Annotated in this window: 42 protein-coding genes; 27 read left to right on the top strand and 15 right to left on the bottom strand. The window is 46.4% G+C overall.

Annotation, left to right across the window (positions count from 1 at the left end):
• Window positions 1-669 precede the first annotated feature (669 nt).
• Complete coding sequence (locus NE536_RS18515; RefSeq protein WP_261273606.1) at window positions 670-1131, top strand: macro domain-containing protein; 462 nt, start codon at window positions 670-672, stop codon at window positions 1129-1131.
• Between the two features lie 16 nt (window positions 1132-1147).
• Here NE536_RS18515 and NE536_RS18510 read toward each other — a convergent pair.
• The 6 genes from NE536_RS18510 to NE536_RS22935 form a co-directional block, all read right to left on the bottom strand.
• Window positions 1148-2376 (bottom strand): IS3-like element ISShes2 family transposase gene (locus NE536_RS18510; RefSeq protein ID WP_261273605.1). Its coding sequence is split into 2 segments (ribosomal slippage): window positions 1148-2025 and window positions 2025-2376, totalling 1230 coding nucleotides; the frame shifts between segments, so codons are not numbered across the junction.
• Between the two features lie 91 nt (window positions 2377-2467).
• Window positions 2468-2923: a protein-export chaperone SecB gene (locus tag NE536_RS18505; protein WP_261273604.1), complete on the bottom strand. Its 456-nt coding sequence runs from the start codon at window positions 2921-2923 to the stop codon at window positions 2468-2470.
• Between the two features lie 3 nt (window positions 2924-2926).
• Window positions 2927-3238 (bottom strand): hypothetical protein, encoded by a 312-nt coding sequence (locus NE536_RS18500; protein WP_261273603.1) that lies wholly within the window; start codon window positions 3236-3238, stop codon window positions 2927-2929.
• Between the two features lie 53 nt (window positions 3239-3291).
• Window positions 3292-3855, bottom strand: a complete 564-nt coding sequence (locus NE536_RS18495) for a hypothetical protein (protein ID WP_261273602.1) — start codon at window positions 3853-3855, stop codon at window positions 3292-3294.
• Window positions 3856-4557: 702 nt separating this feature from the next.
• Window positions 4558-5661, bottom strand: a complete 1104-nt coding sequence (locus NE536_RS18490; RefSeq protein ID WP_261273601.1) for a phosphoribosylaminoimidazolesuccinocarboxamide synthase — start codon at window positions 5659-5661, stop codon at window positions 4558-4560.
• A complete protein-coding gene (locus NE536_RS22935) occupies window positions 5648-6076 on the bottom strand; it encodes a hypothetical protein (RefSeq protein ID WP_342455091.1) in 429 nt (142 codons plus the stop codon). Before NE536_RS22935 ends, NE536_RS18490 begins: the two co-directional genes overlap by 14 nt.
• Window positions 6077-6154: 78 nt before the next feature.
• On the opposite strand from NE536_RS22935, the gene NE536_RS18480 reads away from it, so the two are divergent.
• From NE536_RS18480 to nrfD, 5 genes are all read left to right on the top strand, one after another.
• Complete coding sequence (locus tag NE536_RS18480) at window positions 6155-6637, top strand: SRPBCC family protein (protein WP_261273599.1); 483 nt, start codon at window positions 6155-6157, stop codon at window positions 6635-6637.
• Window positions 6638-6741: 104 nt separating this feature from the next.
• Window positions 6742-7404, top strand: coding sequence for a pentapeptide repeat-containing protein (locus NE536_RS18475; RefSeq protein ID WP_261273598.1), 663 nt, complete (start codon window positions 6742-6744; stop codon window positions 7402-7404).
• A 421-nt stretch (window positions 7405-7825) separates the two neighbouring features.
• Complete coding sequence (gene phsA, locus NE536_RS18470) at window positions 7826-10108, top strand: thiosulfate reductase PhsA (protein ID WP_261273597.1); 2283 nt, start codon at window positions 7826-7828, stop codon at window positions 10106-10108.
• A 12-nt stretch (window positions 10109-10120) separates the two neighbouring features.
• Window positions 10121-10687, top strand: coding sequence for a 4Fe-4S dicluster domain-containing protein (locus tag NE536_RS18465; protein WP_131524360.1), 567 nt, complete (start codon window positions 10121-10123; stop codon window positions 10685-10687).
• A 2-nt stretch (window positions 10688-10689) separates the two neighbouring features.
• Complete coding sequence (nrfD, locus tag NE536_RS18460) at window positions 10690-11637, top strand: NrfD/PsrC family molybdoenzyme membrane anchor subunit (protein ID WP_105251317.1); 948 nt, start codon at window positions 10690-10692, stop codon at window positions 11635-11637.
• 104 nt (window positions 11638-11741) lie between these two features.
• Here nrfD and NE536_RS18455 read toward each other — a convergent pair whose 3' ends face one another.
• Together NE536_RS18455 and metJ are read right to left on the bottom strand one after the other, a co-directional pair.
• Window positions 11742-12485: a sulfite exporter TauE/SafE family protein gene (locus tag NE536_RS18455; protein ID WP_259483764.1), complete on the bottom strand. Its 744-nt coding sequence runs from the start codon at window positions 12483-12485 to the stop codon at window positions 11742-11744.
• A gap of 81 nt (window positions 12486-12566) precedes the next feature.
• On the bottom strand, window positions 12567-12881 hold the full coding sequence (gene metJ / locus NE536_RS18450; RefSeq protein WP_006083215.1) for a met regulon transcriptional regulator MetJ: 315 nt from the start codon (window positions 12879-12881) through the stop codon (window positions 12567-12569).
• Between the two features lie 212 nt (window positions 12882-13093).
• Between metJ and metB the strand changes: the two genes are divergently transcribed.
• From metB to metF, 3 genes are all read left to right on the top strand, one after another.
• On the top strand, window positions 13094-14257 hold the full coding sequence (gene metB / locus NE536_RS18445) for a cystathionine gamma-synthase (RefSeq protein ID WP_261273596.1): 1164 nt from the start codon (window positions 13094-13096) through the stop codon (window positions 14255-14257).
• 11 nt (window positions 14258-14268) lie between these two features.
• Window positions 14269-16662, top strand: coding sequence for a bifunctional aspartate kinase/homoserine dehydrogenase II (locus NE536_RS18440; protein ID WP_261273595.1), 2394 nt, complete (start codon window positions 14269-14271; stop codon window positions 16660-16662).
• Window positions 16663-16879: 217 nt separating this feature from the next.
• Window positions 16880-17767, top strand: a complete 888-nt coding sequence (gene metF / locus NE536_RS18435) for a methylenetetrahydrofolate reductase (protein ID WP_261273594.1) — start codon at window positions 16880-16882, stop codon at window positions 17765-17767.
• A gap of 61 nt (window positions 17768-17828) precedes the next feature.
• Here metF and NE536_RS18430 read toward each other — a convergent pair whose 3' ends face one another.
• Window positions 17829-19730: a methyl-accepting chemotaxis protein gene (locus NE536_RS18430; RefSeq protein ID WP_261273607.1), complete on the bottom strand. Its 1902-nt coding sequence runs from the start codon at window positions 19728-19730 to the stop codon at window positions 17829-17831.
• A 223-nt stretch (window positions 19731-19953) separates the two neighbouring features.
• Here NE536_RS18430 and slyA point away from each other — a divergent pair, with 223 nt between their 5' ends.
• The 7 genes from slyA to NE536_RS18395 all read left to right on the top strand — a co-directional run bounded on the left by slyA (window position 19954) and on the right by NE536_RS18395 (window position 27117).
• Complete coding sequence (gene slyA, locus NE536_RS18425; RefSeq protein ID WP_006083211.1) at window positions 19954-20427, top strand: transcriptional regulator SlyA; 474 nt, start codon at window positions 19954-19956, stop codon at window positions 20425-20427.
• A gap of 8 nt (window positions 20428-20435) precedes the next feature.
• On the top strand, window positions 20436-21494 hold the full coding sequence (locus NE536_RS18420; RefSeq protein ID WP_006086999.1) for an HlyD family secretion protein: 1059 nt from the start codon (window positions 20436-20438) through the stop codon (window positions 21492-21494).
• Window positions 21495-21658: 164 nt separating this feature from the next.
• Entirely contained in the window at window positions 21659-22687 is a 1029-nt protein-coding gene (locus NE536_RS18415; protein WP_261273593.1) for a DUF2955 domain-containing protein, read from the top strand.
• 208 nt (window positions 22688-22895) lie between these two features.
• Complete coding sequence (locus tag NE536_RS18410) at window positions 22896-23516, top strand: c-type cytochrome (protein ID WP_261273592.1); 621 nt, start codon at window positions 22896-22898, stop codon at window positions 23514-23516.
• 10 nt (window positions 23517-23526) lie between these two features.
• Window positions 23527-24594, top strand: a complete 1068-nt coding sequence (locus NE536_RS18405) for a c-type cytochrome (RefSeq protein WP_261273591.1) — start codon at window positions 23527-23529, stop codon at window positions 24592-24594.
• A gap of 554 nt (window positions 24595-25148) precedes the next feature.
• Window positions 25149-26099, top strand: a complete 951-nt coding sequence (locus tag NE536_RS18400) for a hypothetical protein (protein WP_261273590.1) — start codon at window positions 25149-25151, stop codon at window positions 26097-26099.
• Between the two features lie 688 nt (window positions 26100-26787).
• Window positions 26788-27117 (top strand): cysteine-rich CWC family protein, encoded by a 330-nt coding sequence (locus NE536_RS18395; protein WP_261273589.1) that lies wholly within the window; start codon window positions 26788-26790, stop codon window positions 27115-27117.
• A 17-nt stretch (window positions 27118-27134) separates the two neighbouring features.
• On the opposite strand, the gene NE536_RS18390 is transcribed toward NE536_RS18395, so the two are convergent.
• Window positions 27135-28247 (bottom strand): energy transducer TonB, encoded by a 1113-nt coding sequence (locus tag NE536_RS18390; RefSeq protein WP_261273588.1) that lies wholly within the window; start codon window positions 28245-28247, stop codon window positions 27135-27137.
• A 239-nt stretch (window positions 28248-28486) separates the two neighbouring features.
• Window positions 28487-29290: a hydratase gene (locus NE536_RS18385; RefSeq protein WP_261273587.1), complete on the bottom strand. Its 804-nt coding sequence runs from the start codon at window positions 29288-29290 to the stop codon at window positions 28487-28489.
• 316 nt (window positions 29291-29606) lie between these two features.
• Here NE536_RS18385 and NE536_RS18380 point away from each other — a divergent pair, with 316 nt between their 5' ends.
• Together NE536_RS18380 and NE536_RS18375 are read left to right on the top strand one after the other, a co-directional pair.
• Window positions 29607-30581 carry a DMT family transporter gene (locus NE536_RS18380; RefSeq protein WP_261273586.1) on the top strand — a complete coding sequence of 325 codons (975 nt, stop codon included), beginning with the start codon at window positions 29607-29609 and terminating at the stop codon, window positions 30579-30581.
• A gap of 31 nt (window positions 30582-30612) precedes the next feature.
• On the top strand, window positions 30613-31227 hold the full coding sequence (locus NE536_RS18375; protein WP_261273585.1) for an HAD family hydrolase: 615 nt from the start codon (window positions 30613-30615) through the stop codon (window positions 31225-31227).
• Here the strand turns inward: NE536_RS18375 and NE536_RS18370 are convergent.
• Entirely contained in the window at window positions 31224-31595 is a 372-nt protein-coding gene (locus NE536_RS18370) for a DUF6677 family protein (protein ID WP_261273584.1), read from the bottom strand. The genes NE536_RS18375 and NE536_RS18370 overlap by 4 nt on opposite strands.
• A 216-nt stretch (window positions 31596-31811) precedes the next feature.
• Here NE536_RS18370 and NE536_RS18365 point away from each other — a divergent pair, with 216 nt between their 5' ends.
• Complete coding sequence (locus NE536_RS18365; protein ID WP_106649350.1) at window positions 31812-32336, top strand: type II secretion system protein; 525 nt, start codon at window positions 31812-31814, stop codon at window positions 32334-32336.
• A 145-nt stretch (window positions 32337-32481) separates the two neighbouring features.
• Here the strand turns inward: NE536_RS18365 and NE536_RS18360 are convergent, their stop codons facing one another.
• From NE536_RS18360 to uvrA, 3 genes are all read right to left on the bottom strand, one after another.
• The gene (locus NE536_RS18360; protein ID WP_261273583.1) at window positions 32482-34395 is read right to left on the bottom strand and encodes a DEAD/DEAH box helicase; all 1914 of its coding nucleotides are present in this window, start codon (window positions 34393-34395) and stop codon (window positions 32482-32484) included.
• A gap of 195 nt (window positions 34396-34590) precedes the next feature.
• Entirely contained in the window at window positions 34591-35787 is a 1197-nt protein-coding gene (locus NE536_RS18355; protein WP_261273582.1) for a M28 family peptidase, read from the bottom strand.
• A 432-nt stretch (window positions 35788-36219) separates the two neighbouring features.
• On the bottom strand, window positions 36220-39102 hold the full coding sequence (gene uvrA, locus NE536_RS18350; RefSeq protein ID WP_012586712.1) for an excinuclease ABC subunit UvrA: 2883 nt from the start codon (window positions 39100-39102) through the stop codon (window positions 36220-36222).
• A 415-nt stretch (window positions 39103-39517) separates the two neighbouring features.
• Here uvrA and NE536_RS18345 point away from each other — a divergent pair, with 415 nt between their 5' ends.
• From NE536_RS18345 to NE536_RS18310, 8 genes are all read left to right on the top strand, one after another.
• Window positions 39518-40885, top strand: a complete 1368-nt coding sequence (locus NE536_RS18345) for an MFS transporter (RefSeq protein WP_006083193.1) — start codon at window positions 39518-39520, stop codon at window positions 40883-40885.
• Between the two features lie 109 nt (window positions 40886-40994).
• On the top strand, window positions 40995-41699 hold the full coding sequence (gene ssb / locus NE536_RS18340) for a single-stranded DNA-binding protein (RefSeq protein ID WP_006083192.1): 705 nt from the start codon (window positions 40995-40997) through the stop codon (window positions 41697-41699).
• Window positions 41700-41875: 176 nt separating this feature from the next.
• Window positions 41876-43198, top strand: a complete 1323-nt coding sequence (locus NE536_RS18335) for a site-specific integrase (RefSeq protein WP_261273581.1) — start codon at window positions 41876-41878, stop codon at window positions 43196-43198.
• Window positions 43182-44735, top strand: coding sequence for a site-specific integrase (locus NE536_RS18330; RefSeq protein ID WP_261273580.1), 1554 nt, complete (start codon window positions 43182-43184; stop codon window positions 44733-44735). Before NE536_RS18335 ends, NE536_RS18330 begins: the two co-directional genes overlap by 17 nt.
• Complete coding sequence (locus NE536_RS18325; RefSeq protein WP_261273579.1) at window positions 44728-46809, top strand: hypothetical protein; 2082 nt, start codon at window positions 44728-44730, stop codon at window positions 46807-46809. The genes NE536_RS18330 and NE536_RS18325 overlap by 8 nt, the downstream gene beginning before the upstream one ends.
• The gene (locus NE536_RS18320) at window positions 46809-47336 is read left to right on the top strand and encodes a hypothetical protein (protein WP_006083188.1); all 528 of its coding nucleotides are present in this window, start codon (window positions 46809-46811) and stop codon (window positions 47334-47336) included. Before NE536_RS18325 ends, NE536_RS18320 begins: the two co-directional genes overlap by 1 nt.
• A gap of 79 nt (window positions 47337-47415) precedes the next feature.
• The gene (locus NE536_RS18315) at window positions 47416-47853 is read left to right on the top strand and encodes a VPA1267 family protein (RefSeq protein WP_006083187.1); all 438 of its coding nucleotides are present in this window, start codon (window positions 47416-47418) and stop codon (window positions 47851-47853) included.
• On the top strand, window positions 47850-49520 hold a 1671-nt coding region (locus tag NE536_RS18310; RefSeq protein WP_261273578.1), incomplete at its 3' end, for an AAA family ATPase. The genes NE536_RS18315 and NE536_RS18310, both read left to right, overlap by 4 nt.

The raw sequence follows: 49520 nt of genomic DNA, 5'->3' as shown, positions 1-49520 counted from the left end.
TTGATTTGATGATGAGACAGTCAGACTGATCTACTGAAAACCTTAGTCGGGCATAGGCTCATAATGAAGCCGCAAGGATGATAAGGACAGTAGAAGCAGATATCCATCAGGGCCAGAGGAATCCCTCAATAACAGGCCGGATATATGGGTGCAATGAACTCTTCTCAAAATCGCTATCGAATGTCTTGCAAACCGGATGGGTCCATATATGTCCATTTAGTATCCTTTGGAAATCCCCCGGCGTCCCTAGCGAAGTTACATGCATTGATTAGTGGCTTCGTGCTTATTCGAAAATCGCTAACGCTTCCGATGGGGCGTCCCTTCCCCCCGAAAGCTACGCAGACGTCCTGTCTGCGTCACGCGATTTTCTTCAACGCCCTTCAGCAACTTCGCAGGGGAAGGTGAACTCCTGATGCTGACGTGTTCGCTGTCAATCCCAAAAGAGTTATGCATGTCCCATCTTTTTTCAACGCTCTTCAGCAACTTCGCAGGGGAAGATGAACTTCTGTTGCTTAGGTGTTGGCTGTTATCCCATGAGAGTTATGCATGTCCGATCTTTTTGTTAATCCCAAAAGATTTCTGCCTGTCTCATCTTTCGCCCTTGAAGCCAAACCCTGTGTACATTATGTTGTTTTACGATGGGTGGTCTGATTTATTATGGAGGTTAGCTTGAAGAAGGTTCATGGTAATATTTTTGAGCTTGTTGAAAACAATAAAGCAGATGTACTTGTGCATGGTTGTAACTGCTTGTGTAACATGGGGGCTGGTATAGCTCTAATGATTAAGAGCAAGTACCCTGAAGCATATAACGTTGATTTACAAACAGAGAGAGGAGCCTCGACTAAACTAGGAACTTATACAAAGGTAATCATTAATCGACGTGGCAAATCGTTTGCCATCGTAAATGCTTACACGCAATATGACTGGAAAGGGAATGGTGTATTAGCTGACTACGATGCAATAAGGCAAGTTTTTCGGGCTATAAAAAAAGAATTTTCTGGACTTAGGATTGTTTACCCTCTAATTGGAGCTGGCTTAGCCAAAGGGAACTGGCAAATAATCGAATCAATAATCGATGAAGAGCTAAAAGGTGAGATGCACTATTGTGTAAAACTTATTGTCTCGTCCTAAGATAGGTTGACAGTTTTTAGGCCAGCTCCAGTAGCTGGCCTTTTCTATTGTGCACCTGATTAGGGGTTGCCATATTCAAACTCAGATGCGGTCTCATATCGTTGTATATTGCTATCGATTCTCTAACAAGTATCTTCAGCTCCGCAAATGTCCTACATCGGTGCAGTAAAAACTCCTGCTTCAGTATGCCATTCACTCTTTCTGCTAATGCATTTTGGTAGCAATCATAACCATCCGTCATTGACGGCTGGATTTGGCTCGCCTGAAGCGCATTCTGATAAACTGCTGAGCAGTATTGTAAGCCTCTGTCTGAGTGATGCACTGCGTTGCCGATATAGCGTTTATCTTTTATGGCCATTTTTAACGCTTTCACCACACTCTCGGCTTTCATGTCTTTACTCACGTGATGACCGACTATCTTACGAGAACTGGCATCGGTGACCAGTGACAGGTAGTGCACTCCTTGGTCTGACTCAAGATAGGTGATATCGCTGACCAGTACATGCCCTGCATCATGTAGCCCTTCCTCTTTCAGCAAATTAGGATGCTTCTTCATCCAGTGTTTGCTGAACGTGGTTTTTGTGTAGCTTTTCTTCGGTTTAACCAGTAAACCTTCACTTCTCAAATAGGTAAAGAACCCATCTCGCCCGAGTTTAATATCGTGCTCAACCAGCTTGGATTTTATCAACGTGTAGAGCTTACGGGCCCCTAACCTTGGCATATATTTACGCCAGTACTGGACCCAGTCTTTGATGACCGATAGCTCAGCTCTACGACTTTCCATTCGAGCAACTGCCTGATAAATACCTTGCCTCGACATACCCGCAGCACGACATGCGGCTGCGAGGTTTATTTCTCCGTTGCCTTTTGCTTGCCAGACGTACCGGATAAGTACTTTTTTCTGAGGCCAGCTCCATATTCATTGTCCATGATATCAACCATGCCATTGAGGATTTTGTTACGCAGTTTCTCTTCTGCTAACTCACGTTCAAGGCGCTTGATCGTTTCGGCAGGGGTTTCTTTTGACTTAGGCATAAAGGGATGCTGAAAAGATTTCGACCAATCGAGTCTACCATGTTTTCTAAGCCAAACGAGTACAGTTGAACGGCCTTGAATACCAAAATGGGCTTGGGCTTGTTTGTACGTCATTTCGCCTTTTTCAACACGCTCTACAACGCCTAATTTAAAGGCTAAGGTGTAATCTCGTTGTGTGCGCTTACGGCTTGAGTTAATTGATGTTGTCATAAAGAAGTCCTCTTTATGTCAACGTATTTCAGGACGGGACATATTTCATAAAAAAAGCCAGTCTAGGACTGGCTTTTTTATTTCTATAAACTTACTTTTTCAATTTGAATGCAGGCACTTCAAATAAAGGTAACACTGTACTGTCAAAACCTGCTCTAGTGGTAAGTGAGTACACTTGTTCTCGAAGATATGGATACATAATCAACGGAGCATTTTTACTAGCAAAAGCTTCAATATGCTCCATCGGAAACTTCTCTTCATCAACTTCAAAAACACCTAGGAGCTCTACTCGCAAATCGAACTCAGTAGTAGGTTCTTCTTCTCTATCTTCTCGGCCAACAACAGCTGCAACTTTAACGATAAAGGATTTTGCCTCTTCGTTGTACTTAGAATGAGTATGATAAAAACCAAACTCACTACTTTCAACATCACAATCCGAATCTTGAGCAGACGTGCAACCAAGGTTAGCTGAGATAAATAACTCTAGTACTTTTACGTCTCTTAATTGAATCGGGTGATATTTGTATGTTGCTTTTTCTTCTGACATATATTAGGCCGCTAACATGAAGTTGTAACATTCATCGTTTGCTGCTTCTGACATGAGGTTTGCAACACTACGATCCGCATCTAAATTCTTTACAATATTAATAAAATCAAACTTGCGTAAAGCTGCCATACCTGAACTTACTAACTTATAGTTTATTGATTCTGCATATGCGTTAAACATTGCCTCGTACGGGTCGAACGTTACTATGCTATGGATAGGACCGTAAGCATGACCCAATAGTGACGCTTTAAGCTCTTCAACTGACATTCTTTCGATGTCGTTGAGTAGTTCCTCTAATATTTTATAATCATTCATTGCACTTTCCCTTTACTAATTGAAGGGTAATATCTCAGCTTTTTTTACTGATATTAATGTATTTTCTTAACATCAGTAATTTTGATGATGTTTTCATTTCGCACAAGGATACAGTGTGGTTGCGAAGCAATATCCTTGTGAAAAGTGCTCTTAAACTTGTTCGGAGCATGAACTCTTACTAGCACTGCATCAAAAGAGTTCTTTGCTTTCTCTTCCCAATCGTTGAAGAATTTATCATGAATACCAGATAACAGTATTTTTTCCTCTTCATGGGGAAGCTTAGCCTCTCCTAACTTATCCATTATAGCCTTAGCATAGACCATGAAGTGTTGACGTTTTGCTTCAAAATCGAAAACATCATCTTCTTTTGTATCCAAATCAGCTAAAACTACTGCACACTTTTTGTCTTTATGCTTGCTGTAAGAGCCTTTATTCGACTCAAAGTTATACCAAGCTATTGCCAACTGCTCTGCTTCTTGAAGCAGCTCCGCAAACTGATACAACCAAAAATAGATACCTGAACCTCTTAAGCCCGGTCCTTTTTTGAACCCTGTAGCAAGTATAGAATCTGCTGCTGAGCACGTTGTACCATGCGTTCCTTTGTAGTAACTATTCACGCTTATCTCTTGGTATAATTTTCTAAACTGGAAGAACGCCCTAAGGTATTGGCTTAGACAACTCACTTAGCGGCCTACTTCGACAGAAGCGATTAAAGAACACTGTAGAAATTTTAAGCCGCATTTATACACTTTTAATGTATCAGAGTAAAACTAAAAATTGTCATTTTTGTTTCCAATACGTAGCCCTTTGAATTTCTGCAAAATTTCGAGTTTTAATATGGCATTAAATTCATACTAATACCATCAATTCCTATCAATATACGTCTATATGCTCACATTAATTTGCATTTATCTGTGCAAAAAATAGCTTTTATATTGATTGTCAGTACCCGAGTCAGTCGGCAAATTAACGAGCCACCCATTGTTAAATTTGCAAAGTGTATGCTTGTAAAAAGGCATACAGATTACTAGATGGGTTGGCGGGATTAAGCATTGGCATGTAAGTGACCGTCCGTGACATGGTCGCTCATTCACATCCATGTGATCGTGACATTCGTAAATCCTTTTACATCAGATGCCGTCGTCGAGCCCTCATGGATGCTGCTTTTTTAAGATATAGGCGGTGTGTCACTGGAATGACAGTGCTTAATTATCGGCGTTGTATTGGTTAAGTTTGTGAATGACTTAAACAAAAAGGCGCTTGAGCGCCTTTTAAACTTATAGAGTGAAGTGATAACACTCCATCAATCAAAAATCTGATTACACAATCAGATCATACTCATCTTTGAGGATCTTAATAATATCTGCCTTAGGATTTGCTGGCAGCGGGATTGCCGCGCCAGTCACCTTCTCGGCAACGCCGGTGTAAGTGCGTGACACTTGCATCATGGCCTCAAGTGGGAGGTCATTGTCGCGGGCGAGGGCTTCACGCTCTGGCATTCTGTCTTTGTTGAGCAGCACATCAGGATCGGGGAAATGATTCAGCAAGAACTGGCGGAAACCTTCTTTAGAGTTTTCCAAAATCTTGCCATCGCGGTAGGCGCCGCCGTCCCATATACGTGATGAATCTGGGGTGCCGACTTCATCCATGTAAATCAGTTTTGAATTGCCGTCTTTGTCGGTGACATAGCCGAACTCAAACTTAGTGTCGACAAACACTTGGTCAATGTCGGCCAGTGCTTTTGAAATCACTTTAAAGCCATCTTTTAACAGCTTCTCGTACAGGTCGATATCTTCTAACTTTTCAAAGCCAAAGGCTTGGTAGTTGGCTTGGATATCGCTGCGGCTGATGTTCACGTCATCTTGGGCTGGCACGCCTGGAATGCCGGTTAAAATACCCTTAGTCGATGGGGTGATTAACAGCTCAGGGAGCTTTTGATCTTTCTCTAAGCCTTCTGGCAGTGTGATGCCACAGAATACTCGCTCGCCTTTTGAGTAAGCGCGCCACATTGAGCCTGTGATGTACTGGCGACAAATAGCTTCGACTTTAATAGGGCGAGCTTTTTGGACTATCCATACGAATGGGTGCGGGATATCCAAAATATGGCTGTCGGCTAGGCCGTTTTCGGCGAACAGTTTAAACCAATGGTTAGATATCGCGTTTAATGCCGCGCCTTTACCGGGAATGCCTTTGAGGCCGCCTTCACCGTGGAAGATACAGTCGAAGGCCGAGATACGGTCGCTGATCACCATGATGGCGAGCGGGGTATCTTCAGGGACGTTATAACCTTTAGTGGTAATTAAACGGCGACTGTCGGCGTCGGTTAGCCAGTAAACGCTGCGAACCTTGCCGCTGTGGACTGGGCTGTCGGTGCGGATAGGCAAATCGTTATTGATGGCAAGTACGGAATCAGCAAGACTCATGACGAGTATTCCTTAGGATAGAGAGTGTAGGGATAAGGTTTTTATAAGTGTCGGTTTGCAGAAGGACTATGGCGTTAGCAACAGCCAGATTTATTGCAACCGCTTTATTATTCGCGCGTGGCTTAAGGCGTAAAGCGTTCAGCCAGTTTGCGGGATTTGATGTTAAATCTTGAACAGCAAAAGTGGTATTTTCGGGCGGTGTTTGAATTGTGTCAGCAGGAGATAATGCAAGGGATGGAACAAACGCAGGGCAAGGTTGGCACCACAGTGAAAGTGGTCTGTTAAAGCGGGCTGGGCCCGTGCCATTTTGCTCGAAAATGCTAACCATTAATCCGAGAGAACCTTGTGCTAGACTGCCGCGAAAAAGTGGCGACATTTTACCTTTATTGACGAAATTTGCCACGGCTATTTGCATTGTTCTTTGCTGATGTGCGAGCTTATGACGTAGCTGCAGCCGACAAGACCATCAAGCCAAATATCCAATGGAGGGAATATGAGCACAAGTCAGCATGTACATAATGATAATCAACGAGAGCTAGTATTAGAGCGGATTATCGACGCGCCGCCGGAAAAACTGTTCCGCGCGTGGACCGAGCCTGAGCTTCTCAAAATTTGGTTTACGCCAAGACCGTGGACTGTGGCTAGCGCGACCTTAGATGTGCGTGCCGGTGGTTCAAATGTGATTGTGATGCGCAGCCCTGAGGGGCAGGATTTCCCGAATCGCGGCGTGTATCTTGAGGTGGTTGAGAATGAGCGCATCGTATTTACCGATGCCTTTACTGAAGCTTGGGTGCCGTCCGATAAAGCTTTTATGACGGCAACCATCACCTTTGAACCTGTGGATGGCAAGACCAAGTACACTGCGCGGGTGCAGCATTGGAATAGCGAAGATAGGCAGAATCATGAGGATATGGGATTTCATCAGGGTTGGTCTAAGGCGACCGATCAGCTTGAGGAACTCGTCGCGAGCATTTAGCCGGTGAGTCTCAAGCCTCGTATCAGAGAGTAAACAATAAGCAGTATCTAGCCCAATTGCCCTGCATATTTTATTGCTGGGGATTGGGCAGGATTAGAGGTGTTATGTCGTCACAGAAAGAAGTGCCAGTGCTTAAACAATCAGTGCTTGCGCCATCGCAACTCGCGCAAAGCGCGGTTTTGCAGGGCAATAGTTTTTTATCAAAACAGTTTAATGGTTTGTCGGAATTAGCCCAAGAGCTACAGGGCATCGAGTTCGAGGATTGCTGCTTTCAAGACTGTCATTTTAGCGAGAGCGTTTTTCGTAAATGTAAGTTTATCGATTGTCGCTTTGTACGCTGCAACTTGAGCTTAGTGAAAGTGCCCCAGTGCCAGTTCAGCGGGGTCGAGTTTGAAGAGTGTAAGTTAGTCGGTATCGATTGGACCCGCGCCGCATGGTCGCGTTTATCCTTTGCCGCGCCCTTTTCCTTTAAGCAATGCATTCTAAATGACTGCTCATTTTTAGGCTTGTCCCTCGATGAAATCATCATCGAAGAGTGTAAGGCCCACGATGTGGATTTTCGCGAGGGCAGCTTTAATCAAGCTAATTTCACCTACACGGATTTTAGCCATAGTCTGTTTGGTCGTAGTCAGCTATTGGAGGCGGATTTTAGCGAGGCCTCAAATTACGATATCGACATTTTTAACAATAAAATCAAAGGGGCTAAGTTTAGCCGCGATGAAGCGATTCGCCTGCTCAACTGCCTCGATATAGAGCTAATGGATTAATGCGATTGTAATCAGTTTGCGCCCGCTAGCACGATGCTCTTATCCTGCTAGGGTTATCGCAATTGACTGAAATGTCAGTTTTCTTCTAAGCCGCCAGTGTCCAAACTGGCGGCTTTTTTCTGTCCGTATTTTAAGACCTATTGATCTTATTCACGTATTTCAGCGTCAGTCTTAGGTTTTAGTTGCGATAGATCACACCGAGCTTCCCCATGTGGTTTACCACAATATCCGCCTACCTCTTTCGGGATAACAATCTTCGTGGATGAGCAGTGTATTCAGCGGATGCTGGTATTTTGAAGATATGGCGGCGCTGTTTTTACGCTTTTATAACTAAAAAAGTAATCAAATCAGTGAGCAAACCTCTGCTCGATGGCGCCAAAAATGGCGGCTGACGGGTGGGATGAGCGTGATGGAGGTAACCATGATTGAGCTTAATAGGCGAACCTTTTTAAAGGGAGCGGGAGCGAGCAGCGCCACGTGTGCGTTGGCCAGTCTGCTGCCGGGCAGCTTAGCGGCATTAGAGAATAAGCAGCTAAAGGGCATGGGCAAAGACATTGCCAGTATTTGCGAAATGTGTTCAACCCGTTGCCCGATTTCTGCGCGGGTGATTGAGGGCAAAAACGTCTTCATTAGTGGCAACAAGGCCGCTAAATCCTTTGGCGGTAAAGTGTGTGCCCGTGGCGGCGCAGGCCATAGTTTATTGTACGATCCACAGCGTATCGTTAAACCGTTAAAGCGGGTCGGCGAACGTGGCGAAGGCAAATGGGCCGAGATCAGTTGGGATGAGGCTTATCAACTCATCGCCGAAAACCTAAATAAAATCAAAAAAGAACATGGCCCAGAAGCCGTGGCATTCTCGTCAAAATCGGGCTCACAAGAAAAGCATTTGTTTCATCTCGCGACCGCCTTTGGCAGTCCCAATACCTTTACCCACGCTTCAACATGTCCCGGCGGTTATGAAATTGCCGCTAAGGCTATTTTTGGCACTAAGGTCAAACGAGATTTAAGTAACTCTAAATACATCATTAACTTCGGCCATAACCTGTACGAAGGCATCAATATGTCCGAAACCCGCGGCATGATGGCGGCGCAAATGGACAAAGGTGCCAAGCTGGTGGTGTTCGAGCCAAGATTCTCCGTTGTGGCCGATAAAGCTGATGAATGGTATGCCATTCGCCCCGGTACCGATGTGGCCGTCGCCTTGGCGTTATGCCATGTATTGATTGAAGATAATCTTTACGACAAGGCATTTGTCGCGCGCTATGTGGAAGGCTTCGAAGCCTTTGCCGCCGAAGTGAAAGCTTATACCCCTGAATGGGCTGAAACCATCTCCGATGTGCCTGCCAAAGACATTCGTCGCATCGCCCACGAATATGCGGCAAAAGCGCCCCATGCCGTGGTCGATTTTGGTCACAGAGCCACCTTTACCACCGAAGAGTTTGAGATGCGCCGCGCCCTGTACGCCGCCAACGTCTTGATTGGTAATATTGAGCGCAAGGGCGGGATTTATATCGGCCAGAAACCCGGTGATTACAACAAGCTTGCCGGTGAAGCAGTTGCGCCCGTATTGGCTAAACCTGGCGTGAAAGACATGCCAAAACCAGCAGCGAAACGTATCGATCAAGTGGAAGAGCAGTACGCCATGATGTGGACATCGGGCGGCGTTTACCAAACTATTCTCGATGCCACGTTAAGCGCTGTTCCTTACCAGTTACACGGCTGGGTGATGTCACGCACTAACCCAATGCAAACCATGACAGACAGGGCGCGCGTTGTTGAAGCGATGAAAAAGCTCGACTTTGTTGCCGTGTGCGATGTGTATATCAGTGAAACCGCCGCCTATGCGGACGTGATTTTACCTGAGTCGACTTATCTTGAACGTGATGAAGAAATTGCCGATAAGTCAGGTAAAAATCCCGCCTATTATGTGCGCCAACGAGTCGTTGAAACCTTAGGTGATACTAAGCCTTCTTGGCAGATCTTTAAGGATGTGGGCGTGGCTATGGGCCTTGGCGAGTTCTATCCATGGGAAAACATGGAAACCCTGCAAATGCTGCAGGTGAACCGTGACACTGACCTGCTGCGCCGTATTAAAGACGAAGGTTTTGTGAGTTTTGGTAAGCCAATTATGTTGTGCGAGCCTAAGATGGTTGCCGAGTTTATTAAGGCATACCCCAATGCGCGACCTGCCGATGACGACGGCACTTATGCAAGCGCACTCACCTTTAAAACCCCGAGTGGCAAGATTGAACTCACCTCCGCCAAAGTCGAAGCCATGGCACCGGGCCGTGGGGTGATCAAGTTCCGCGAAGTGCATCTTAAAAAAGCAGATGAGCTGTACTTTATCCAAGGCAAAGTGGCGGTGCACACCAATGGCGCCACCCACAATGTACCTATGCTCGCTAACCTGATGTCGGATAACGCTGTGTGGGTTCACCCCATCACTGCGGGCAAATTAGGGATCAGCAATGGCGACCCAATCCGCCTCACCAGCAGTGTTGGCACAGAAGAAGGCCATGCCTTAGTCACGCCGGGTATTCGCCAAGATACTGTGTTTGCTTACATGGGCTTTGGTTCTAAAAACAAAGAGTTGGTCAGAGCAACGGGCAAAGGTATCCACTGCGGTAACTTACTACCGCACGTTACTGCTCCTGTGTGTGGCATGACAGTGCACACCACGGGCGTCACGCTGGCAAAGCGCTAATCGGAGGCTTAAATGAATAAACGATATGTAATGGTGCACGACGAGAATAAGTGCATCGGCTGCCAAGCTTGTAACGTGGCGTGTCGCAGTGAAAATGGCGTACCCGAAGGCGTTACTCGTTTGCAAGTGCGAGTGGAAGGCCCCTTTGGTGAGATGCCAAATCTGCACTTCAAATACCACAGGGTATCTTGCCAGCAATGTGAAGATGCGCCCTGCGTTAAGGTGTGCCCAACGGGCGCGGCCTATGTGGGTGAAGACGGTATTATCTCTATCCATACCGAGAAGTGTGTCGGTTGTATGTACTGTGTGGCAGCGTGCCCTTATAAAGTGCGCTTTATGAACCCAGAAACCAAGGCGGCGGATAAGTGTAACTTCTGTAAGGATACGCGTTTAGCACGGGGCGAAGAGCCAGCGTGTGTGACTGTGTGTCCAACCGATGCCTTAGTGTTTGGCGATGCCAATGATCCTAAGAGTGAAGTGGCCATCATGCTCAACACTAAAATCACTTACCAAGATAAAACCCATTTGGGCACTAAACCTAGGGTGTATCGCGTTCCTACCAAAAGAGGGGGGATTTGATTATGAACAATACTTGGGGCGACATGGCGCAATATGATCCTGTCACTTGGCACTGGGTCATCGCCGTTTACCTGTTTATGGCGGGGTTATCCGCGGGCAGTTTATTGATTGGCATTGGTTTACGCTGGGCGAATAAGGAACTCAGCGCGGGAGCTGAAAGCAGCATTCTTAAGGCGGCAGCCATTATTGGGCCTGTAGCAATTAGCTTAGGTCTAGCTTGTTTAGTGTTTGACTTAACCAAACCATTCCACTTTTGGTTGATCTTAATTCACTATAACTTCCAGTCTGTTATGGCAATCGGGGTGCTGGCGCTGCTGGCGTATTCTCCCTTGGCCTTTGCATACGCCATTATTGTGCTGCGGGATGACTTACCAAAATGGGGTTTGGGTTTCCTAACACCTATCGCTAAGTTACTTATGCCATTTCGAAAGCTGATTGAAGTATTGTTGTTTGTCCTCGCCATTGGCGTAGGGGCTTACACTGGCTTCTTAATTTCGGCGATGAATGCCTATCCTATGCTCAACACTGCGGTACTGCCTGCGCTGTTTTTAGTGTCGGGTTTGTCGGCGGGCGCTGCGGCAAATGCGGTACTGGCGTTGCTGATGTTTAAGACGGACAGCCACGACAAAACTTTAGTGAAGATGCACGGTTTAGAATTGCCTGTGATGGCGATTGAAATCCTGTTCCTGTTCATGTTGTTCTGCGCCTTGTACTTCAAGGGCGGCGCGGCGGCTGCGGCCTTAGCGTCGTTAACCTCTGGGCTATGGGCAAGCGTGTTCTGGATAGGCGTCGTCGGTATAGGTTTTGGTATTCCATTGCTGTTCATGTTGCTACCAGCCGCGACTCGCCATACTAAGGGCGCAATGATCATGGTTGCCTGCGCGAGCTTAACCGGCGTACTCGCTCTAAGACACTTTATTGTGTACGCAGGGCAAAGCTATTTAAGCTGAGTGTAAGCTGGCTTTAGATATTGATAGATAAAGAAAAGCACTGACAATGTCAGTGCTTTTTATTGTTTGAATCTTCAGATGATTTGCCAATACAAGCAGGACGCTTATTGGGGCAATAACTCGATAACCGATTTCACCGTTAGCACTAAGGCGCTGATACTGCACAGGACTAACGTCGCCATTTTAGTTTTATCTTTATCGACACTGCCCACCAATCGCCCCGCGACTAAATACCCTAAAAGCACAGAAGGCAGCAACATTAACGACAGCCACAGGTGCTTCAATTCTAATAAGCCAGTGATCGCCAGAATGACCATAGCTATGGTGGAACTAAAAATGAAGAAGGCCGACAGGGCGGCGCGAAACTGCGAAGCGTCTTTGCCTGACAATAGAATCGCCATCGGCGGGCCACCAATCGCGGCGATATTGCCGAAGATCCCTGAAACCACACCCGCACCGAAGAGGGTTTTCTTATTCACTGGCAGGCTGAATTTATACAGGCTGAGGATCACTGCGACAGTCACAATGGCGGCGATGGATAACCCGAGTATGGGCTGAGGCGCAAACAGCAACAGGCTCGCGCCGATAAAACCGCCGGGCACGCGACCTAGGAGCGCATATTGCAAGCCATTGAATTCTAAATGACCACGTTCCCGGAATAAGGTCAGTAGCGAGATGGTAAATCCCATGGCAATAACGGGACCCGGTACGAGCTGCGGATCGACGATATACAGCAAAGGGCTGGCGACAACCGCTAGGCCAAACCCAATCAGGCTCTGGGTTAAGGCGCCAAGAAATACAATCAGCGAGGCCAAGGCAAGAGTCTGTGGATCTATCATAGAAAACATAGGATTCCATATAAACAAAAAGGGATCGTTAACGATCCCTATTGATGAGCACTGTGATGTAACTTTGCCAGCGACAAGTCGCTATTCCATGTCTTCCCACTCGATCCCCATCTCGTCCATCAGCAACTTGGCTTCGGCGGGAATGCTGTCTGGGCTATCTTTTGACAGATCTTCATCGTTAGGCAATGGCTGGCCAGTGTAGGCGTGCAAAAATGCCTCACACAACAGCTCGCTGTTGGTGGCGTGACGCAAATTATTGACCTGACGACGAGTTCGTTCGTCCGTAAGGACCTTAAGCACTTTGAGCGGAATAGACACAGTAATTTTTTTTACTTGTTCATTCTTCTTGCCATGTTCAGCATAGGGGCTGATGTATTCCCCATTCCATTCAGTCATTGACTCACCTGTTATAACGCTAAATTCGGGGCAGATTTTAAACCCTTACAAACAACAGTCAAATTATTGCTACTATTTCTTTGTGATTGCAAACAGATTTCTTTATGTTTAGACGTCTAAACGTCTTCACGCCTATTGACGATGGCGTTGGGCTTAGGTACATTTAGACGTCCAGACATCTCTATCAGTCTACCGAATTTAGGAGTCCACCCATGGCAGAGCGTCAATTAGCCACACTGGCAGTGCGTCAGGGTATCGAAAGCGATACTCAATATGGTGCAGTTGTGCCACCGATTTATTTGTCGACTAATTACGCCTTCGATGGTCATAAAAATCCCCGCGAATTCGATTACAGTCGTTCAGGCAACCCAACGCGCTGCATTTTAGGCGAAGCATTAGCGCAATTAGAAAAGGGCGCCACTGGTATAGTGACCTGCACTGGCATGGCGGCCATCACCTTAGTGACCACTTTGCTCGGCCCCGATGACCTATTGGTCGTGCCCCACGATTGTTACGGCGGCTCCTACCGTTTATTTACCAACTTGGCGAAGAAAGGCCAGTTTAAGCTGATTGTGGTTGACCAAACCGACAGCCAAGCGTTAGCCGCCGCCATTGCGCAGAATCCTAAGATGGTGTGGCTCGAAACCCCATCGAACCCGTTATTGCGTGTGGTGGATATCGAAGCTATTGCTAAGGCGAGCCATGGGGTCGGCGCGCTGGTGGTGGTCGATAACACCTTTTTATCGCCGATATTGCAACAACCCCTATTGTTAGGCGCGGATATCGTTATCCACTCCACCACTAAATATATCAATGGTCACAGCGATGTGGTCGGCGGCGCAGTGGTCGCTAAAGACGCGCAAATCGGTGAAAGCTTACATTGGTGGTCGAACACTCTAGGCTTAACGGGGTCAGCCTTCGACAGTTATCTGACCCTGCGCGGCCTGCGTACCTTAGCGGTGCGTATTCGCGAGCATCAAACCAATGCCCAGCGTATTATTGAGGTATTAACGCAAAGCCCTGTGGTGAGCAAAGTCTATTACCCCGGTCTTGCGGATCACCCAGGTCACGCCATTGCGGCCAAGCAACAACAGGGCTTTGGCGCTATGCTGAGCTTTGAGCTCAAAGGCGGCGAGGCCGAAGTGGTGGCCTTTTTAGGTGCACTCAGCTTATTTAGCGTGGCGGAAAGTTTAGGTGGCGTCGAAAGTTTAGTGGCCGTGCCTGCCACTATGACCCACAGAGCCATGGAGCCGCAAGCGCGCTTCGAGGCTGGTATTAAGGACACCCTATTGCGTCTATCGGTGGGTATTGAAGATGCCGCCGATTTAGTTGCAGATATTCAAGCAGGATTAGCCGCCGTTGCGGCTTGTCAGTAGAGGAATAATAGATGGCACGTTGTCACTTACATAAATTTGGTGGCTCCAGTTTAGCGGATGCCGATTGTTATCGTCGAGTTGCCCATATCCTGTTAACCCACGGTCATAGTGATGATCTCGTTGTGGTCTCTGCGGCGGGTAAAAGCACGAATTTCCTGTATAAATTATTAGCGCTGCGTGATGCGGGTCAGCTATGGCAAGAAGAGTTACAAGTGCTGATCAGCTACCAACAGGGGTTGATTGAGCAGTTGTTGTCGAATGAACAAGCTCGCGATCTGCGTGAGCGTTTGGCCACAGATAAAGCGCAACTCATCAGCTTGTTGTCCTTAGATGAGCGCAATGAATACCAAATCAACCATGTGGTGAGCTTTGGCGAACGTTGGTCGGCACGTTTAATGGCGGCGCTACTGCGCGAATCTGGCGTGGCGGCAAGCCATGTGGATGCCTGTTCAATTTTAGTGGCCGATGAAGCCGCCGTGCCGCAAATTCGGGTGCAAGAATCCCGCGCTAAAGTACAAGCGCTATTGGCCGCCCACCCAAATGAACGCTTAGTGATCACAGGCTTTATCTGCGCTAACGAGCGCGGCGATACTTTATTACTTGGTCGTAATGGTTCCGATTTTAGCGCTAGCTTGATTGCCAGCCTTGCCGATATTGAGCGCGTGACCATTTGGACCGATGTGGAAGGGGTGTTCAATGCCGACCCTAATAAGATCAACGATGCTAAATTACTAAAAAGCATGTCTCTTGCCGAAGCTGACCGCTTAGCGCGTTTAGGCTCGCCAGTATTGCATTCGCGTACTTTGCAGCCGCTGTTTAATACCGAAGTGAGTTTAGCGGTGCGCTCAAGTTATGCATCCCACACCGACTTTACCTTGATTGCGCCCCACAGTTCGTCGGCGAGCGCGCCTGTGGTGACTAATCTCAATGCTGTGGTCCTATTCGGCTTTAAGCTTACGGGCGAATTAACGAGCCTATTAGATTCGTTGATCGCAGCGGGTTTAACGCCATTGGCCCATTGGACCTCTGCCCATCAAAGGGTTGAACTTGCTTATACCGCTGAGAATCAAAAACAAGTTCAAAGATTACTCGATGCCGAGGCACAAGCATTAGGGATCAGCGAACAACAGATCAACACAGATCTCGGCCTAGTGGCGTTAGTGAGTGCCGATGCCGAACATTATCGCCGTAGCTTTGCCCGTTTATTAAGCCGTGATGCTAAACCTTTGTTCAGTGGCGATTTAAGTTTAGTGACGTTAGTGCCCCAGTCACAGGTGAATCTGTTAACCCAAAAAGTCCACCGTCGCTGCGCTGGGCCGCGTAAACGCATTGGTGTCTTACTGCTCGGCGTGGGCAACATAGGTGAGGCTTGGGTCGATTTGTTTAAGTCGGTGTCGCCATCACTGGATCATGAACTCGAAGCCAGTGTTGAGTTAGTCGGTTTAGTCAGTTCGAGTAAAGCCTTGATTAAATCCACAGGCATTAATCTTGCCGCGTGGCAGACTGAGTTTAATACCGAGGCTACGCCTTGGCAGTACGAGCACTTGTTCGAGCAATTAGAACGGGTTAACTGCGATGAGCTGGTGGCCTTAGATATCAGTGCCAGCGCCAGTTTGACGCTGCAATATCCAGAGCTATTTGAGCGCGGCATCCATGTGGTGAGCGCGAATAAACTCGCGGGCTCGGGTCCACTGCCTTTCTACCGTGAGTTAAAGCAGCAACTGGGTAATCGTCGTTTATTTTGGCGTTATAACGCCAGCTGTGGCGCAGGTTTACCCATCCAACATGCGTTAAATGATCTGCGTAACAGCGGTGATAGCGTTGAAGCCGTGGGCGGGATTTTCTCCGGCACCTTATGTTGGTTATTTGAAAAATACGATACCAGCAAGCCTTTCTCTGAATTAGTGATTGAAGCCAGAGGCTTAGGTATCACTGAACCCGATCCCCGCGACGATCTGTCTGGTCGTGACATGCAGCGTAAACTGCTCATTTTGGCCCGTGAAATTGGCCTTGAAATCGAGCTTGAAGATATTGAATTACGCTCATTAGTGCCAGCCGATTTGGCGGATATTCCCTTAGATCAATTTCTCACCCGCATTGCCGAGTTAGATGCCGATCTGCTGCAACAGTATGGTGCGGCGGCGGAGCAAAATAAGGTGCTCAGATACGTGGCATCCTTAGATAACAGCGGCCCAGAGCTTAAAGCCGAAGTCGGTTTGCAATGGATTGATGCCTATCATCCCTACGCTAATTTGACCCCCGGCGATAACGTGTTTGTGATCCGCAGTGCCTTCTACCAAGGTAATCCGCTGATCATCCGTGGGCCGGGCGCCGGACGCGAAGTGACAGCGGCGGCGGTGCAGTCGGATCTGACGCAGATCTGTCGCGATCTGCTGCAGGAATAACGCGATATCAAGCTTCTTTAAGGACTCCTTCGAGTCCTTTTTTATTGGCTAGAATAAATCTATCGAATTAACCGAGATTAAATGCGGCTTATGGACATTTTTTGGCTTGACTTACATCTCAGTTTCTCTAGTATATGGACATATAGACGTCCAAACGTCCATTTGAACGAATTCATACTAGCAAAGAGTCGCGCCAAGGGCGGTTGAGGAAATACACATGGCTTTTCATCACGCACAACATTCACAATCGCTGAACCAGAGTTTGTCTGAGCTTAATGGCGATATTAATGTTTCTTTTGAGTTTTTTCCGCCATCGACCCCCGAAATGGAACAAATCCTGTGGAACTCTATCCGTCGTTTAGAGCCGCTGAATCCTAAGTTTGTGTCTGTGACTTACGGTGCTAACTCAGGTGTGCGCGACCGCACCCATGGCGTGATTGAACGTATCCAACAGGAAACCGACCTCATTGCCGCGCCGCACTTAACCTTAGTGGATGCCAGTGATGAAGAGCTGTTAGAACTGGCTAAGCATTACTGGAAGTCGGGCATTCGTGACATAGTGGCGCTACGGGGTGATTTACCTGCAGGCAGCCCAAAGCCAACTCGTTTTGCGGCGGATTTAGTGCGTTTACTGCGCTCTGTGGCTGACTTTGATATTTCCGTTGCGGCCTATCCAGAAGTGCATCCCGATGCGAGCAATGCACAGGCGGATTTGATCAACCTTAAGCGCAAGATTGATGCGGGCGCTAGCCGTGCCATTACCCAGTTTTTCTTCGATGTGGAATCTTACCTGCGCTTTCGTGACCGCTGCGTTGCCGCCGGTATCGACGTTGAAATCGTACCGGGCATCTTGCCTGTGACTAACTTTACTCAGTTAAAACGTTTCGCGGGCATGACCAATGTGTCGTTACCGGGCTGGCTACACAAGCAATTCGATGGTTTAGAAAATGATGCCGGTACACGCCAATTGGTGGGTGCAAACGTGGCAATCGATATGGTAAAAGTACTGTCCCGCGAAGGCGTGAAGGATTTCCATTTTTATACGTTAAATCGCGCCGAATTGACCTATGCGATTTGCCATACGTTAGGCGTGCGTCCTAAGTAAAACTTTATAAAATAAGCTAATAAAAACGCCGCAGAGAATGCGGCGTTTTGTTTTGTTTTGTTTAAATTCTAAATTGAGCTAATAAAGTTGTTAAACGGACTGCGAGTTGGGCAAGCTCATCGCCAGCGCGTGCAGTTTGTACCGCACTATCTGTCGCATTAGTTGCAATGTCATTGATGTTATTAACATTTTTATTGATCTCTGCTGAAACTGCACACTGCTCATTTGCCGCGCTGGCGATTTGGATATTCATCTGGCTAATGGTGGAAACCGCATGGGTAATGGCTTCGAGTGCCTCACCCGCTTGGTGAACTTGGGATACACAGCTTTGGGTGGTGCGGGTGCTGGTTTCCATCGCATTGACTGTAGACTTAGCTTTATGCTGAAGCGCTTCGATCATCTGCTGAATTTCTGTCGTAGATGCTTGAGTGCGGCTCGCCAGAGTGCGTACTTCATCGGCAACGACCGCAAATCCTCGACCTTGTTCTCCCGCCCTTGCGGCTTCAATTGCCGCATTGAGTGCGAGTAAATTAGTTTGGTCGGCAATGTTACGGATAACCACAAGCACAGAATCGATTTCAGCGGTATTACGCTCTAATTCATTGATTGCACTTGCTGCTGTGGCTATTTCCTCGGCTAATATTGCGATAGTGGTTACCACTTTTTGTACAACTAATTTGCCTTGTTCGGTTGAGTCATTGGCATGATTGGCGGCATCGGCCGCATCGGTTGCGTTATGGGCAACTTCTTGTACCGTTGCGGCCATTTCATTCATTGCGGTGGCAACTTGATCTGTTTCGAGGTGTTGACGACTCGCCATCTTCTGGGTTTCCCGCGTAATGCTCGACATTTCTTCAGCAGAGGTTGCGAGCAAGCTTGTTGAGTCGGCGACGTGGGAAACTGTGTTGTGGATTTTTTCTACAAACCGGTTGAATGCCATCGATAATTCAGCAATTTCATCCTTACCTTTTACCGCGATTCTGCGGGTTAAATCGCCTTCACCTTCAGCGATATCATTCATGGCTTGGGTGGTTTCAGCGATAGGGCGAGTAATGCCTTTGGCAATAAACCAAGCAATGGCAGTTCCAATGACCAGAGCCACTAAACCGATAAGGATCAACTTAAGGCGAATATCCGCTATCGCTTGTTCTGAATGGGTTCTATCCATCGCAATATCGAGTACCCCAAATACGTTTCCTGAATAATCTTTTATGGCGTTGCGATACAGGGCGTAGGTTTTGTTATTTAAGGAAATAGTGCGTATGACTTCATGGCCTTGCATGACGTTATTGAGTTCATCTGCCGCTTGGGTATCTGGTGTAAATGTGGCGCCAAATAACTTGTACCCTGAACCATCTGGCAAGATGAGGGCAATTTCTGCTTGATAGGCTTGTTTAAAATTATCAAAAAAGGGTTGACCGAAGGACATGCCAAACTCAACTGATCCTGTGTGTTGTCCGTTGTAAGTCATTGGAACTAAACCACGAATACCTAATCCTTCCACTCCATATTCCAAGCCATAAAGAGGGCGCTTTTGGCTATTTGTTTCAACTATGGTCTTGCGTATGCTGGTGAGATCATCGCCAAATTTTTCGGGACGATGCAAGCGTAGAAAAGAAGTGGCTGGTGGCCTATGAAATTGGAATTGCTGAACCGCAAAATCGCGCTTAAGTTGGGTAAATATAGGTAAGGTACGGGCGGTGAGTTCATCACGCTCGCCTGTTGCAAAGGTGCTTTGAACTTCTGGCGTGAGTGAGATGATGGTTGCCATTGCTTCGGCTAATTTGCCCGATGAGGCTATCTCGGCAACAGCGGTTTCATAGATCTTATGGAGTTCTCTTTGCTCGGATTCTGCAACTTGGCGACTGAATTCAGAGAGAACGAGCGGCATGATAAAGCTCATTACTGTTAACAGTAATAGACAGATCCCAATAACGATCCTCGTACTAATTTTTAGATTTATCAAAACAGCCTCCAATTCATGTGCAAATCAACTCAATTTATCCGTTTGATATTATAGAGATACAACTTGATAAGATTTGAGAGGACGCGAACCTTTTTAAGTTATTTATTCCCTCTTACGCTCGTTTCGTGCCCTTGGACACAGATCTATTTGGGGCCTAAATATTTACTTAGCCTGCTAACTAAGTATAATACTTAGCACGCTAACTAAGTGAGTAATCAAGATGCAAAAAGAATTAGAGCGATTGAAAGAATTATCACTGGCGGAGCATTTAGGCCGTCTGCATCGACTGTGGCGCACCGTGGCCGATGTCGAGCTGGCGCCTTTGGGATTAACTCATCCCCGTTGGACGGCATTGTGGAAGTTACTGCGTTTAGGCGACAGCGTGAGCCAGAAAGTGTTGGCCGATGCCTTAGAAATTGAATTGGCTTCGCTAATGCGCACCTTAGGGCAATTAGAAGAGCAAGGTTTAGTCGAGCGTCATTGCTGCGACAAAGATAAGCGCGCACGGATTGTGACATTAACGCCTGCGGGATTGGATGTACTAAAGCAAATGGAAGCGCGGATTATTCAAGTCCGCCGTGAGTTATTAGCTGGGATCAGTGCCAGTGAACTCAGCGAATTTGAACGCATTATTAGCCTGATTAGTGACAACGCCAGTGCCAAATTGGCCAAGGCAACAGCAACTATTTTGTGAGAAAGAAGATGACACCGGATCAACAGTTTGCCCGTTTAGTAAAATTTGCCATGTTCGCCTTTGTGATGGTTTTCGGCTATTTCATGCTGGCCGACACTATGATGCCATTGACGCCGCAAGCCATGGCGACCCGTGTAGTGACTAAAGTGACACCGCAGATCAGCGGTAAAATTCAGACCATAGCCGTGACTAATAACCAAGCGGTTGCCAAGGGCGATTTGCTGTTTCAAGTCGATCCCGCGCCCTATGAGTTAGCAGTATCGCAAGCTAAATTGGCCTTAGAACAAGCTCGCCAAGACAATGCTGAGTTAGATGCCTCGCTGCTGGCCGCTAAGGCCGAGGTTAATGCCAACAAAACCACCTCGCAACAGAAACGTAGCGAAGCTAAACGTCTCGATGCCCTGTATGCCACCCATGGTGTATCGCAGCAGCAAAGGGATCAGGCCGATAGTGATGCCGCCGCCGCGGAAGCCAATTTGCTCGCCGCCAATGCGCGTTTAGAAAAACTTAAGGTGAGCCGTGGCAGTTATGGCGAAGAGAATCTTAAGGTACGTCAGGCACAAAATCATCTTGCCCAAGCTGAGCTCAATTTGTCTTACACCCAAATCCATGCCGATCAGGACGGGATAGTGACTAACCTGCAGTTAGAAGTCGGGAGTTTTGCGACTGTGGGGCAACCTCTGTTAGCCGTGGTATCGGATAAGATTGATATTATTGCTGATTTTCGTGAAAAGAGTCTGCGTGGCGTCAATGCTTCATCGACCGCTTTGATTGCGTTTGATGGCGAACCCGGCCGTTTATATCGGGCGACGGTGAGTAGTGTCGATGCGGGCGTGAGTGCGGGGCAATTCGATGCCAATGGCCGTTTAGCGGCGCCGCAGGAATCTGATCGTTGGGTGCGTGATGCCCAAAGATTGAGACTGCATTTGGAGTTAGATGGGATGGCGATGAACAGCTTGCCAGCTGGTGCGCGCGCGACCGTGCAACTGCTGCCTGAGAATAGCCTGTTTAGTCTGCTGGCGAAGGTGCAGATTAAAGTCATTAGCCTGCTGCACTATATTTACTAGCCTTTCTACTCGCACTAATTGCTGTTGACGGGTGAGTGACTCGCGGTCGGTGTGTGTTTGCCGTGAGTCGCTTGAGTTAACGCTTCAAAGCTACATAAGTGTGAGCGCAGCATAAGCCAGCTAAACATCCCCATTTTACGTATCGATAGAACAAGGCGACGAGCATGTTACTACGCCATAGCCCATTGACGGCCAACGATTTACGCCAGTGTTTACGGATTGCGACTGGCGCGACCATAGGTTTTACCCTGTGTAAAATGTTTGGTTGGAGCAATGGAGTCTTCTTCACTGTGACCCCCATGCTATTACTCGGACTCGTGCCAGTGATGAATGGCCACGCCATGCGCCAGTTATTGGCCTCATCTGCCATGGCGGGGTTAGAGGTTGGACTGCTCGGTGGTTTCTTCGGTAGTCATCCCGGCCTGATGACGCCCATCGTATTTCTACTATTTTTATATCGTTTTGCAGCCATGTCCCGCGGCAGTTTATTCCTCTTTGGCGCCAATGGAGTGCTCAGCCTCAGCATCATGCTGCACTTTGCTAGCTATCCCAATACCAACTTGAATGACTTAGTTTTCAGTAACTTTTGGGCGACGGCATTGTCGGTCGTTATTGCCTATGCTATGACGGCGCTCTGGCCCGATGTGGAACCAAGGGCGGCTTATAAGCCTGGACCTAAGGCGCCACATCGAATGCGCCACGAAGCGTTACTCGGCGCGACCATAGCTACCGCATCGTTTCTGGTATTCCAAATATTTGATCTGCGGGATTCGATGTCGGCTCAGGCGACCACCTTGTTGCTCTTGTTTCCTATGCATTGGAATGGCGCACTTGACTATGCCCGTAAGCGCGCTATAGGTACTTTGCTGGGCGTGTCGTTTGGGGTCGTTGTGCAGTTGGTACTCTATGACTGGTCAGGACTATTGATATTAATCGTCCCTTTGCTGTGGATTGGACTGATGATCTTTAGCCAAGCCCATGTGCGAGAGGCAAGTGGCTCAGGCGTGGGTTTTGGCGCCATGACGACCTTAGGTATTCTGTTTGGCCAGTATCTGACCCCTGGCAACGATTTAATCTTCAGCGCCTTATATCGAGTGAGCAGCATTCTCACCGCCATCATCAGCACGCTACTCCTGTGTTATTTGATACATAAGTTATTGAATCGTTTTGAATCGACGCGATTTGGTTATTGATTCTGGCTACTCGGGCTTGAAGACTTGCAGCATACCTTTGCAAAGAGTAAGGTAAATTTATCCCATTTTGATTGAACAATAAATGAGCTTTAATAAACGCTAAGGCTCATTTATTGACTGTTTTAAAAATGGGCTCAGTGTGTGAGCAGCAACATAAATAACAATAACCACCTATGCTTTAGAGCTTAACTCTCTTCAAGGATAGAACATGAAGATTAAAACATTCGTCATAGGCTTAACGCTATGTAGCGGCTATGCCGCTGCCGAGCCTTCTGACAAACAATCGATGAACGTTATCCCACAAGCTGCACAGTTATGTGTGTCTTGCCATGGGGCAGCGGGTGAGGGTATTGAACCACTCGGCCCTCGATTAGCGGGATTATCTAAAGAATATATCTCGACACAATTGCAGCATTTCCAAGCGGGCGTTCGCCAAAACGCGACCATGATGCCGATGGCAATGACGCTCCAAGGTGATGGTATTGAGCAAGTGTCGAGCTATTTTTCAGCAAAGCCTGCCAATGACGTCAAGCCTGTTATCCGCGGTGAACAAGTTGTTTTTAATGACGATACCGCCCGTTTAGCCTATCAAGGTGATTGGTCCCGTGGTTTACCAGCCTGCGTGACCTGCCATGGTCCTTCTGCATTAGGTGGCGGCTTATTTCCTCGCTTAGCAGGTCAGCAAGCGAGTTACATTAAAACTCAGCTACTGGCATGGCAGTCGGGAACACGTAAAGGTGATGTCGATGGCATGATGGGGAGCGTCGCGAATAAGCTCACCGTTGCTGAGATTGATGCGTTAGCCAACTACTTTGCGAATTTAAAATAAGGAGCCGGCCATGAAATATTCCGCAATGCTATTACTGGCCGCGATGGGGTCGTTAACCGTGCAGGCGCAAGCCGAATCGGATCCGCTGCAAGAGCGTCCAGATAAACAAGCCCCGCAGCCTTCTTTCCCTAAGATACCGGATCAAACCTATCTCGTCCCTAGACCTTTGAGTGCCATTCCTGAAGGCGCCTTTGGTGATAAAGTGCGTTTGGGTTATCAACTGTTTGTGAATACCCAACAGCTGCGTGATAAGTATGTGGGTAACGAGCTTAACTGCACCAACTGCCATATGGATGCGGGCCGAAAAGCCAATGCTTCACCCCTTTGGGGCGCGTATTTTGCTTATCCGGCGTATCGCAAAAAAGACAATAAGGTTAGTAGCTTTGAAGAGCGCATTCAGGGCTGCTTTAACTATTCGATGAATGGTAAAGCCCCTGCATCGGCGAGCCCTGAGCTAGTAGCGCTATCTGCCTATGCCTATTGGTTAGGCATGGGTGGCTTGATGGACGAAGCTAATATTAGCGGCCCAGTCCCTGAGCTTAGCGATGCTGAGTTAGTCAAAGGTGCCAAACGGGAAGACTTCCCGCTACCTGAGATATTAGCCAAGGCGATGACAGTTGAGCAGCGTGCCAACTTGCCGGGTCGTGGTTATCCTGAGATCCCAAAACCCGAACAAGCCTATTCACCTGAACGGGGTAAAGAGGTCTATGTCGCCCATTGCCAAACTTGCCACAGTGTTGATGGCCAAGGTCAAGCGATTGCTGGCGTTTATGCGCTGCCACCGCTGTGGGGGCCTAAGAGTTACAACTGGGGGGCAGGAATGCACAGGGTCAATACTGCCGCATTCTTCATCCATGAAAACATGCCTTTTGGCAAGAGTATGCAGTTGACTAACCAACAGGCTTGGGACGTTGCCGCTTATATCAACTCCCACGAGCGTCCACAGGACCCACGTAGCAAGGGCGATGTAAAGCAGGCGCAGGAGAAATACCACAATGACAGTGATTATTATGGTGTCGAGGTCGATGGCAAAGTGTTAGGCACTGAGGCCTATCCGATTTTTCCTAAGAAGTCATAGTTGAGCGGCTTTGATTCAGTGCTCGCCTGATGGAATAAAGCGAGTTAATAAATAAAGCAGAAAAGCCAGTAAGCCTATAGCCTTGCTGGCTTTTTTATTGGTCAATTGTACTGATTGCTCTTAGTGGTTTAGCTCGCTAGTATCGGCTTTTCATGGCCTTCGCTCGTCGACTCGCAGCCAGTCCATCCTTGGATGCTCGACCGCCCCGTCCATGGGGCGGACGGTCGTCTCGCAAATCACCATGACTCGCCTTTCGAGCATTAGTGTCATCTGTTGATCTAAAGTACACAGAGAATTTAGCCATGGGTGGCTCAGTAAACTATCTTGAGTGGGCAAAATATATCGGGATGGATTAACACTCCCTGTGTTTCATAATTAGCTGATTTAAAGGTGTTTTTCATCTTGTTGAACAAAGGTTTGTTACACCTTACTGTATTTCTCTATTGATAGAAAATATCAACTGATTTGGAAAGTATTGAACTCTAATTTTTGGTGGATAACTATCTTTTCAGTTATCGTATGTAGCACGTCAAATTTATTAAAAAGAGTTGACCTTGAATCCATTCAACCTACCAAAAGAAAGTTTTAACGCTAGACGAGATATACTTCTCTCTAGTTTAGAAAGTGTTATTACAGAGACTTCTAACTATATCTATAATTACTATCCAAATCTCGAAAAGCTTGAGCAAGCTGAGTCATTTTGTACGCATGAGTTAATGGAAGCTCCTACGGCAAGAGCCGACCACTTAGAAAAAGTAAGCATTTTCCCGTGGGTTGAAGCGGTACATGAGTTGGATAGTTGTTTGACGGTGATCTTTCAGGGCAACTACAAAAATGCTTTTGATTCTTTAAGGAGAGCTTTAGAACTCGTAGTCGCGGGCAGTTTTTTTGTCTTGGATAGTACTGAGTCAGAAAAGGCAAAAAAGTGGATGCATTCGGTTTCAGATAACGGTACACCAAATTTTAAGCGTGCGTTAAGTGCACTAAAAAAGGCAACTCCGCAGTATGACCAAGATAATGACGAGTTATGGACAGACGTTTTATTAGAGCATTATTGGGATATCTGTAATGTCATTCATGTAAACGGCTTGAAAAATAGCTTCAACATCATATCTCCAAGGTTTCGCCATATAAATGGAATGGGCGTCCCGCAATTTGATAAAAAAGCATGTAGCCAGAGTCTTTCTTACTACCTGAAAACAGTTGAATTAATAGCCCTTACGGTTGCATTAAGCAATCCTGTACTTTTAGTAGGTTTTGACATGGAGCGTAAATTTGGCATTAATCCACCAATGTCGGGGTTTTATAGTCCAGTCCAAGCTGAAAATTTAGCCTGCTTGATACCAGATAATTTTCAGAAGCTTATAGCTAGAATAAAAGAAACAGATACAAATATCAGTTCAATACAGCATTGGTATGACTCTCTGCCTGATATCACTGAAGAAGAATTAAACGCTCAATTTGAAAGACAGGATGAATTCTTTAAAGAATTCACAAAGTCATAAAATTAACGTGATTTCAACTCGCCTTCCGTATTCACCCTGTGCGCATCTGTGAACCTTACTACTATAACGCAGGAATGCGGTTCACTGAGCCAAATAAATACATCCAAATATCATTTAAGTTAGATAACTTGATGAGCACAAACTATTGAACAACAAAATAGGACACCCAATTTTAAAAAAATGGAAAAGACACAAATCTCTGGGATTCACAGGCAACACCAAAACTACAGAAGTTCACCATCCCCTGCGAAGTTGCCGCGGGGCGTTGGAATAAATTGCGTGAGTCCGGTCATGGATGACCGGCTAGCTTTCGCAGGTGCAGGGACGCATCCTTCGGAAGCGATAGCAATTTGTCCATAAGACCGAGGCCTGTCTCTAATGCATGTAACTTCGCTAGGGTGAGTGCTGCATAGCAGCGTTACGAACGAGAGCCACGGATGGCGAACTGGCAGTTAGACATGGACGTTGTTCGGCAAGGACTCTTGTTAACAAAGATCCAAGAGGGAATTGCTGTTGATCCCCTCTTGGTCGGGTGTGGGTTGAAGACCCACGACTTTTTAACTAAAGCATTCAAACGTAGTTTGGAAAGTTTTAAAATTTCACTTTGGTGCCAATCAACTCAGCCTGAGTTGCAAAAATCTATTATGATCTCCGCGCTATAACAACTTATCTTGCTATAAGGATTACCGTGTCTCAGCCATCGGAACAACCTAAGTTAGAAGCTGCGCAAATTTGCCCTCTGTGCCAAGGCGCGAATCAATGTGCGGTGATTGTTGGTAAGGGTATTGAGGACTGTTGGTGCGCGCAGCAAACATTTCCGCCTTTGGCGGTGTTGCAAGCGCAAGCATCAGATTCGCTGCAAGGGGCAATCAGTCCCATTTTACTGTCTGCCGATGCGTGTATTTGCCAAACCTGTCTAAGCCAACTCAAGCAGAGTTTAAGTCAGGGGCAGATTGCAGCGCAGGATGAAAAAAGCCCATCGAGTGTGAGCGACGGGCTAGGTTATGAGGTGAAATAGCGAGCTGAAGTAATGAGCTATCGATTTATGGTGTAATCCAGTTGCACAGTGGTTTGTGCCTCAACGGCTTTACCATTTTCAAACTTAGGTGCGTAACGCCATTTATCTATCATTTTTAGTGTTTCTTTCTCGAAGAGAGCACCACCCTTAGAAGCTAAAATTTCAGGATTTTTGACGAAGCCATGCTCATCAACAGTAAATTTAAGCTGAACCCAGCCACTTTTACCTCGCTGCGCATAGGACATTGGATAGTCTGGGACGGTACGGAAAATAGGTTGTTGTTCCTGTGCGTCGGCCCAAGGACGCATTTTGCCGATAGCAATACAGTGAGCGGTGGATTCGTCACGCTTTCCTTGGCGCTCATAGAGTTCGACTAAATATGCATGGGCACTCAAGGCATAGGGGTGACTAAAATTGAGTGCGTCGAATTGTTTAACGACTTCTAAAAGCAATGGAATCGCTTTGTCATCATGCTTTTCGGCATATTCAACGGCACCCACCACATAGGTTGCCTTGACTCTATCCAATGCATTTTTGGGAAGAATTTCTTTATAAATATCATAGGCATCGAAGGCATAGTGTCTTACGCTTTTGGTGTATAGCTCTGTATTGGATAAGCGGTTAAAGGCTGCCATTTTTACATCGGCGATCAGCTTCTTTTTATCGGATTTTTCCGCAATTGCGATAGCAGTAAGAAAATGCTCTTTCGCATCTTTGGCTTCGACGGCGGTTTGCGCAGCGCCCAGTAAGGGATCGATAAGCTCAAGCGCTTGTTTGCCATAATGAACTTTATAGTTAGCCAGAGCGAGCTGATACAACTCATTCGCCTTAGCCGTTTTGGGTAGATTCTTTTCTGTAAATGGGTAGGGTGCAACTTGCTTCTCTATCGCGCTGGCCCAGTTCAAGGCGAGATTTGCTAAGTCGACACTGTCTTTGGCATATTGAGCTTCACCGAGTTGATAAGCGGCTTTTGCGCTTGCTTCAATATTTGCAGTGTCGCCTTTTTCAACGGCGGCTTGATAGTCACTATAGGCTTTGGCAAAGCTATTTTCTGAGGCGTACACGCTAAGAGATGTGCCTAAAGTGAGGGCAAGAAGACAGGCTATTGGCAGCATTTTTCCGTGCGACATTCTATATATCCTTATTATTGATGAAGTTAGATGATACATAGATGTGCATTATGGGACAAGTCGGTTTGGCTTTTGTTAATAATGCTGGGGGAATGCTGATAACTGGGAATTGATAATTGAGAGCTGAGATTAAAAATAAACGAGCCCAGTTTAAACCGAGTTCGCTTATTTATCAGTGCCTTGTCGCTTTACTAGCCGTTATGAGTTCGAATAGCCGCAAGTGCTTTTACTCGCCGCAATTACTTAGCTGTGAACGTTATGGCAAATTGCCCGAGTGCGCCGTATTCAAAGTCACAAACCTGCGCCAATGGCAGATCGAGGACGCCAGCGTAGGAGCCTGTGATCACATATTGCCCTTGAGTTAAGCCAATGCCTTGGGCGGATAAAAAGTTCACTAACCAGTAGAGTCCCGCTTTAGGGAAACCATTAGGATGAATGGCGGATTTTTGCAGTGTTTCGCCATTGTGAATGTTAACGCTGAGTTCGAAATGGCTGGTCTCTAAACCTGCTAGCGGATTTAGCACTGGCCCTAACCATAATCCTTGATTGACTAAGCCATCGGCGAGGGCATCGAAATGCGTCGCTTCACTGGGCGTATGGTAGCGGCTTTTGATCAATTCCAAGGCTAAGCGAGTGTGGCCTAAGGCCGCGTCGATTTCGGCCTCTGTGTAAGGTGTGGCTCTTGGTGGTAAATCGCGAGCAATCTCGAAGGCGAGTTCGGGTTCGACGCGGGCCAAGCCTTTAGTCGATGGATAGAGTGGGCAAGTGGCCGATTGCTGATACACATCCTTTTGATAAATAGGCGCTACGACGGTTTTTTCCGCCGAGGGTAATAGGCATTTCCACGCCGCGATAGGATTGTTGTTAGCCTTATAGATTGCTGCCACGGTTTGCTGAATGGCGAAGGCCTGTTCGAAGCTGGTTGGTCTCAGCTCTGGGAGCAGTAAATCGCCACAGGTGCCTGCGGCGCGGCGCTCGGCGAGTTCCTTTGCTGCGGCATGAATATGCGTTTTAACTTGTTCGATCGTGGCGGTAGATAACATTAACTTTCCTATTTAAAGCGTTCGCTTAAAAAGAAGTGGCCTAGAGAGTGTGTGAAGAAGCCATTTAATCGGCCAAATATACTCGGTTATTGCCATCGCGGGAAATGCCAATGTTGGCTTTCCTAGTAAATCAGCTGCCGCTGGGTCAAGAGTGCGGCCAATATTCCAATTATTGTAAGATGCTGAAACTTGCTCCACATCAGTGTCAGCTAAAGTATCCAATCTAACGCGAATGTTTCCATGATGTGCCGCTAGATATTGCGCTGACTCAGTGCCAGAATGACGCTCCATTTTGCGGTCTCTACTGGATATCTCCGTGAACCTTAGCCATAACGCCCCTCAGGCAAATAATCATGCTCAACTCGGGCTGCTCTTCATCTCAGTTGCGATTGTATTTTGGGGTATGTTACCCATAGCCTTAAAGCTTTCGGGGGCTTTTATCGATCCTGTCACTTTGACTTGGTTTCGTTTTTTGGTTGCGCTTGTGGTCAGCATATTGATCCAATGGAGCGCGGGCAGCCTTAAGCAATTTGCGGCGCTCGATGCTAAAGTCTGGTTAAGATTAGTGCTTGCGGGCGTGTTTTTGATGCTCAATTATGTGTCTTTTGTTTACTCACTCGATTATCTCGCGCCGGGTGCTGCCCAGCTGAATTTCCAGACTTCGCCCTTTTTCCTTGCCTTCGGTGGCGTGCTGTTTTTTAAGGAACGGCTGAATGCGGTGCAACTCAGCTGTTTTGCAACCTTAGCTTTAGGCATGTTGATGTTTTTCCATCCGTATTTGGATTTATCTGGCGCCAATAATCATCAGGTTTGGATTGGGGTGATGATCATTCAGTTCTCGGCGTTGTCGTGGACTAGCTATGCCTTGTTGCAAAAATCCTTATTGAATCGTTTATCGCCCGCGAACCTGCTTTTAGTGATCTATGGCTTAGGTATTTTCGTAATGGCTCCCTTTAGCGACTTTAGTCAGTTTGCCAGTATGGACAGCTTCGAGTGGCAGATTGCGCTGTTTTGCGCTGCCAATACCTTGATCGCCTATGGCTGTTTTGGCCAGTCGATGAAGTACTGGCCGACGGCGCAGGTCAGTGCCATGTTGGCCCTAACGCCAGTATTTAGCTTTAGTGCCACGGCGTTAGTGGTGAGCCTTGGCTGGTGGCCAGAAGTCTTCCATGCTGATGAATTAGATGGTTTATCTCTGCTGGGGATTGGCGTGATTATAGTGTCTGTGATGGTGGTGCAATTGCTGCCTATGTACCGTAATCGTCAGGCGAAGCGTTTGCAGATTGTCTAAGGCGTACATTTTCACCTAATGGGAAAAGCCAGTGATCACCAGACTTAGCGATTTAAAACTTAAGGATATCCGTGGGGTCATCTTCGATCTCGACGGCACCTTAGCGCATTCTAATCCGGATTTTTCTGGGCTACGGCGCGAGTTGGGGATTCATTCTGGTACGGATATCTTGGCCCATGTCGATAGTCTGAGCGCGGGTGAAGCGCAGGCTCAGGCGCTGGAAATCGTCCATGAGTACGAAAGACAAAGCTCACTCAATGCCAGTTGGATCGATGGCGCGCGCGAGCTTATCGAATGCCTACGGGCTAAGTCGCTGCCCTTGGCTATTTTGACCCGCAATATGCCAGAAGCGGCGCAAATCACTATCGATAAGCTCGGCATAGATATCGAATTGGTGTTAACGCGCTACGACGCGCAGCCTAAGCCGCATCCCGAAGGCATTCACCTTATTTGCCAGCAGTGGCAACTCGCCCCCGCAGATATCCTGTATGTGGGCGATTATCTATTCGATCTGCAAACCGCGCGTAATGCGGGTAGCCGCTGCGCATTATATTGCCCTGAAATTATTCCTGATTATGCCCACGAGGCCGACATGCTAGTGGCTTGCTACCATAGTTTTATCGAAGCGTGGACACAGGGTGACTAGGCATTGTGTGGGGCTGTGACTGCATCTTGTTTATCTTGCTTTAGCCCTAAGCGTACACTATCCAATAAGGCAATCAGCCAGCAGAGGATAAATCCGTACATCAGCTTGTCTGCACCATCACGAATGGTTGCCGTGGTTTGTTTCGTCACTTCGGCCGCAATCACGCCCATATCCAGCGGCAAAACACCAGTTTGAATATCCAGCGAGATAAGCTGGGCCACTTGCATGACTTGTTGCAGCAACAGGCCGAGACTCAGTATTGCCAGTACAAAAAACACTAAGGCACTGCGTTTATGTTGCAGATAAAAATGGCCGCTGCCAGGGGCGACGAAGGCGGATAATAGTCCAGCGGTTAGGGCTTTTTTCATGGGGAAACTCTCAAAGGGAACGCTTAGCGTTTGGGTGACATTGTTAAGCGAATAAGCATGAGAGTCAATCTTGAGCCATGGCTGCTTATTAAGGAGCCTGTTTTGTTGAAATTGCGTCTTTGCGCTGCCTATTCATCGTTTATCTATTAACATCAGTCTACACTGAGCGTATTCTTCCGCTGCTTGCATGGCAGCTTCTGGAGGAAAAGGAATAAGATGCAGATATCATTAAATAAACGTGTTCAAGGGTTTACCTTAATTGAATTGGTCGTCGTGATCATTATTTTAGGTATTTTGGCTGTTATCGCCGCGCCTAAATTTATGAACTTGCAAAGAGATGCCAAAGTGAATGCCGTCAAAGGGTACTTGGGGCAGATGCAAGATATGACCAAGATGCTGCATATGAAAGCGCAAATCGTTAACACCACTGGCGACGATGTTACTATCGCAACCCAATACGGTGATTATCAGTTCTATGCAGGCTTTCCTGAAACTAAGAGTGAATCAACGTCACCTAATTTGTATTTCTTAGAGACTTTTATGGATTTAGGTGTGCCTAAACAACAGACTAAAAATAATACCAGAAGGCAGGCTGATTACGGTGATATACAAGCATTTGAAGATAATGACTATTCGCGATTAGGTTATGGAACGGGAGATTTAACTGCTGGCCAGTGCTATGCCGAATATCACCATACCTCAACTGGACATTCGTTTTTATTCGAGACCGATGGATGCTAGTTTTAGCTGTTAGCAAATTCGTTATCTGAGGCCTGTATTCATGTTGTGAATGGTCGTAGGCTCTCTTTGTTAGAGACAGATTACTGATTTCAAGCCAACAAAAAAGGAGCCTAGGCTCCTTTTTTAGTCTCTAGCTTAAGCTAGATTAGTCTTCACGTGGTTTACGTGGCTTATGCTCACCGGCAGGTTTGTCTGCACGTGGTTTGCGGTCAGCAAATGGCTTGTCACCAGTAGAGGCAGCGCGTGGCTTACGGTCACCAGCTGGGCGATCACCCGTTGGACGATCGCCACGTGGTTTACGGTCACCAGCAGGGCGGTCTGAACGAGCACTACGGCCTGAATCAACAAATACTTGATCGCCAGCTTCGCGGATGTTCAATGGCTTGCCACAAACACGTACTTTACGTAGGTGCTGTAACACGTCTTTTGGCATGCCGTCTGGCAGGTCAACAGTGGTTACTGCATCGTAAAGTTGGATTGCGCCGATATAACGGCTGTCGATGTTAGCTTCGTTCGCGATAGCGCCAACGATGTTACCCACACCTACACCATTCTCACGACCTACGTCGATCACATAACGGCACATTTTCAAATCTGGGTTGTCTTTCAACGCTTCAGCTGTACCTAAGCTGGCTGGCATTGGACGCGGTTCGCGACTTCTGCGTTCACCACGCTCACCACCACGGTCGCTACGCTCGCTGCCGCGATCAGTACGTTCACTGCGCTCATCACGGGCACGTTCTTGAATTGCTGGCAATTGAAGCGGGCGTTCTTGTTGTACTTGATGCAACAAGGCTGCGGCGAGAAGATCGGTATCGACTTCTAACTGTTGGCATAGTTGAGCAACCGCTTCTTTCATGAAATCTAAATCGCCGTTGATCGTCTCAGCCAATTGCTCACCTAAGCGAGATAGACGACGTTCTGCAACAGTCTCTGGGCTTGGGATTTTCATTGGAGAAATACGGCTGTTAGTTGAACGCTCGATCGTGCGCAGCATGCGCATTTCACGGCTTGTCACAAACAGGATCGCCATACCAGTACGGCCAGCACGGCCAGTACGGCCAATACGGTGTACATAAGCTTCGGCATCATACGGAATGTCGTAGTTCACAACGTGACCGATACGCTCAACGTCAAGACCACGGGCCGCAACGTCAGTCGCGATCAGTATGTCTAACTTGCCACGTTTCAGTTGGTCAACTGCACGCTCACGGGCTTGCTGGTTCATGTCACCGTGTAGTGGTGATGAAGCATAACCGCGGGCTTCTAACTTCTCGGCTAACTCAACACATGAGTTACGAGTACGCACGAATATGATTACACCTTCAGTGTTTTCAACTTCTAATACGCGTACTAAAGCTTCGAGTTTGTTGTGCTGTGATACTTGCACGAAACGCTGCTCAATTGACTCAACCGTTGTTTGGCTTGATTCAATACGAACATGCACTGGGCTGCGTAAGTGTTGGTTTGCAACACGCTTAATTTGCTCTGGCATAGTGGCAGAGAATAACGCCAGTTGGCGCTCGCTTGGCGTGTGCTCAAGGATCCATTCGATATCATCGATGAAGCCCATTTTTAACATTTCATCGGCTTCATCGAGCACGAGTGCTTTTAATGAGTCGAGTTTCAAAGTACCGCGACGCATGTGGTCCATAACACGACCAGGCGTACCCACGATAACTTGTGGACCACGTTTCAGGGCATTCAACTGTTGTTGCATGCTTTGACCGCCGTAAATTGGCAGTACGTGGAAATTTTTCATAAATTTGGCATAGCTGCTGAACGCTTCAGCAACCTGCACGGCTAATTCACGTGTTGGTGCTAAGACTAAAATTTGCGGTGTAGTTTGGCTGGTAACTTTGTTTAATAGTGGTAACGCGAAGGCGCCAGTTTTACCTGTACCTGTTTGCGCTTGACCTAAAATATCTTTGCCAGCCATAAGTGGATCGATACTGGCTGATTGGATTGGCGTTGGTTTTTCATAACCTAGCTCGTCAAGAGCACGCAACAAATTCTCGGATAGGCCGAGTTCACGGAAAGTTCTTTCATCGGATGACATTGGGTTGTAGCCTTGTGGATGCGCGCGCGAAATGGCGCTAATAGTTTCACAGACAGAAAATCAACCCCGTGTCGATTTCCCGCGAACGACGGATTATAGCAGCATGGACGCCACTTTACCAATCAGAGTCACGCTATTTAACCTGTTTTCTGCATTTTTTTCGCTAAAACTGAGCAAGAAACGCGCCACTTCCCATTAATTCTTTAAATATTCGGCATTTAATTGAAGTAACTCAAATGCTGACTCAGTCACTGCTGCAAGAAAAGTGATGTCGATTGTCGCGACGGTATCTTCAGGGGTGTGATATTGGGGATGGGTCGGCACGCCAAAATACAGCCAAGGAATATTGGCTTTGTGGAAGGAATAGTGATCCGATGCCCGCAGCCAATCGGTACTTTGTATGCTACGGCCAACGGGTTTGGGGTGGGAGAGCTTAATGCACAGTCGGTTCTGTTGATTAAGTAGAGGTTTAAATTGATTGAACTGAGTGAAGTTTCGACTGCCTTCAAGGTAAATCGCATAGGGCCTGCCGGGGTGACTTACCATGTCGAGGTTAATCATTAATTCAAAAGTCGCCTCTGGCAGACGGGTTTTGAGTTGTTCGACCAAGGCGATGCTGCCATAGAGCCCAGGTTCCTCGGCATCGGTTGCGACAAACATGAGGTTTATCTTAGGCAAGGTATTGGGTTGTAGGGCAAATTGCTGCTGCCAATGTTTGGCAATCGCCAGCATAGCGGCGACGCCGGAGGCGTTATCATCGGCGCCGTGGTAAATCTTGCTGCCGCTCATGCCTAAGTGATCGTAGTGGGCGACGATAATACGCCATCGATTCATCGGCTCTGTCGCCATGGCGGTAGCGACCACGTTGGCGCCATTTTCTTGGGTGAAGAAGGTTTGGTATTCAAAGGGCACGATAAAGTCCGCTCCCCAAGGCTGTAAACCTAGCCCCTGAAATTGCTGCTTTATATAGTCACGACTTTTTTCTGCGCCTGGAGTTTGGGTTTTGCGGCCTTCAAATTCATCTGAGCTTAATCTTGTGACAATCGCTTGTAACTCTAAGGGTTCGGCCCAAGTGAGTTTAAGCTCAGTGCGCGCACAGGTTTCTAGTGAGTTAGCACAGCCGCTGAGAGTGACTGCCACAAAGCAGGCCAGTGCGAATATGCCAAATCGTTGGGATTGATGTTTTATAGGACGTGGGATATGGAACTTGGCGAGCCGCTGGCTAAGCCGTGTATGGCGAAATAAGGTCAATGGGCCTAGGTTTATACTGCTTAGGCTTATACCGCTGAGATTTTGGTTGCTTAGGATTAGGCTGCTTAAGATTAGGCAGAGTGACTGATACAAGCTTGGTAACATACGGCGGGTAACAGGGAGCTGAGTACTATCACGCATGGATATTCCTTGTCCTTATTGCTGATGCCTTCGCCTGAAGATAACTGTCATCTTTGCTTAAAGCTGATCCGAATTCAACCTAAGTCGAGTTTTACCAGCGGCTGATTGAACCAGAGCCTACTCTAACTTGAGTCGACTGTTCTTATGTCAGTGGCTGATGTTGATTGTGCTATTACTGAGAGTGGATGGATGTTGAAAGCTTAGGCTTATTGGAATACAGAATCGTCAGCATTGGATCTTAAAACGAGCATTAGAATTAGCGCTAGCACTAGCACTAGCACTAGCACTAGCACTAGCACTAGCACTAGCACTAGCACTAGCACTAGCACTAGCACTAGCACTAGCACTAGCACTTAACATGCTGAACTAAAAAAGAAGCGCAGTGCCTATGCGACTGCGCTTCATACTGTACTCAGACCAAGGGCTCGAAACTTATGCCTTGGCTTTATTGGCCTTTGCCATTTCAATATCCCGTTTTAGCAGTGGCTTTAAGAAGCGTGCTGTGTGGGAGGTTGGATGCTCGGCGACTTCTTCCGGCGTGCCTGTGGCTAAAATCATACCGCCACCACCGCCGCCTTCTGGACCTAAATCGATAATCCAGTCCGCGGTTTTGATCACGTCTAGATTATGCTCAATCACCACAATCGTGTTGCCGTGGGATTTAAGACGATGCAATACGTCGAGCAGCAGTTGGATATCGGCAAAGTGTAAGCCCGTGGTCGGTTCATCCAAGATATACAAGGTTTGGCCCGTGTCACGCTTAGATAGCTCTTTGGCGAGTTTCACCCTCTGAGCTTCGCCGCCCGAAAGTGTGGTCGCACTTTGGCCGAGGCGCACATAGGACAAACCTACATCCATCAAAGTTTGCAGCTTACGGGCAATGGCAGGTACGGCATCGAAGAAAGTGCGCGCATCTTCCACTGTCATCTGCAGTACTTCGTGAATATTCTTGCCTTTATAGCGTACTTCTAAGGTTTCGCGGTTGTAGCGCTTACCTTTACAGGAATCGCAGGGCACATACACATCGGGTAGGAAGTGCATTTCGACCTTGATCAAGCCGTCGCCTTGGCAAGCCTCACAGCGTCCACCTTTAACGTTAAAGGAGAAGCGGCCGACTTGATAACCGCGAGTACGTGACTCTTGGGTTCCGGCAAAAATCTCGCGAATTGGAGTGAAGATGCCAGTATAAGTGGCAGGATTAGAGCGCGGCGTGCGGCCAATCGGGCTTTGGTCAATATCGACTACTTTGTCGCACAGCTCCATCCCTTCGATACGATCATAGGGTGATGGCTCATCCACAGTCGCCCCGTTGAGCATTCTATGGGCGATCTTGAAGAAGGTATCGTTGATTAAGGTTGATTTACCTGAACCCGATACACCCGTCACACAAGTGAATAGGCCAATGGGAATGGTTAAATCCACATTACGCAGGTTGTTGCCGCGCGCGCCAAACAACTCAATCACTTGAGTTTTGTCGAACGGAATACGCGGCGTATCGATATGAATGCAGCGCTTACCGGAAATATATTGTCCGGTAACTGACTCCTCACAGGCGATGATTTTCTCAATCGGGCCGTCGCAAATCACTTCGCCGCCATGAACACCTGCGCCAGGGCCTATGTCGATCACGTGATCCGCCATGCGGATCGCATCTTCATCGTGCTCAACCACAATTACTGTGTTGCCCAAATCCCGGAGGTGGATCAGGGTTTGCAGCAGACGTTCGTTATCCCTTTGATGCAGGCCAATTGAAGGTTCGTCGAGCACATACATCACGCCGACAAGTCCGGCACCAATTTGGCTGGCGAGTCGAATCCGTTGGGCTTCACCGCCCGAGAGGGTTTCTGCCGAGCGTGATAGGCTTAAATAATTGAGGCCCACGTTCACAAGGAAACCTAAACGATCGCGGATTTCTTTTAAAATCTTCTCGGCGATCTGGGCCTTTTGGCCGCTAAACTCGACTTTCTCGAAGTAATCTAAGGCTTCACCAATCGACCAAGTGGTGAGTTGCGGCAGATTGATATCGCCTAAAAACACGTTACGGGCTTCTTCGCGCAGACGCGAACCACCACAGCTTTGGCAGGCTTGGGTATTGATAAACTTGGCTAATTCGTCACGTACCGAGTTGCTTTCGGTTTCGCGATAGCGCCTGTCCATGTTGTTGAGAATGCCTTCGAAGGGGTGATTACGCACCACCACATCGCCGCGATCGTTGATGTACTTAAAAGCAATGCTATCTTTGCCTGAACCGTACAGGACGATTTTGCGGACTTTTTCGCTGAGCTGCTCATAGGGCACTTCGACGTCGAACTTATAGTGTTCGGCGAGTGAACTGAGCATTTGGAAATAGTAGAAGTTGCGTCTATCCCAGCCGCGAATCGCGCCGCCAGCCAGTGACAGCTCAGTGTTGCTGATCACGCGCTCAGGATCGAAAAATTGTTGTACCCCTAAACCATCACAGGTTTGGCACGCGCCGGCTGGATTGTTAAAGGAGAAGATCCTTGGCTCTAATTCTGCCATCGAATAACCGCAGTGCGGACAGGCGAAGTTGGCAGAGAAGATCAGTTCTTCGCCTTTTGCTTTACCAGTACCTGTGTCGTCATCCATGGTGGCAACGGTCGCGATGCCGCCGGAGAGTTCCAGTGCGGTTTCAAATGATTCGGCTAAGCGTTGCTTGATATCGTCACGCACTTTAAAACGGTCGACGACCACTTCAATCGTGTGTTTAACGTGTAAGTCTAAGGTTGGCGGATCGGTTAAGTCACACACTTCACCGTCGATACGCGCACGGATATAACCCTGCGCCGATAGACCTTCGAGCAATTTAACGTGTTCACCCTTACGGGCGTTGACCACAGGCGCGAGCAGCATCAAGCGGCTGTCTTGGGGCATTTCTAACACTTTATCGACCATCTGGCTGACGGTTTGCGCCGCCAAAGGTTGATTGTGTGTCGGACAACGTGGCTCACCCACGCGGGCAAACATCAAGCGCAGGTAATCGTAAATTTCGGTAATCGTGCCCACGGTGGAACGCGGGTTATGGGAAGTGGATTTTTGCTCTATGGATATCGCTGGGCTTAAGCCTTCGATATGGTCCACATCGGGCTTTTCCATCAAACTCAAAAATTGGCGAGCATAGGCTGACAGGGATTCGACGTAACGTCGCTGGCCTTCGGCATATAAAGTATCGAAAGCAAGGGAGGATTTGCCAGATCCCGATAAGCCCGTGATGACAATCAGTTTATCCCTTGGGATAGTCAGGTTGATATTCTTGAGATTGTGGGTGCGTGCGCCGCGTATTTCAATCTTATCCATCTATCGCTCTAATGCCATATGCTTAAAAAAATGAGCATAAGTATCGCACAGTTCCGCGGCTGAGTTTAGTTGATTCTGTGATCGGCACCAATCCTAGGGCTGGCACTGGCTTTTAATCACCTTGCTGACAGTGGCAGTTATGTACCGAGTGGATTAACTAAGATTAATGCGGTTGTTGCGTACTGACTCACAGGACAAATGTGAACACTATGTTAGACTCGTTTCCCTGTGCCTGAGCGTTAAATAGGGCAGAAAAATAAACATGTTAACCCGAGCATGGTCAATATAGGTCCGTGATAATCGGGATAAAAGTTAACTGTACAGGCAGTGGTTTAGGCCACTATTTCCTTTTGAGCAAATCCTTTTGGGTGTGGTAACATGCGCCCCTTAAAAGACTTCAATCCAGGGCAAAATCATGGGTAACAACGGACTTTCGGGTACTGAGAAAAAAGTCGCGTTTTCTTTAGCCAGTGTATTTGGTTTACGCATGATGGGCTTGTTTATGATCATGCCCGTCTTTGCACTTTATGGTCAGCACCTCGAAGGCTTCTCGCCGCTGTGGGTCGGTATTGCTATCGGCGCCTACGGTCTGACTCAAGCTGTGCTGCAAATCCCCATGGGGATTTTATCTGACAAATATGGTCGCAAGCCGATTATCCTTATCGGTCTGGTGCTGTTTGCCATTGGTAGCTTGATTGCCGCCAATGCTGATTCGATTTACGGCGTGGTGTTTGGTCGTGCAGTGCAGGGCATGGGCGCGATTGCCGCAGCCGTGTTAGCACTGGCGGCGGATTTAACCCGCGACGAACAGCGTACTAAGGTCATGGCGATTATCGGCATGTGTATCGGCGGCTCTTTTGCGCTGTCCTTACTGGTCGGCCCGATTGTGGCACAACATGTGGGCTTATCAGGCCTGTTCTTCCTCACGGCGATTCTCGCTGTGACGGGCATGTTGATCGTGCAATTTTTAGTACCGAATCCGATTTCCCACGCGCCTAAGGGCGACACGTTAGCCACGCCTGCCAGACTCAAGCGTATGTTGACCGATCCCCAGTTGTTTAGACTCGATGCGGGGATTTTTATTCTGCATTTAGTGTTAACCGCGGTATTTGTGGCCTTGCCGCTGGATCTGGTGGATGCGGGGCTCGTGAAAGAAAAACACTGGATGCTGTATTTCCCCGCTTTTGTGGGCGCGTTTTTCCTGATGGTGCCGTTAATCATCATAGGGGTTAAACGTAAGAATACTAAAGCTATGTTCCAAATCGCCTTAGTGATCATGATAGTGGCGCTGCTGGCGATGGCTTTATTCTCTAACAACTTATGGGTGTTGAGCTTTGCCGTGGTGCTGTTTTTCACTGGCTTTAACTATTTAGAAGCCTCATTGCCCAGTTTGATTGCCAAATTTTGCCCCGTCGGTGAAAAAGGTTCGGCCATGGGCGTGTATTCCACTAGCCAGTTTTTAGGGGCCTTTTGTGGTGGTATGCTGGGTGGTGGCGCCTTCCAATTAGTGGGCGCGGTCGGGGTGTTTATCGTTGCTGTGATCTTAATGTCTATTTGGTTATTCCTGACATTGGGCATGGAAAATCCCGTGCTGTTAAAGAGTTACACCTTGGAAGCCGAAGTCAAAGACAAGGCACAAGCGCGGGATATGGCGGCTCAGTTATCACAGCTGATGGGCGTCGTCGAAGCGATCGTTGTGTTGGACGAGAAAGTGGCTTACTTAAAGGTTGATGAGCATTTCGATTTAAGAGAAGCACGAGCTGTGTTAGGCTCTGCTCAATAATATCTGGGTCTGCCGTGTGGTATTTGGGGAAGCTGATTTTCCTCTATGGCGACACAGATAAACAACATACTGAATTAATAGATTATTTAAAGAATCGCAGGAGATTTCAATGGCCAGTCGTGGTGTTAACAAGGTAATTTTGGTTGGCAATTTGGGACAAGATCCAGAAGTGCGTTATATGCCAAACGGTAATGCAGTCGCTAACATCACAGTTGCGACCAGCGAATCGTGGAAAGACCAACAAGGTCAACAGCAAGAGCGTACTGAATGGCACCGTGTGGTTCTGTTCGGCAAATTAGCTGAAATTACAGGTGAATACCTGCGTAAAGGTTCACAGGTTTACCTTGAAGGTAAACTGCAAACCCGTAAGTGGAAAGACCAAAGCGGTCAAGACCGTTACAGCACTGAAGTGGTTATCGACCAAAGCGGTAGCATGCAAATGCTAGGTAGCCGTGGTCAAGGTGGCCAAGCACAAGGCGCGCCAATGGGCGGCGGCATGCCACAAAACGCAGGTTACCAATCTGCACCACAACAAGCGGCACCAGCGCAAAATCAATATGCGCCAGCGCCTCAAGCTGCACCTGCTTACCAAGCGCCAGCTCAGCAACAATATGCTGCGCCAGCACCTGCTCAGCAGCAATATGGACAGCAACAAGCTCAACCACAACAAGGTGGTTATGCGCCTAAGCCACAAGCCGCTCCAGCGCCTGCTTATCAAGCGCCAGCAGCACCGGCACAACGTCCAGCACCACAACCACAGCAAAACTTCACTCCAGATTTGGATGATGGCTGGGATGACGATATCCCGTTCTAATTTACAGTAAATCTAATAATGTAGATCTAACTGTAAACAAAAACCCCTTGAGCTCTTATTCTTACTGACTTTCACGTCTTTAAGGTAAATCTCAAGGGGTTTTTTTTTGTATAATAAGAGTTGATAGTTAAAATTAGTATTGCTACTATGTTTTTGTATGGTTAAATGGGGGGCTAATGAAGGTTGTCGATTATATTTTTTCAGAGGGTGAGCGTCGGTCACTATTAGTGAGTGAAGATAGTCGCATTGATTTTTGGTCAACTCTTTATGTCACTGCTGAGCTTAGACAAGACCACAAGCAAACCTCAATAAAGAAAGAGCTATATAGCATCAAGCTGCTGAGAAAGTGGGAACAGTTGCATACTCGAGATTTATTGGCTGAGATTCGACAGCTAAATTTTCCGTCTAGGGAAACAATAAAATCTATCAAACACTTCTGTGGTATATCTTCAAAGGCTGAAAATTCAAAATCTGCTAAGGTGGTGAGTTTCACAAAATTAGCCAAAACGCCTTCTGCACTTGATGCTGTCGATAAAAACTATCAGTACCAGCGTATGATTGGCATCAATAAGTTCTTGGGATTTTGTGCTTGGGAATTGTGTAAATTCAAACCAAATGCGGCTGAACTAAGAAGAGAAATCGAGGCAATGTCCGCGCAGTTTAAGGCCCATTACCCTAAGGGATTAAGCAACTTATCTAAAGCAACACACGCAGAAGCAGATGACTTTAAAGCCTTCTTGGAAGTCGCGCATCCCAATCATCCGCAAAACCCCTTCTCAAATTTCGAGATAAAATTGAGAAACTATCTACTAATCCAAATTTTGTACTGGACAGGATGTCGACCATCAGAAGTGTTGTCTCTCACATTAGATGATATTGGGCACGATATAGATCAGCCTACTTTACGGTTTATTAGGCGTCATGATGACATCAATGATCCTCGTAAAGTTCAGCCTACCTTGAAAACACAGGAGCGTGAAATAAACATCCCTCCAGCTCTATACACCGATCTCGAATATTACATCAGAGCGATTAGGCCAATATTTAGCCGTTCCAAATCACACCCATATATTTTTGTCCATCACAAAGGTGGAATGAAAGGCTCGGCGATGACAGACAAAGCTTTTTCTGAAGCAGTAATACCCAAGCTTAAAGCAGTAGATAAGATGTTTATCAACATTCAGCGTAGAGGATTTCGCATTTATTTCAATGAAAGGTTGTCAGCTCAAGTTGATATGCATAATGAGGGTATTAGCGAGCAGATTCTCGTTGCCGAGAAGCAAGGTTTGTATGAAAAGGTAAAAGTGCTCAAGTCAGAGCTGATTAAAGACGGCGATGAAATTAATATGCGGATGATGTTAAATGGTCATAGCAGTCCTGACAGCGCAAGGCCCTATTTAAATAGATTTGCAGAACGTAAAGCTAGAGATATACATAAGCGCATGATGTTGGACATTAGTTCAGCAACAAAGGAAATAAAAAATGGTAGAAGCAGTTAGTATTTCCGTATTTCAAGACACCCAACACCGTAAAAGTAAGATGGGATATGAGTTTTTCGACTCAGATGTTACTTGGCGCCTAGATAACTCTGTCAACTTGAATTGGGGGAGATTACCTAAGAGCTTAAATGAAACCTTTGTAAATGGTTATAAAAAGCAAATGGCTGATTATGCCGAGGAACTATCAGCTAGTACTTGTGGCATCATATTTGAGCATATTTTATCCATATTACGAACACAAGAAGCCAATGAACTTTCTCTTTCTGTGTTACAAAATTATTTGTCGACTCTAGATAACGAGTCTGAGTGGAAGCTAGGTTCAATTAGAGCCTTTTTATTGAATTGGATTGATAAAAAAATAGAGGGCATAAGCCCTAAAATTGAGTCTTGGCTTGAGCAAATTACCCTCAAAGGAATGAATAAAGGAGTACCTGTTGCAAAAGGGTGTCCTCATACTGGCGCATATTCCATGCAAGAGCAGGAAGCAATATTGCTATGGGGGGTCAATGCGTTTATAGATGATAAGTTAACTCTTCATGATTACACGTGGCTGATGCTAAATATTTATTTGGGTGCTCGTCCTACACAGTTTTGTCAGCTCCAAGCTGGCGATCTTCGGGTGAAATCTCGTGAAGGGCGCACCGAATATACATTACAACTGCCATATGCAAAAAAACGAGGTGTTAAAAACTTTAGAGATTCCTTTAAGGAAGTGGATATCGATGAGGACTTGGCTCTATTAATCAGTAATCAAGCGCAAGCAACAGCAAAACTCATTGAAAAACAGGTGGGGAATTTAACTGATAGGCAACAAGCTGAGATGCCAGTTTTTGGTGCTGTTAATAGAATAAGAGGTTTGAGTAGTAAAGATGAACTTGAGAATTTGAGATTAAATACCCCAGATATACTCCATTTCCCCAGAGGTAATGCCGATAAAATTCTTCGTAATTTAACAATAATATGTGATGCAAGGTCAGAACGTCTGAAGGGAGAGTTCATTCATTTAACCGCAAGACGGTTTCGTTATACGCTGGGTACAAATGCCGCAAGACGTGGTTTATCACCATTTGTTATCGCGAAGATTTTAGGTCACTCAGATATACAAAACGTTAAGGTATATACGGAGAACGTTAAGGAGCTTGGCGAAGAAATCAATGATGCACTAGTAGCCGTCCTAGCCCCTCTTGCTCAAGCATTTGCCGGCACCCTAATATTAAGTGAAGCTGATGCCATTAGAGTGAATGATCCACTATCTCGAATCCACAACAGTCATGGTGATAGCTTAGGAAATTGCGGGAAATATGGTTTTTGTTCAACTGGTGGAAGGGTTTGTTATACATGTGCAAAATTTCAACCTTGGGTTCATGGTAGGCACCAAGTAATTTTAAATGACCTACTCGAAGAAAGAAAGCGGTTACGCGATAAGGGTGCTAGCTCTTTTGTATTGCAATCAACCGATAGAGTCATGCTAGCCATACAAGAAGTTATAATACTTTGTGAGAAAGCGAAAAGAGATGAGGGGTTGTTAGATGGGTAAATCAGATAATAACGTCATCAAACTTTGGCAAGCAAAGCACGACAAAGATACCCAAAGAAACTTGGCTGAGTTCATTTTGTTCGCTCAATCCGAGCTAACACTATACAAAGAACAAGGCTGGGACGCTCCAAGTTGGAAGCCAAATAAAGGGCAGGTTTTAGTTTTCGGGTTCAGGCAAACGGAAGGGAACAATTATTCCCCTATAGATATCTTTAAAGGGCCATATTTAGAGTTTGTGAAGGCTTTTATGCGTCAGCAAATGACCCTTAAGGAGATTACGTCTGCCCATTTGTGGATATCAATGTTTCGTAATCTATATCTAGCATTGGTTGCTCAAGAGGATGACAAAGTACCATGCATTCGAGACGTTACCGGGCAAACATTAAAAGATGCTGTTGCGATAATAAAGCAATCTGAAAATAACCTTACACGCCGTTATCAAATCGGAGGTAAGTTAACCAGCCTTGTAAAATGGCTTCTTGATGAGCGTATCGTACTTACGCTACCAACATTTAAAAATCCATTTCCCAAGCAGGTGCATACATCTGAGCAATTAGGTGAAGAAGCTGACAGATTTCGTGAAGAGCGATGCCCCACCATGCACGAAATGTTATCTTTGGCTGAATGTTTTGCAAGAGCAGAGGCTGTTCAAGATAAATATTATACCAGTGCCCTAGTTTTACTTTGCTTTGCACCTGGTCGTATCAATGAACTTGATGGCTTAACGATACACTCTTTACAACAAGGTGATGATGACGGTTGGTATATCGTATGGCATGGGTCAAAAGGTTATCCTGATCATCGAAAATCTATCCCCCCCTTGATGCTAGATGTCGTTAAAGAAGCATTTAATCGACTGATTGAGATCGGAAAACCAGCCCGAGCATGCGCTAAATGGGCATATGAACACCCTAATGAGTTCTACAAACACGAAGGGTGTATTACGCAACCAGATCATAAAGCTAGTCAGCCTTTGTCGCATTTGCAGATTGCTAATGCAATGAGTATTGTGGGTTTTTTAAACAAGAATGGTGTGACCTTTCAACATACCAAAGCATTAACTAATTGGCTAAATGCATTATTAGATGAAAAAACAGTGACTTATTCTCGTTTGAATGAGGTAGTTCATCAAAAATACAAAAATAAAAGTTGGCCTAATAACCCAGACTCAAAGAGACCTGTTTGGGAAAACCTGTTGCTGTATCGGGACCTTGAATTAAAGCCGAAAAGTGCGGCTAAACAGTTTAGTTGGACTATGCCAACGATTAACGCATTTAATGAGCAACTTAACAAAAAACCTAAATCCATGAGCACCCTTTGGGAGCGTTTTAACATGACACAGGAGGATGGCACTCCGATAGCGTTAACGACTCACCAATTTCGAGTGTGGCTCAATACTCACGCCAAAATTGGTGGTGTTGATGATTGGAAAATTGCTCAATGGTCTGGTCGAGCTGATTACCGCCAGAATTCAGCCTATGACCTTCGAACACTAGAACAAAAAAGTAGACTAAGCACTGAGCTGATGGTGGCTAGTTACGATGATATGCCTTCAGCGATTATCTTGAGAAAGTATAACTTACCGGTCACATTGAAATCGGTTGGCATAGACAGAGAAGGTATTGCTGATTTTACAGGTATTGGGTTCTGTACACATAATTTTGCGCAAACACCATGCACAAAAGCGGGCGAGTGCGTGACTTGTAAAGAGCATGTTTGCTTAACGGGAATCCCTGAGACCCTGGAAGAGCTAGAACAACTGGATAAACTAATATCAGAACAATTAGATAAAGCAATACAAGCTAATGGTAAAGATGTGTTCGGTGCAGATAGATGGGTTACGCATCATGGGTGGAAATTGGGGCATATACGCACCCTAATCGCGATAATGAAGGACGAAAGCCTTTCAGAGGGAACTGTTATTCAAATTCCAGTAGAGCATGATCCCTCACCAACAAGACGAGCGCTTGAAGATAAAAAAATGGTCACAGACCTAGAGGATCGTTGCAACACTAAAGCGCAGATTAAGCCTCAATTTAATGCAAACATAAAAAAATTGTTGGGGTTTGGATAATGCCAAAAATAGTCATAACAAGCAGCAGTAAAAAGAAGATTCTCAATATCATTTCAGGTTGGCAAGGCAAGCTTTCATGGTCATTACTGTGTGAGCGAGTAACCAAAGAGCTTGGATTGGAAAGCATTGTTTCTAGACATACTCTATTGGCGTATGAAGATGTAAAAATTGCATTTGAAGAGAAGAAAGCATGGCTTAAAGAACAACCTTTCTCTTCCAGTAAAAAAGATGATATGCAATTGCAAGATGCGTATTCACGCATTGACACATTAGAGGCTAAAGTTCGAAGTCTTGAAGCAGAAAAGACAGCATTGACGGAGCAATTTGTAAGATGGCAATACAATCTTTATTACATGAGCAACAATATGGATGAATTAAATAAAGAGCTGCCAGAGGGAGTAAATATTGAAGAGCTAAGAATAGAACTAGAGCGCAAGCCTGTACCTTCCAATATCAATATGTCGAAGCTAAATCAGCCTTTAACCAAGTTAACAAGAGCTGATGACAATAAACGTAAACGAACGTGAGTGGTTAATTAGGAGCCGCACCAATGCTAAATTTATCAATCTACTAAGCAATTAACTGACACTTTAAGGAACCTAAAAAATGGCTAGCGGTCCGCAAAAAGCATTGCAAAACCTCGATGCTTTTTTGGCGTGGGTGGAGACGCAACAGGATGATGACTTTAAACAAATAGCCTTTAGAGGTCAGTTAAGTCGTGTTGAAGTAGCCAAAGCGGTCGGCTGTGGTAAATCAGCTCTAAATCAAAATCCTGAATTACGAAAGCACTTAAAAAGACTGGAAGACAACCTGCGTGACAAAGGTGTGCTGCCACCTCTGACTGAATCAGCAAAAAATGAGTCTTGTAAGCCAAAACAATATGACAATACAACAAACCGAAAAGTACTTGATTCAAGACGTTTGTCATCACTTGAAGCTGAAAATATTGAATTAAAAGCAAAAGTGAATGAGCTTGAAGGTAAACTTAAGCGTTTCGGTGAATTGTCAGAAACCTTGTCTGAAATGGGGTTCATGCCGCGATGAATGCTGCCTTAAATGAAGAGCTATTTCGCGTCACCAGTATCCCTTACAACTCATCAACGATGGTGATATTCAGCGGCACACCGTTAAGGAAAAACTCTTACAGAGCCAATAGCGGTAAATACTATGTCACGATAAAAGTAGATCCTGACACATTGCCTGTAGAACCTGCAATTGGCCAGTATTGGTTAATTAAAGGAGACCGTCATATCAAAAACATGGATATAGGGGATTACGTAATGCAACAGCATACTTACCAATCACCTGTCCATGTTGAATGCAGGTTGCCAGAAACTGGTGAGCAGCTAATTCAATTCATTGCGAGAGAAAACGACTTCAAGGGGATTGGTGAAAGTAAAGCCAGAGCACTCTGGGAGCTCCTAGGTAAAGATTTTCATGCAACATTAAACAACGACACTCCTGAATCAAGAATATTGCTTAAAAGCGTTCTGAGCGAGGATTCCATAACCGCATTATTTGAAGGGTATGCTAAATACAAAAATCTTGCCTACTGCAATTGGATGTCCGAACACAAGATACCTGCCAGTGTTCAGCAGCGTTTGCTGAAATATCACAGTGAGCAATCCATTGAAGCAATTAAACAGAATCCTTATGTGTTAATTGGTTTTGGCATGAGTTTTACAGAGGTGGATTCTATTTCTCAAGCGAAGCTTGAGGTCACAACAAATGATGACAGGCGATTAAGTGCGGCGCTTGAAATTGCGATACGTAAAGAGATAGAGAAAGGGCATACTTATACGATACAAGCTAATTTACGCCCTCATTTAACCAAGCTACTAAAAGATAAAGATTTGGTCGCCAAAGCGTTTCATGCAGGACACGATAAAGCTCAGTATTTATTAAATCACACAACAGGAACTTACCATCCCACAGCTCAGTTATTGATGGAAAATGTTGTGACTAAACGACTCAAAGCACTTGCTAGTCAAAACAACTTATATGACGAACATGCAAATTCAGCATATTGCTCTGCTGTTGGGGAGCTACCTTATGAGTTAACAAAGAAGCAAGAAGAAGCGGTCACGACATGCCTAGATAACGCAGTAAGCTGTATCACCGGTGGTGCTGGCACAGGTAAAACGACAGTGCTAAGAACTGCGTTGCGTGCCTATTATGCAATGGGGTTTGAAATACATGCAGTAGCCTTAAGTGGTCGTGCGGCAATGCGCTTACATGAGTCGATTGGTTTTATCACTTCAACAATTGCAAAGTTACTGCGAAATAAACCTATTGATTCAGAAAAACAAAAACATCTGCTCGTCATTGACGAAGCCAGCATGATTGATTTGCCGACCATGTACCGTTTAGTAAATCACATTCACCCCTCAGTGAGAATTATCTTAACTGGCGACCCAAATCAGCTTCCACCAATTGGCTGCGGTAAAGTACTAGCGGATATTGTTGAATCTAAAGTGATTGCAAATACTTTACTGGACATTGTGAAGCGTCAGGAAGGCTATACGGGTATTCCTGAGTATTCGAAATTAATAAATCAAGGGGAAGTACCAGAGCAACTTACCACTGGCGCAATTTATTTCCACGAAACAGATAAAAAAGAGATATCTCAAGTTTGTTGTAATTTGTATCAACAATCTCCTGAGAACAGCCGCGTGATGGCTTCAACCAAAGCACTGGTTGCTGAAATCAAT

This window comes from Shewanella septentrionalis (assembly GCF_025370265.1).
Taxonomy (GTDB): domain Bacteria; phylum Pseudomonadota; class Gammaproteobacteria; order Enterobacterales; family Shewanellaceae; genus Shewanella; species Shewanella hafniensis.
This window is presented reverse-complemented; position numbering and strand designations above follow the sequence as displayed.

Excerpts from the sequence above, each read along its gene's own strand:
- NE536_RS18505 (WP_261273604.1), bottom strand. The coding sequence starts at position 2,923 with ATGTCAGAAGAAAAAGCAACATACAAATATCACCCGATTCAATTAAGA.
- NE536_RS18500 (WP_261273603.1), bottom strand. The coding sequence starts at position 3,238 with ATGAATGATTATAAAATATTAGAGGAACTACTCAACGACATCGAAAGA.
- NE536_RS18490 (WP_261273601.1), bottom strand. The coding sequence starts at position 5,661 with ATGAGTCTTGCTGATTCCGTACTTGCCATCAATAACGATTTGCCTATC.
- NE536_RS22935 (WP_342455091.1), bottom strand. The coding sequence starts at position 6,076 with ATGCAAATAGCCGTGGCAAATTTCGTCAATAAAGGTAAAATGTCGCCA.
- NE536_RS18480 (WP_261273599.1), top strand. The coding sequence starts at position 6,155 with ATGAGCACAAGTCAGCATGTACATAATGATAATCAACGAGAGCTAGTA.
- NE536_RS18475 (WP_261273598.1), top strand. The coding sequence starts at position 6,742 with ATGTCGTCACAGAAAGAAGTGCCAGTGCTTAAACAATCAGTGCTTGCG.
- phsA (WP_261273597.1), top strand. The coding sequence starts at position 7,826 with ATGATTGAGCTTAATAGGCGAACCTTTTTAAAGGGAGCGGGAGCGAGC.
- NE536_RS18465 (WP_131524360.1), top strand. The coding sequence starts at position 10,121 with ATGAATAAACGATATGTAATGGTGCACGACGAGAATAAGTGCATCGGC.
- nrfD (WP_105251317.1), top strand. The coding sequence starts at position 10,690 with ATGAACAATACTTGGGGCGACATGGCGCAATATGATCCTGTCACTTGG.
- NE536_RS18455 (WP_259483764.1), bottom strand. The coding sequence starts at position 12,485 with ATGTTTTCTATGATAGATCCACAGACTCTTGCCTTGGCCTCGCTGATT.
- metJ (WP_006083215.1), bottom strand. The coding sequence starts at position 12,881 with ATGACTGAATGGAATGGGGAATACATCAGCCCCTATGCTGAACATGGC.
- metB (WP_261273596.1), top strand. The coding sequence starts at position 13,094 with ATGGCAGAGCGTCAATTAGCCACACTGGCAGTGCGTCAGGGTATCGAA.
- NE536_RS18440 (WP_261273595.1), top strand. The coding sequence starts at position 14,269 with ATGGCACGTTGTCACTTACATAAATTTGGTGGCTCCAGTTTAGCGGAT.
- metF (WP_261273594.1), top strand. The coding sequence starts at position 16,880 with ATGGCTTTTCATCACGCACAACATTCACAATCGCTGAACCAGAGTTTG.
- slyA (WP_006083211.1), top strand. The coding sequence starts at position 19,954 with ATGCAAAAAGAATTAGAGCGATTGAAAGAATTATCACTGGCGGAGCAT.
- NE536_RS18420 (WP_006086999.1), top strand. The coding sequence starts at position 20,436 with ATGACACCGGATCAACAGTTTGCCCGTTTAGTAAAATTTGCCATGTTC.
- NE536_RS18415 (WP_261273593.1), top strand. The coding sequence starts at position 21,659 with ATGTTACTACGCCATAGCCCATTGACGGCCAACGATTTACGCCAGTGT.
- NE536_RS18410 (WP_261273592.1), top strand. The coding sequence starts at position 22,896 with ATGAAGATTAAAACATTCGTCATAGGCTTAACGCTATGTAGCGGCTAT.
- NE536_RS18405 (WP_261273591.1), top strand. The coding sequence starts at position 23,527 with ATGAAATATTCCGCAATGCTATTACTGGCCGCGATGGGGTCGTTAACC.
- NE536_RS18390 (WP_261273588.1), bottom strand. The coding sequence starts at position 28,247 with ATGTCGCACGGAAAAATGCTGCCAATAGCCTGTCTTCTTGCCCTCACT.
- NE536_RS18385 (WP_261273587.1), bottom strand. The coding sequence starts at position 29,290 with ATGTTATCTACCGCCACGATCGAACAAGTTAAAACGCATATTCATGCC.
- NE536_RS18370 (WP_261273584.1), bottom strand. The coding sequence starts at position 31,595 with ATGAAAAAAGCCCTAACCGCTGGACTATTATCCGCCTTCGTCGCCCCT.
- NE536_RS18365 (WP_106649350.1), top strand. The coding sequence starts at position 31,812 with ATGCAGATATCATTAAATAAACGTGTTCAAGGGTTTACCTTAATTGAA.
- NE536_RS18360 (WP_261273583.1), bottom strand. The coding sequence starts at position 34,395 with ATGTCATCCGATGAAAGAACTTTCCGTGAACTCGGCCTATCCGAGAAT.
- NE536_RS18355 (WP_261273582.1), bottom strand. The coding sequence starts at position 35,787 with ATGCGTGATAGTACTCAGCTCCCTGTTACCCGCCGTATGTTACCAAGC.
- uvrA (WP_012586712.1), bottom strand. The coding sequence starts at position 39,102 with ATGGATAAGATTGAAATACGCGGCGCACGCACCCACAATCTCAAGAAT.
- NE536_RS18345 (WP_006083193.1), top strand. The coding sequence starts at position 39,518 with ATGGGTAACAACGGACTTTCGGGTACTGAGAAAAAAGTCGCGTTTTCT.
- ssb (WP_006083192.1), top strand. The coding sequence starts at position 40,995 with ATGGCCAGTCGTGGTGTTAACAAGGTAATTTTGGTTGGCAATTTGGGA.
- NE536_RS18335 (WP_261273581.1), top strand. The coding sequence starts at position 41,876 with ATGAAGGTTGTCGATTATATTTTTTCAGAGGGTGAGCGTCGGTCACTA.
- NE536_RS18330 (WP_261273580.1), top strand. The coding sequence starts at position 43,182 with ATGGTAGAAGCAGTTAGTATTTCCGTATTTCAAGACACCCAACACCGT.
- NE536_RS18325 (WP_261273579.1), top strand. The coding sequence starts at position 44,728 with ATGGGTAAATCAGATAATAACGTCATCAAACTTTGGCAAGCAAAGCAC.
- NE536_RS18320 (WP_006083188.1), top strand. The coding sequence starts at position 46,809 with ATGCCAAAAATAGTCATAACAAGCAGCAGTAAAAAGAAGATTCTCAAT.
- NE536_RS18315 (WP_006083187.1), top strand. The coding sequence starts at position 47,416 with ATGGCTAGCGGTCCGCAAAAAGCATTGCAAAACCTCGATGCTTTTTTG.